The sequence below is a fragment of the Blautia sp. MSJ-9 genome (genome assembly GCF_018919065.1).
Taxonomy (GTDB): Bacteria; Bacillota; Clostridia; order Lachnospirales; family Lachnospiraceae; genus Blautia_A.
Window position 1 is genome coordinate 1 of sequence record NZ_JAHLQG010000051.1, and the last position, 43,260, is coordinate 43,260.

The following is a 43,260-nucleotide window of genomic DNA, read 5'->3' on the forward strand; positions in this document are numbered from 1 at the left end:
TAGTACTTTCCGTCTGGTCCCTGTACCGTAAATTTAAAGGTCTTTCCTTCCGCACTGACTCCTTCCACCTTCTTGCTTACGCTCAGGTTTCCCTTGTCCTTGCTGTAGGTATTTGTCACGGATGCTGTCGCTGTTGTTCCCTTGCTCACTGTCACCTTTCCGGTTCCTGTTACTGCAAGTCCGTATCCGCTGATTCCGGCTTCTTCTGTCTTTTCGTTTACTGTGTATTCTCCTACCGGCAGATCCTTGATCGTTACAGTCTCTTCTGCCTTGACTTCCACTACTGTTTCTGTATCAGATGCGGCTCCGTCTTTGTCATAGTACTTTCCGTCTGGTCCCTGTACCGTAAATTTAAAGGTCTTTCCTTCCGCACTGACTCCTTCCACCTTCTTGCTTACGCTCAGGTTTCCCTTGTCCTTGCTGTAGGTATTTGTCACAGATGCTGTCGCTGTTGTTCCCTTGCTCACTGTCACCTTTCCGGTTCCTGTTACTGCAAGTCCGTATCCGCTGATTCCGGCTTCTTCTGTCTTTTCGTTTACTGTGTATTCTCCTACCGGCAGGTCCTTGATCGTTACAGTCTCTTCTGCCTTGACTTCCACTACTGTTTCTGTATCAGATGCGGCTCCGTCTTTGTCATAATACTTTCCATCTGGTCCCTGCACGGTAAACTTAAAGGTTCTTTCTCCTGTATCAGCCCCTACTACGTACTTGCTTATGCTCAGATTTCCTTTATCATCTGTGTCATCACTTGAAGTATTAGAGCAAGTTACTGTTTCTTGAAGTACTGTCGTTGATCCACTTGGTTTTATATGATGTATCTCACAAGTTGCATGATCCACAGTATTAGCAATAACAGAACCATTTGTAGAAGCCACACATGTAATATGAGCCGTTGGTGCTAATAGTGTTCCAAGTCCATTACTGTATTTAATATGTCCTGTATATGTTGAAATTGATCCATTATTATTAGTATAAAAATTCCAAATTACACTATTTGCTATTGGATCCCACGCCCCTGGTCCTTTATCATTAACTTTACATCCTTCAATATCAATTTCAGATGGTGCATTTGTACAATCAACATTAATTACAAGCAATTTGCCATCTGTTTGTAGTCCAGTATTTGCTGTCCACTCATGTACATATTTAAAAGGTTTTTTGCCATCAACAAAAATATTTTCATAATCTATTTTACCAGAAGCACTTATTGGAACATACGCTACTTTTACATCATCCATTTCATTAGGAACAAGATTACCTAATTTACTAGACAGATTTTCCAAATTGTTCAATTGTGACTCAAAATCAATAGGAAACGGTTCATCTGCTTTAATTACATCAACTTTACTACTTTCAATCTGATATTTACTTTGATCTTGTCCTACGATATATCCTTGATTTGAATTTATCCATTGTACTGTATTGGTACTTCCCATAATAACAGAAGCTTTTATACCATTGTTGCTCTGTACTAAATCATGATTTACTCCACCTGGTTGTTTAAAAAATTCAATATATGATGTATTACCAACACTTTGAACAGAAGATCCTTTTAATCCATTTGTACTATATGATACATCATATTCTCTTCCGTTAATTGTTCCTTTAGAAGATGTAATAGGATTTCCTGAATCATCTATTTCAAATACATAATACTTCTGATTCGTATTAAAGTTACTTGAATCTATTGTATCAGATATTCCTTCTCCTTTATCATTTGTAGTAATTTGAATATTATCTAATCCAGGTACTACTTGATATCCACTATTATCTTTAGTGTATATTCCGAATTTAAATGTAGTATTTTTTCCTGCAGAACCAGACGCTTTTTTCTTTATAACCAAATCAAATTTTGTAGTATTTTGATAAACAGCATCTGTATTACCTAATGAATTTGTATTACCATTTAAATTTTTTACTGCTATTGCACCTTCCATATGATTATCATTTGTAAAGTTAATAGCAAATACAGCAAAGTTCTGAGCTATACCTAAATCTGAAACAATTTGTGAACGGCTCATTGAAGTTCCGTTTGCACCATAGGTTTCTGTAACTCCAGAAAATGAATCCATCTGGAAATTGCCCTTTACCATCGCATTTTTATTGTTATCTTCGATTTTGGCACTTAATTTTTCTGCTGATATTGTATCATCATTATCACTGACATGATAAATTTCCACATTGTTAACCAGACCTTCTGGAATACTTTCCGGAAGCTGGGCATTCTTTCGTTCAATACTAATTTTTACCTTCTCAGTTGGTTCTACTTCTTCTTCACCTTTTAAGAAAGTAAAATCATAATATCTGAAGCCCAGAAGAACTTTATTATCTTTTTTATATTCTTCTTTTAATACCTCTTCAATTTTTCTATATTCTTCAGAATTAGGATCATCTAAAATCTCAATCTTCATTTTTACAAGATTGGAATTTAATACTTCTTCTTTTTTGTCAGCAACAGCAGTAATCTTAACATTGTCATCTTCATATACAAATTTTCTATTGTTTTCTACTGTCTGCGCAAGAATAAAAATGGAAAAGCTATCTGTAACAAATTCTGCAGATTTTACATTACCTTCTTCATCTACAGTGACATCCTTTGTAACATCGCTGACATTTGAATCATTATCCAGATGTAACACCTGAATTTTAGAAGCCTCCTGATTTACAGTTTCGTCTCCTATTTCCTTAACTTCATTAAACTGTATAGAAACAATAACTGTAGCATTCTGTGGCTCTACTTCAACGCCATCTTTTTCAAAATGCATATCATATGCTGTATAATCATTCATCTGCTCTGATGAATCCAGACTATTTTCAGCCAGTTCTTTTTGTTCGTCAGAAAGCTGTACTTCATTAACAACAAGTGTTGCATCTTCTGGTAAAGCTTTTGAGTCTGAAACAACAGCAACAATAGTTTTTTCATCGTCTTCATATGTAATAGTTCTTTCTTCTACCAAAGCAGTTGTAACACGTGTTAATGCCACAACTCCCATTTCAGAAGTTTTAAAATTAACGCTCTTCACTGCATCTGTTTCATTTTTCTCAAACTCAGCTGTTGTGTCTTCTTTTCTATTTACATAGACTTTTAAAGTACTCTGACATGACTCATCATCTGTATTTTTTTCAAGCTGTGGTGTTGCATACTGCATCTGTACTTTTACAGTGCCAGCTGCAGGTTCAATACGTCCGCCAGCGGATTCAGATGTAAAATAAATATCGTAGAATAAATAATCTGCTGTGATTTTTTCATTATCTACGCCAAGCAGATTATTAAGTTCATTAAGTTCTGTATTATATTTTTCAGGATCTGTATCCTGCAAATATTCTACTCTAAGCTCAGCATCCTGCGGAAGGTTTGCGCCTTCTTCTGCTTTTGCAGTAATAGCTACTCTGCTGTCTTCATATGTAAAATCTGTTTTTGGTGTTTCCTCTGGAGTTTCTGTAACTTCAGGGGTTGGTGTCTCCGTTGGTACCTCAGTTACTTCTGGAACTGGTGTAACCGGATTCTGTGGATTTTCTGAATCGTTAGAGTCATTAGAATCGTCGGAATCCTCCTGCTGGTCTTCATCGGGTTGTTCTTCGTCGGGCGTTTGCTCGGGTTCTTCTTCCTCTGGCTCCTCAACTTCCGGTTCTTCCTCTTCCGGTTCTTCGCTCTGAGCTGCCACTTCCTCTTCTGTTGTAGTCGCTGCGGGGATATTTTCGCTGCTTGCGAAAATAGCGTTTGCGCCCGACTGCTGGAAAATCATTATAACAGTCAGGAGCGCCGCAAGATAACGCTTGACGTTGCTCTTCATGTTCATGTTTCTTCCTCCCTTTTTTTCTCTTTCTTTTTTATCTTCTTTTGCAAATATGCCTCCATGTAAATGCATGAGTGTGCGTTACAGTCCGGGCGTTTCCGTCCTTCTTCACCATGCCAATACACCGAGGCTCTATTTTGTATGATAATATGTGTTTCCACTTTGTAAGTATAGCACTTTCTGGTCACAAAATTGTCATATAATCATATTTTCTCCACTATTTTCGATTTTTCTCCACTATAAACAATTTTTTATCGAAAAAGTTTCGCACTCACGACAATTCCCCATATCTTTGTACAAAAAAATTGAGGCTTCTATTGCACAAAGATATGCAATAAAAGCCTCATCATTTCTTCACGATACGGATGGAGTCTTTACCCATCGAAACTGGCAACATCATGAACACTCACATGCCCGTTACTCCCCTTTATCTACTATTAATAATAGCTTTTAGAGGTCTATTTGTCAAGATGATTTTTCGGAAATTTATACAGAATTTAAGCTGTTTTTTCAGTAAATTTCTCCAGTAATAACCATCCCTGCCGTGATAATTCATACTGATATTTCTGAAGTTGTCTTTAGAGCGTGTTTGAAAAATCATTCCCGCAATCTGCACGCCCCACTTTGCGATATATTTTGTCCGAATTCGGTTGTCGTATTAGCAGATTTCTGCTCCTGCCGGCATTTCTTTCTCAGGTACCATCAGGGAAAGATTTCCGTCTGCATCTTCTGCGCAGAGGATCATTCCTTCGCTGAGTACTCCGGCAAGTTTGGCTGGTTTGAGGTTAGTTACTACCATAACTTTCTTGCCTACCATTTCTTCTGCACTGTAGTGTGCTTTGATTCCGGAAACGATCTGGCGTACCTGGCTGCCAATCTGTACCTGTGAGCAGAGAAGTTTCTTGGATTTCTTTACTTCTTCGCATTTGATGATCTTACCAACCTGGAACTGAAGTTTGCCGAAATCTTCGAATGTGATTTCTGGTTTTGCTTCAATGTCGATCACATCTTCATTCTCTTCTTTTGCAGGTTCTTCAGCTTTTGGCGGATGAAGTTCTGCTACTTTTGCCATTACTTCTTTGAGGTCAAGACGTGCGAAGAGGATTTCCGGTTTCTCAGTTACTTTGTTTCCTGACGGATAGAGACCAAATGTCTTAAGATCTTCTAATTCTCTGTCCTGTGCATTTAACTGAGCAAGTATTCTCTCTGTTGTTTCCGGCATAAAGGATTTCAGCAGAGTTGCGCCGATGCAGATTCCCTCAACGAGATTGTAGAGAACTGTTGCAAGACGGTCTTTCTTTTCTTCATCCTTCGCAAGTGCCCATGGCATTGTTTCGTCGATGTATTTGTTGCAGCGTTTGAAGATTGTGAATACTTCTGTCATTGCGTCTGCTACACGGAGTTTGTCCATTTTTTCGTTTACTTTTGCAGGTACGGAGAGGATGAAGTTCTTGAGATCATCATCTACTGGCTCTGTTACACCTTTGTTTTCTACAACGCCGCCAAAATATTTATTTGACATGGAGATGGTACGGTTTACAAGGTTTCCGAGAGTATTTGCAAGCTCAGAGTTGAGGCGCTCTACCATCAGTTCCCATGTAATGACACCGTCGTTCTCGAATGGCATTTCGTGAAGTACGAAGTAGCGGACTGCATCTACACCGAAGAAGTCTACCAGTTCATCTGCGTAGATTACGTTTCCTTTGGATTTACTCATTTTGCCATCGCCCTGAAGGAGCCACGGATGTCCGAATACCTGTTTCGGAAGCGGCAGATCCAGTGACATCAGGAAGATTGGCCAGTAGATTGTATGGAAACGGATGATGTCTTTTCCAATCAGGTGCAGGTCTGCAGGCCAGAGTTTGTTGAACTGTTCTGTGCTTTCGCCGTCGCAGTCGTAACCGATTCCCGTGATATAGTTTGTAAGGGCGTCAAGCCACACGTATACAACATGTTTCGGGTCGAAGTCTACCGGGATTCCCCATTTGAAAGATGTTCTGGATACACAGAGGTCCTGAAGTCCCGGGAGAAGGAAGTTGTTCATCATTTCGTTCTTACGGGATTCTGGCTGGATGAAATCCGGGTGGGTGTTGATATAGTCAATGAGTTTGTCAGCGTATTTGCTCATTTTGAAGAAGTATGCTTCTTCTTTTGCAGGTACGCATGGGCGGCCGCAGTCCGGACATTTGCCGTCTACAAGCTGGGATTCTGTGAAGAAAGATTCACATGGTGTGCAGTACATTCCTTCGTAGTGTCCTTTGTAGATGTCACCTTTTGCGTACATTTTTTTGAAGATTTTTTTGACCTGTTTTTCGTGGTCTTCGTCTGTGGTTCTGATAAATTTATCATAGGATGTGTTCATCAGATCCCAGATTCTTTTGATCTCACCGGATACGTTGTCTACGAATTCTTTTGGAGTGATTCCAGCTTCCTGGGCTTTTAATTCGATTTTCTGACCATGTTCGTCGGTTCCGGTCTGGAAGAATACGTCGTAGCCCTGCTGGCGTTTGTAGCGGGCAATAGCGTCGGCTAAGACTACTTCATAGGTGTTGCCGATGTGCGGTTTGCCGGATGTGTAGGCAATCGCAGTGGTAATGTAATATTTCTGTTTTTCCATGGTTTATTGTCTCCTTTTTTTAATGTGGACGATTAAGGGAAATAAAAAAACGTCTCCTCAGATTATCTGAGAAGACGAGATTTACCCGTGTTACCACTTCTGTTCGTTTCCGGGCTCGCGCGGGGAAACCTTGGGAGGTACGTTGTGATACCTCTACGCTGTAACAGGCGTGCCTGTCGCTGCCTAAAGCTGTTGACTCTCAGCAGTGCCTCTCGGAAGCCATCTTCGATCTGCTCCTTGCATATCCCTCTCAGCCTTGGATTCTGTTCGTTGTGATCCGTGGGGATTTCTCTGTAATACGGTCTGCAAATGTACTCTCTTCTTCAATGAGTTTGTGTTATTTCGTAACAGCGGTTCATCTGTGATTGTGGAACGCTGTTGGTTATAGGAAATAGTTATTTCCTGTTATAGGGAAAATATAGCACATTTCGGTGGGTTTGTAAACATTGTTTCCTTGTTTATAGTTTTTACTTTTGAAAATTTTAAATGAGAATTATTTTTATTTATATCTTGACAATTTTCATCCAATATTGTATAGTAACAATATCAGTAATGATTATTGTTATTAAATAAGCAATTAGAGTTACTGCAATTCAGAGAAGGGAGGAATACCATGGCGACACTGAAATACAGCCGTCAGAGAGAATCCATCAAAGAATTTCTGCGAAGCAGGACGGATCATCCTACTGCGGATGTGGTATATGAGAATATGAAGCTTATCTACCCGAATATCAGCCTCGGCACGGTATATCGCAACTTATCTCTGCTGGCTGATCTGGGAGAAATTAAGAAGCTTTCTTCTTTTGCCGGAGCGGATCACTTTGACGGGCGAACCGAGAGGCATTGCCACTTCATGTGTACCAGATGTGAGCGGATCATTGATCTGGAGAATGAGAAGATTCACCACATTATGGAGCTTGCAGGCGAGAACTTTGGCGGAAAGATTACAGATTACAGCGCAAGATTCTTCGGACTATGCGAAGACTGTTTAAAAGAAACAGAGAACATTCCTGATAAAAAGTTTCAAAAAACCTAAAATAAAACTTGACTTTTTCAATCAAGTATGGTAACCTAAGAACATAGAAAACAGTAATGATTACTATTATTAAAAAATTACTTTTTCTACCGCATTTGCGGAAAGCACCAAAGAACAAAACGATGCCGAAAACAATCAGATTTTTATCTGGCATCCAATTAATAAATTCATTAAGAGAAAAGGAGATTTTAATTATGACAAAATGGGTATGTAGTGTATGTGGTTATGTTTATGAAGGCGAGAACGCTCCGGAAGTCTGTCCAGTATGTAAAGCACCTGCTGACAAATTCATCAAACAGGGCGGAGAAATGACATGGGCAGCTGAGCACGTTGTAGGTGTTGCTCAGGGCGTTAGCGAAGATATTATCGAAGATTTAAGAGCAAACTTCCAGGGTGAATGCTCCGAAGTTGGTATGTACCTTGCAATGGCCAGAGTAGCTCATAGAGAAGGATATCCGGAAGTTGGTTTATACTATGAGAAAGCAGCTTTCGAAGAAGCAGAACATGCTGCTAAATTTGCTGAATTATTAGGCGAAGTTGTAACAGACAGCACAAAGAAGAACCTTCAGATGCGTGTAGAAGCTGAGAACGGTGCTACAGCTGGTAAAGTTGACCTTGCTAAACGTGCAAAAGCAGCTAACCTTGACGCTATCCATGATACAGTTCATGAAATGGCAAGAGATGAGGCAAGACATGGAAAAGCATTCGCTGGTCTGCTTAAGAGATACTTCGGAGAATAATTTCATAACAGGAATTTTAAAAGGGAGAGCCGAAATAATCGGTTCTCCCTTTTTTTACTCATTGATTATTCTTTCAAGAAATTTATAAAAAATTTCACTGATACATCTGCCATGTTTTATATTGTGCCACCCAGAAGCATGGTATATGAATATTTTTTGCTGGTATTCTTGTAATTTATCTCTAAATAGTGCTGGCTATCCAGAGTAATGGTACTTCCACTCTTAATCTTTTTCCGTGCCCCGGTTCCATATTCGCAGAAATATAAACTATCTAATTTGTAACCCTTCTTAACAGCAATATTTATTTTTCCTTTTTTTGCAGTACCGAAAGAAGCAAAGTAGTGATTTCCCTTATCAAACTGTTTACTGTAATCTGTTTTTCCAAAAGTACATTTACTCAGTGGATTGGTATAATTGAATACTGAAACTTTGGATTTAAAAGAATATTTTTTTCCATTTTTTCTCTGTACTGTAAATGATACTGTAGTTGTACCTTGTTTATTTCCTTTTATAGCAATCGAGTGATCACCTCTGAACTGCACATTTTTTACCGTCGCTACACTTGTGTTGCTGGATTTTAAATTCAGGATCTTATCGGATTTCACTGAATTCATTATTCCATATGTTCCCGTTCCATCTGTTCCATTTTCTCTCATAAGTGTTATCGACTTCGCAAATTTAAGAGTGCCGGCCGCCTGTGCTGTTGCTGGTGCTGCTGCAAGATCCGCTACAATAAATGCAAACGCCAGGAATAATGCAATAACCAGATTTTTGACTTTTTTCATATCTACTTCCTCCTTAGACAAATGTTTTTCTTACTGCTTATTTTATTACTTTTCTTACCGACAAGCAACTTAAATTCCAGAAAATTCCAGCAAAAAGCCCTCAGTATTCGCACTACTGAGGGCTTTTGCCTTGCATTGAATTATATCGCTTCTTTGCCTACTTGCATTATAGTATATGTAATTTTTGAAATCAATATAGCAATTTATGAAAATTACTGAATTCCTCTCAGATACAGTCTAGCTAGCAAATGGTGCGGGTCAAGCTGGAGGGTTTCTTCAAAGTGTTCTTTTGCTTTTTCCAGATTTCCGAGGCCGAGATTTCCGAGGCCCATCAGATAGCAGCAATGTGCTTTATTCTTTCTGGTGAAGTTTTCGTCGAAGATCAGAAGGTCTGGGTAGGATACTGCGAAGTAGTCCATCTTCACTTCATCATAAATATGAGCTTCCCCATAACTGATCAGTTTATAGAATCTGGAATTTGCTGCAACCGGCTTACCCAGTTCTTTTAATGCAAGTCCCTGATACATGATCATATCTGCAGGCTGGTCATTATAGAACATCATTCCTGCCGGTTCATCGGTTCCAGTGGTTGCTTCAGCGAAAAGTTGCTGTGCTTTTTCTATATTGCCAAGTGCTTTTTCTGTCAGTGCCAGATAATAATTGATGTTATTATCTTTGGAACCTTCCAGTTTTCCTTCGCCCAGATTCTCCGGATATACAAGGGCTTTCTCAAGGGTCTCTTTTGCCTGTGTCCAGTCTTCTTTTGCGATAGCTTTCTTAGCCATTTCTACAAGTGCACGGGTGTACTGAGTAGTTGCCTTGCCTTCTCCGCCTTCCCATGGATGGAACTTTCTTCCCATAAGAAGTTCATATGCTTTCTCATGATTTCCCATGTAATTCTGAAGCGTAATATATTCGATAAATACATCATCACGTTTCACAAAGGTATCCGGATATTTCTCATAGAACTCCAGACGTTTCTCTACAGAATAGTCTAATTTCTTATATAACTGATCCAGTTCCAGGAATACTCTGCTGTCTGTAGTATCCAGTGCAAAAGCATGTTCCAGTACTTCTTTTGCTTTCTGCGGTTCCTGGCATTTATTATAATATACCAGGGAAAGGTTTCTGAATACGATCGGGAACTTGTCATCCAGTTTCGCGGATTTCTCCCATACTTCTTTTGCCTTGTCATACTGGCGTTTATCATACCATAAGTTACCTATATAATAGTAAGCTTTCGGAAGTTCCGGCTGAAGTTTCATTGCCAGTTCCAGCGCTTTGATGTCTTCCAGACGATTCGGGAAGCAGCAATAGGAATCTGCTGCATCTGCCTTTGCAGTCATCTCTTTTGCTTCTACTTCTTTTCCAAGTTTATACAGACATTCTGCACGATAGTAGTAAAGCATCGGCCAATCTCTGTCACAGATATTCAGCATTCCCAGTGCCTCTTCGTAGCATCCGCTTTCCATGTAGTCGACCGCTGCCTGGATAAAGTTCTGGTGGAAATTACGCATGCGTACTTTGAGTGCCTGTTTCATTTCTTCCTGTTTGTCTGCCTCTGCCAGAAGAATCTCTTCATATGCAGATACATAATCGAAGCAGTCAACTTTCTCATTCTCTTTAAGCCATGCTTTTGCTTCTTCTGTTCTTCCAAGCTTACGAAGGATTACTGCTTTTAAGCCTCTTGCTTTAATGTTATGGCTGTTTTTCACAAGTCCTTTTTCTACCAGCTCAAGGGCTAACGGATAGAATCCTTTACGTACTGCGATCGCTGCCAGGAAATAGAAGGACATTTCCTGCTGCTCATTGGACCAGGTTGCTTTGAAGAATGCGTCGTATGCTTCGTCATAACGTTCCTGATAGAACAGAGTCAGACCAAGGTCATAATATGCTTCACTGTTATATGGATTCGGGTTCTTCCATGTCATTCTTTCCAGCGCTTTGCGGAAATATTTCTCGCTTTCTTCCAGCAGACCGCGGCGGAACAGAAGCATACCATAAGCAGTGTTCAAACGGATATCGCCTTCATCACGTTTCAGACCTTCCAGATAATAATCATCCGGCAGATAGGTTGCATGACGGTACTGCTCGATGTGAAGTCCTGTCAGATACAGTTCTTCGCAGGTCTGGATCTCCTTCGGATCTTTTGCTGCTTTTGCAGGCTCAGGAATCTTTGCGATCTTCTCTTCCAGTGGAGTAAATTCTACAAGTTCTCTGCCTTCTGCATTGAATACACGAACCGTAATGTCTGTCTTATTCTCTACAGGAAGGCTGACTTTCTTCTCATATACGGCTACAGGAGAAATATCTGCGATTTCTTCGAATACCACTTCCCCCTTCTTCTCCAGAACTACTTTTGCATTCTTTTCCACTCCTGTTGTATAAACGCAAAGGGATACTTCGCCGTCGTTAATCTCCATATTTACCATGGCATCAATGCTGGCATTCTTTACATAACCAACTTTCTTGTATGGCATAAAATACTGCTTGAATGTTTTTTCCTCAAAAGGTTTCAGCCATGTGAAGTCAGGCTGGTTGTCTGTGTAGACACCTGTCATCAGCTCGATGTATGGGCCGTCTTCATCTGTAAGGTTTCTATCCCAAGCTTTTCCGAAATCTCCGCATCCCCATGTCCACTGTTTCTTACCAGGGGAAATATGATGATCTGCTACATGAAGGATTCCTGCTTCCTCTCTGTAATCGTATCCACCTACAAAGTCAAAGTCAGATTTCTCTGCCATATAAGAGGTCGGAACCGGAATGTTTTTGTAGCGGGAAATGTCCACACCTGCGCTGTAATCATGTTTATAATATACACCTGTAGCAATAGGGAATTTGGATACATCACGTTTTCCATGGTCCATAACTGCATGTACATCCGGTGGGAAAACAGACTGTGTATAGTCGTTTACAGGTACTGCCGGGTTTGCCCACCACAGGAAAGTCTGTGCCATTGGTGTACGGTTGTAGAGCTGTCCGCGGATCTCGATATATGCTTTGTCCGGATACAGAGTGAAGCTTGCAATTCCTTTTGTTCCGTACATCTGGTCTACATCATTGACCATAACAGTCTTGCTGCCGTCTTCATGTTCGGTAACTGTGTAGTCTACAGGCTGATAAGTAGTCGGACGATGGTGCTGTGGCCAGTTAAATTCAATACCGCCGGAAATCCACGGTCCGGTCAGGCCTACCAGAGCAGGTTTGATCACATGATTATAATATACGAAATCATATCCATTTGTTTTGTCATATGCACGCTGGATTCTGCCGCCAAGTTCCGGGAGAACCATTACTTTGATGTACTGGTTTTCCAGATATACTGCTTTCCATGCTTTGTCCTTCTTGACATCTTCGATTTTCTCAATTACAGGATACGGATACACTCTTCCTGAACTTCCCTGATATACACGCTTCTCAGAGAAAATCGGATTCTTTTCTGCTGCACCAATCTCATAGGTTGGAATAATGACTTCTTCTTCCCAGATTTTTACTTCTTCCATGTTACTTGCCTCCCAATTATATGTTACATTTTATTGTTCCTTTATGAGCGTTGAACATATTGAGCACCCGCTCTTCCGTTATATTTTTATTGTCCTTCGCAACATAAAATGTTTTTTTATTGCTTTTCCATATTTTTTATGATAGCTTAATTATATACGGTACTTATTGAATATTCATTACTGTAACTTGCTTATGAGTTTAAAAAAATTGCTATAAGGAGATTCATTATGAGAACAAAAGAAAACCTGGTTAATCCGGCTTCTGATTACTATCTTTATCAACCGAGTACGATTGCTTCCAGACTTTATCTTTATCCGAAAGAAATCGGATATTTTTACTATGAACCTGGTTACTGGCGTTCCAGGATTCAGTACAATAGTTTTCTTTTAATGTATATTGCAAAGGGAACCTGCCAGGTTCTTCTGCCAAATCAACAGTTACAGAACGCTGCTGCGGGACAGGTTGTGCTGATCGACTGTTATGTTCCCCATGAGTATGGATTTGACAGCAATTCCGAAGTTGCCTGGATCCATTTCGATGGTCCGCTTGCAAGAGATTTCTATGATCTAATCTTTGCAAGTCATGGAAATATCATTTCTCCGTCCAATCCATTTCCAATCACTAATGGTCTGGATCAAATGCTGCATGTTTTCCGCAACTCAAAACCTCTGAAAGAGGGCGAGGCTTCAGAAATGATCACGCAGATGCTGAACACTCTTTTGTATACACGGGCATATTCCGGCAATACAACTTCTCATTTCAAAGTGGTGGAGAAATCCCGTGCCTATATTAATGAGCATTTCAGTGAACCTCTGACTCTCGATCAGCTTGCAAAGAATGCCAATATGAGTCCTTTTCATTTTTCCCGTGTGTTCACTGCCCAGACTGGATTTACCCCGCATCAGTATCTGATTGCTACAAGGATCAACTCTGCCAAGTTCCTTCTGAAATTGCCGGATGTTCCGGTTAAGGAGATTGCCTTCGGTTCCGGGTTTAACAGTGAGAGCAGCTTCTGCTCTACTTTCCGCAAGTGGGAAAATATGACGCCAAGTGAATACAGGGAGCGTATGATCCGTTCTTCTGAGGATTCTGAGTAAAATATTTCTACAAAAAACATTGTTATTTATAAGTCTGCCTTGTCGCATACTTCCTGCACAAAAAATAAGAATCGGAAACTGCCTGCACAATTTCTGATTCTTATTTTTATATCATTTTTTGACTATTTTATATTTTCCTGTCTTCCAGTCAAATCCTAGTTTGCAGCGTCACCCATAACGTCTTTGTAGTTGTCTGGTGTAACGATCTCAGCATCTACTGCTGTTTCCATATCAACATCTTCGCCATTGATCAGTTTCATAAGAACATCTACAGAGCCTTCACCAACAGACTGAGAAGAGAAGTAAGCTGCTGCTTTCATGCATGTTCCGTCAGCACCTTTGTCATTCCACTCATCTTTTGCCATGTAAGCGCCAAGACCTACTACGCATGCGTTTGCATCCAGACCAGCTGTTTCAAGGGCACGGCATGCACCGATTGTTCCTTCTTCGTTAGCGCCCATTACCATCCAGGTTGTGATCTGTGGGTTTGCTGTAAATACTGCTGCAGCTGCTGTGTTTCCTTTATCTGTAGTTCCATCATAGTCTGCATAGAAAATATTGTCTTCTTTGAAATCTGCGCAGTCTTCTTTGAATTTATCATATTCACCTTCTGCACGAGGTACGCAGCTGGATACAGTGTCCATAGTCATGATCAGAAGACCTACATCATCTTTTCCGATAAGGTCATTATCTTTTGCATAATTTGCCATCCACTCGCCGTTTGTCTGGCCGATTACATATGCATTGATTCCTACCCATGGAGCCAGTTTCTCACCAGCATCATCCTGAAGTGCATCATCACACGCAACAATCGGGATTCCTGCATCTTTTGCTTTGTCAACAGCTGCCTGAGACAGTGTCTGGTCAGGTGTACAGGTGATGATACCGCTTGCATTATTTGCAACAGCATTGTCGATTGCTTTTAAATATTCTTCCGGGCTCATCTTTGCATCTACATAAATGAACTCTCCGCCAGCATCTTCAACAGCTTTCTTTGCTGCGTCACCTTCATCGATAAACCAAGTCTGGTCACCGGCTTTGTAAATACCATATACTACCAGTTTGTCATCTGCTGCACTTGCAGATACTGCCGGAACTACCATTGCGGATACCATTGCTGCTGCCAGAACTACGCTCATCACTTTTTTCTTCATTGTTTCTTCCTCCTTAGAATTTGAATTATATATGTTTTGCTATATTCAGTCACACACCCCTGTGTGAAAGTTTCATAAATTATTTGATGTTTTTCATGCTTGCTTCGAGAAGTTCTTTCTCACGTCTTTCCTTACGGATAAAGTCAGATGTCAGAGCGAAGAGAAGAAGTGCACCTCTTGCTACATACTGCCAGAATGTAGATACATTTACCATGATCAGACCTGTGTTAAATGCCTGGATCAGGATAACACCAAGGATTGTACCAAACATATCACCTACACCACCGGCAAAGTAAACACCGCCGAGGATAACTGCTGTGATGGCATCAAACTCAAGGTTGACGTTAGCTGCCGGCTGTCCGGAGTTCATACGTGAGGAGAATACGATTCCACCTACTGCTGTCAAAGCTCCAATGATAACGAAGCAGCTTGTAATGATTCTCTTAGGGTTCAGGCCTGCAAGTCTTGCAGCTTCCTGGCTTCCGCCGATTGCATATACACTACGTCCGAATTTTGTTTTGGAAAGGATAAATCCAAAGATTACAAATGCAAGGATCATTAACCATACAGATACTGGAATTGTCAGGAATCTTGCTTTTCCGATTGCCAGGTAAGTTTTGTTGCTGATAGAAATTGGTTTACCATCGCAGATGATATAGGCAAATCCACGCATAATGTTCTGTGTTACCAGTGTTGCGATAAACGCTTCCAGTTTAATCTTGTTGACCATCCATGCATTAAAGAAACCTGTTGCAATACCTGCCAGTAAAACAACTGCAACTGTCAGGATAAACGGAACATTCTTGGAAAGTAACAGCGCTGCAAGTGTTCCGCAGAAAGCTGCCAGAGAACCAGGTGACAGGTCGTTCTGTCCGGCGATGATCAGGTATGTATGTCCGACTGCTACCAGACCAACCAGTGAAGCGGCAACCATCAGGTTAACCATGTTCGCCCAAGTCAGAAAGTTCTTATTCAAAAATGTAAATAATGCAAATACAATGATGATCGCTACGATCAGGATCAGCTTGTCTCCGCCGATCTTATTTAAAATACCATTTTTTTCTTTTTTAGTTTCAATATTACTCATTTGCTTCCTCCCCCATCATTCCCAGGCTTAACAGTCTGTCTTCGGTCGCTTCTTCACGCATTACTTCACCGGAAATACGTAAGGATTTCATAACGATGATTCTGTCTGAAAGTCCGATAACTTCCGGCATTTCTGAAGAAATAAGGATTACGCCAAGTCCCTGTTTGGCGAATTTACAAATCATATTGTAGAATTCGGATTTCGCACCTACGTCAATACCTTTGGTAGGCTCATCCAAGATCAGGACTTTCGGATTTGTTGCAATTCCTCTGGCTACGATGCATTTCTGCTGGTTACCACCAGAAAGCTCTACGATTTTCTTGTCCGGAGATGGTGTTTTTACTTTAAATTCACGGATTCCCCAGTCAGCTTCCTCAGCTTCTTTCTTCTTATCGATCACACCAAGTTTATTTGAGTTCTTATCCATCAGTGCGATGTTGATATTTCCTGCAATACTCAGGTTACTGAGAATTCCCTGAAGCTTACGATCCTCAGGTACCAGTACGATACCATTATCCATAGCTTCTTTTGGTGAGCGGTTGACAATCTTCTTACCTTCCAGATAAACCTCTCCTGTTTTCATCTTGTCCGCACCGATGATTGCTCTCATCAGTTCTGTTCTTCCTGCTCCTACCAGACCGGAGAAACCAAGAACTTCGCCTTTATGAAGAACAAATGAGTTCTCTTTGACATAATCAGAAGATACACCTTTGACTTCCAGAAGGACATCTCCGATTTTGTCGTTTCTGTCCAGGTTCTTAAAGATATCTCCCAGATCACGACCAACCATCATTCTGATCAGCTGCTGTTCCGGAACTTCTTTTGTAATGACTGTGTCTACGTAATGTCCATCTTTAAAGATTGCAACTTTATCTGCGATCTGCTGAATTTCTTTCATACGATGAGATACGTAAATGATGATCTTGCCCTGTGCTTTCAGCTTTGCAATGATCTCAAAAAGACTGTCGATCTCTGCGTCACTTAAACTGGCTGTCGGTTCATCAAAGCATATAACCTTGAGGTTCTCACGGCTATAGGCTTTCATGATCTCGACCATCTGCTGATATGCAATACTTAAATCTTTAACTTTGGTAGTCGGTGAGATTGGAAGACCGAAATCATCTATGATCTTCTGTGCCATCTGGTTTGCTTTTGCCTTATCAATAATTCCGAACTTCTTTGAAGGCATACGTCCCAGATAGATGTTCTCTGCAACACTCAGTTCCAGCAGAATCTGACGTTCCTGATATATTACACTGATTCCTTCCTGAATTGCTTCATGAGGGGAACTGAAATGTTTCTGAACACCATCCAGAAGGTATTCACCTTTGGTTGGTTGATAATCTCCATTGAGAACTTTCAGCAATGTGGATTTTCCGGCACCGTTCTCGCCAAGGAACGCAAGTACCTCTCCGCCATATGCTTTGAAACATATATTATCCAGCGCTTTTACACCAGGGAAATACTTAGAGATATTTTTAAACTCGAGTACACTGCTCATGTGCTTTCCCTCCTCTTTTCTTATCTGAGTCTTATTATAGGCTTACAACCCCTCTATTGCATTACTTGAAATTGCTATGGAGTTTTAAAAAATTGCTGTTTTTGTGTAGATTGTCTATTATTTCACGAATTTGTTTTTGTTTTTATGCAGTTTTTACATTTTATTCTTTCTCTTTTTGTGCATTTCTATTTTTCAGATTTCTATTTCTTTATCTGTTTCCGTCATTTTTATTTACTATTTTTCATTTTTCCTTGAAAAATCGCTGTTTTTACGTTACATTAAGATTAGTTAATATAATAGAACGCACGAAATAAATCATAACATGAAAGTGAGGACAATTCTATGATTATCGAAAAAAATACTAATAAATCTCCTTTTTTCGACATCTGCAAGGAATATAATACTGTCAAATTGACCTGTAATGACGGTTTTTCAGTAATTTTATGCTCAGTTGGAGCTTCTATAAGACAGATTCTTTTTCCAACTTCTGATGGTGTCTTAAAAAATATTGCGCTTGCCTTCGACCAGGATTCTGCTTATTTTGGCAATTCACTGTATGCAGGTGCTACCCTTGCACCATGCGCCGGACGCATTTCACAGGGAAAGCTTCCGATAAATGGTACAGTCTATTCTTTGTCATTGAATGAGAATAATACCAATACTCTTCATGGTGGATTTCATAATGCTTCGTTTAAGAATTGGGGACTTGTTTCTGCTGAAGTTAATAATGATATCGCTGTTGTAGTCTTTAAGATCGTATTAGAAGACGGCTTAGACGGATTTCCTGGAAACAGAGAAATAAAAGCTGTTTATACTCTGCAAAAAAATCATACTCTGACTTTAAGATATGAGGCAGTTTCTGATAAAGATACTTACTTTAATATTTCTAATCATACGTACTTTAATCTGACAGGTGACTTTTCCAAATCCGCGCTGGATCACAAACTGCAGATACAGGCAGATCGATATATCCTGAATACGCCTGAATTTACTCCTGAAGGTATTTCTAAAGTAGATGGAACACCGTTTGATCTGCGTCAACCTGCTGTACTTCAGGAGCAGATCAAAGCTTATCCAAATGATATACAGATCAAAAGAAATCGGGGATATAATCATGAATATATCTTAAATCATAATATTTCTGCAACATCCCTGACTGCTCCGGCAACGGACAATAAACCTGACCTGAGCTGTACCTCACCGGATGGCTCTCTGGAACTTCAGATCAGCTCGGATTCTCCTTGTGTTGTCGTTTACTCCGGAGGATATTTCGAAACCGGAATAGAATTAAAAGAAGGCCAGACCACAAGCCCTGATTGCGCCCTCGCCTTCGAATTCCAGGATTATCTGGATGCACCGGGTGGGCATGGATTCCCTTACAATATTGTTCATGCAGGAGAATCATGGACGAGAGAAATATGTTATCGCTTCCTGAAACATTCATAACCTACACATAACGCAAACAGGGGGTGTCTGAAAAATAGACATTCCCCCTGTTCTTTATCCGTTGGTATTTTCATTATTAGGCGCTTAACTATGTCTCCGCTCAAGCTGAGTAATCCGATCTGTCAGAGAATTAAGTTTAAACTCATCAACAAGCATTTTATTCATCCATACGGTAAATCTATCCATCTGATTAATCAGGCTCAAATGACTCTCTGCAAGAAGAGAAATATTTCTGTCCGTTACATTCTCTAAATGTCGTCTAAGATTTGCAAAGTTATTCCTCGTCTCTTCTTCAAAACGCTCCTGATGTTCTCCCATTCGATCCATTCGAGTTACAAGCCCTTTGACCTCTGCCAAAACAGCTTCCAGTATTTGTCTGTCTGTCACCAGTTCCACCTCCTTTATAGTCCGTATCGTTCTTTTGTATGTGAATGATTATATCACATCTATTACAACACGTCTATTAAGAATCCATAAACATTTGCCCATGTAGATGTCTGATGGTTACTGTTCAAATACTACTATTCCGCGAGGTGTTTTGGCATATATATGTCAAAATCCCGAGACATACAGTGCTACTTACTTATAGCCTGGTACTTTATTCGTTATTATTCAACTTCTCCTCAATCGCCTCACCAACCCTGTTATAAATAGTCACCGCATCCTGTATATGCGGAATCGTATTTCCATCCGCTCCGGAAGCGCCTGCGGAAACAAAGATATACTCTCTTCCCTCAATCTCCGCAAAACTAGCCAGGCAATGTCCTGCCTCACTGGTATAGCCGGTCTTGCCGCCGAGGATTTTTCCACCTGTGACGGTCGGATCAGAGAGGTTTTTAAACATTGTACTGTAATAAGTGATGCCATCCGGGTGGATATTGGTAACTCCGGTGGAATGTCTGGAACTCTCCACAATCTCACGGAACGTATCATTCTTAATACAATACTTCATCAACACCACAATATCCTTAACCGTACTATAATGATCCGGGTTATGCAGTCCTGTGGAATCGCAGAAGTGTGTATTATCCATTCCAAGCTTCTTAGCCTTCTTATTCATCAGCTCCGCAAAATCCGCCTCAGAACCACTGATCGTATCCGCCAGTGCAATACAGCACTCGGCCCCCGATGGCAGCATCGCACCATACAGCAGATCGATCACCCTGACATTCTCTCCCGGCTGAAAACCTGCCTGTGTCGCATCCTGCTCATACAACCCCGCAAACATCTCATCCGTCAGTGTAATCTCCTCATCCAGATCCTTCAGATTCTCAATGGCAACGATCACCGTCATGATCTTCGTCATAGAAGCCGGATAAATCTGCTCATCACCATTGATCTCTCCCAGGATCTTACCTCCCCGCGCCTGCATCAGGATTGCATTCGGACTGTTGATCCCACTGATATCCACTTCCTTCAGAACCGGCTGCTCAAACTGTTCAAACCAGTCCTTCACACCCTTGTTCCATCCAATCATAATGACCAGAGCACAGATAATAATCACCTCAGCAAACACACAAGCCACAATCCTGCCCCTGTATCTCCACGCATAACTTCTCCCACTTTTCTTCTTTCCACGTCTCCTCGCTGCCAAACTAACTCCTCCTGTCTGCTTCTACATCATTGCTTAGCATACAATAAATATATCTAGCCAATCTCTAATTCACCCCCTACTATACCACACTCCCTAAAAACATTGTAACCCCATTCTTCTCGCGAGAACGCAAAAAGACCCCCGGAGAAATTCTCCGAGAGTCTTAAATTGCTAAAATCTATTATGCTAATTTCATTGGGTTGATCTTCACACCAGGTCCCATTGTCGGAGCGATTACAACGCTCTTTAAATACTGACCTTTCAGTGTGCTTGGTCTAGCCTTAACGATAGCATCGATCAGCGTCTGGAAGTTGTCGCTTAACTGTTCTTCTGTAAAGGATGCTTTACCAACCGGAACATGAATGATGTTGGTTTTATCAAGACGGTACTCAATCTTACCTGCTTTGATATCGTGAACTGCTTTAGTAACGTCCATTGTTACTGTACCAGCTTTCGGGTTTGGCATTAAACCTTTCGGTCCAAGTACACGACCAAGACGACCTACAACACCCATCATATCTGGAGTTGCAACAACAACGTCAAAGTCTAACCATCCTTCATTCTGGATCTTCGGAATAAGTTCCTCAGCTCCTACGAATTCAGCACCTGCTGCTTTTGCTTCTTCAGCTTTAGCATCTTTAGCGAATACTAAAACACGAACTTTTTTACCAGTACCATGTGGCAGAACTACTGCACCACGGATCTGCTGGTCTGCATGACGTCCATCGCAGCCTGTACGGATATGAACTTCGATAGTTTCGTCAAATTTAGCAACTGCAGCTTTTTTAACTAAGCTGATAGCTTCTGCGGTATCATATAATGTAGCGCGGTCTACTGCTTTAGCAGCTTCCACGTATTTCTTTCCTCGTTTCATTTCTATAACCTCCTGTGGTATTTGCGGGGAACGCCCTCCCACTTACTATTTAATATTAAAATTAATCAACTACTTCGATTCCCATACTTCTTGCAGTACCAGCGATCATGCTCATAGCTGCTTCGAGGGATGCTGCATTTAAGTCTTTCATCTTAAGTTCAGCGATTTCCTGAACCTGAGCTTTAGTAACCTTAGCAACTTTTGTCTTGTTCGGTACGCCGGAACCGGATTTAATCTTAGCAGCTTTCTTAAGAAGAACTGCAGCCGGCGGAGTTTTGGTTATGAAGCTGAAACTTCTGTCTGCATAAACAGTGATAACTACAGGAATGATTAAGTCTCCCTGATCTGCTGTTCTTGCATTGAACTCTTTTGTGAACTGAACGATATTTACACCGTGCTGTCCAAGAGCTGGACCTACAGGTGGTGCTGGAGTTGCTTTACCAGCCGGAATCTGTAATTTGATATATCCTGTTACTTTCTTTGCCATTTTTCGGCACCTCCTATGTGGTATTGGCGGGGGTTTATGGTCCCTCCCACGATATTGTTACCTTTGCTTGTTACATCTGTTTGATTTCTGCGAAACTAATTTCTACCGGCGTTTCGCGGCCGAAAAGTTCAACATTGATCGTTGCTGTCTGTTTCTGCACATTGAGGGCAGTGATAACACCAACGGTATCTTTCCAGGCACCGCCTGTGACAACAACTGTATCACCCTCTGCGAAATCTACCTGAATATCCTCATTCTGGATACCAAGAGGAAGCATCTCTTCCTCAGTTAACGGTACCGGCTTGGACCCTGGTCCAACGAAGCCTGTTACACCTCTGGTGTTACGGACAACATACCATGTATCGTCATTCATAACCATGTTGAGAAGTACATAGCCAGGAAACATTTTCTTCTGAACCTGTTTCACAGTTCCGTTCTTCAGCTCGGATACTTCCTGTAAAGGAACACGAACTTCAAGGATCTGATCTTCCAGGTGTCGGTTTTCGATGGTTTTTTCAATGTTGGCTTTTACTTTGTTTTCATACCCGGAATAAGTATGAACAACATACCATTTCGCTTCTGACATACAATCACCTTATCCTTATTTCATTAAAAGATTAATGCCTTCGAGAATAAATGAATCCATTACGCTGATCAGTACGCAAAGCACGATTGATACACACACAACCACGATGGTCTGTTTGATCAAAGTGCTGCGGTCTGTCCAGACGATCTTCTTGAATTCTGATTGAAGTCCCTGAAACCAACTCTTCTTCTGGCTCTTGCCAGCAGATTTTTCATTTCCTTGCATAGCCTGACCTCACAATTCTCTGTGAGTAACTGTTTCGTCCAGTTACCTTGGATTACTTTGTTTCCTTATGCAGAGTGTGTTTGCGGCAGAACTTACAATATTTCTGAGTTTCCATTCTTTCAGGATGGTTCTTTTTCTCCTTAGTCATATTGTAGTTACGCTGCTTGCACTCGGTACATGCTAATGTAATCTTAACGCGCACAACTTCCACCTCCAGTGTTTTCATTTGCATGGTCGTTTTTCTCACGCCTGACGATGTATCCGTCATCTTTTTCGGGCATAAAAAAAAGACCTAACTTCCATGTCGCTTGTCAAGTTTATCACACATGACATGCTCAAGTCAAGTCTTTTCTTATATTTATGCCTATATTTTATCGCGTATTTTTCGCATTTAGAATCTCTTGAAAAATCAGGAAGATCATTTTGCAGATATCAGAAAACATATTCTCTATATTCCGCCAAAATATGACGCTTTCTCCCTGAAACTCTCTGAATCCGCCAGTACATCAGATTGATTTCTCCGCGATATGATAGGATCCTTTAAATGTTCTCTTCACCTGATACAAACACTTATCTGCTTCCTCATACAGTTCCTGGAACGTCGCTCCGGCTCTCTCTGTAGTAACGATTCCCATGGATGCCGAGATCATTACAGACTTGTCGTCTTTTTCATAGTTAATATGAAGTTTTGCAGAAAGCCTCTGCAAACTCTCTTCCGCATCCTGTCTGGGCATATTTGGCATGAAAACTACGAATTCATCACCCCCCAGTCGACAGACAACATCCTTTGCCCTGCAATGTTTCTGCATGGTAAGAACCACTTCATAGAGTGCCTTATCGCCCCACATATGACCAAGCACATCATTTAGTGTCTTGAAATTATCCAGGTCTGCAATAGTGAAAGTATGTACACATCCCTCATCCGGTGCATTCTCCAGAAGCTGGTTGATCATCGCCGTACCTGCTGCACGGTTCATCGCACCGGTCAGCAGATCCGTCATGGCTTCTTTCTGTAGTTTAAGCATATTATTCTCAAGACTGGTAATGTCCTCAATACTTCCAACCATACGGGAAACTTTTCCAGATTCATCATACAGATTCGTAGTATTAAACTGCAGGTATCTCAGTTTCCCTCCCGCACGTATTTTTACCTTTCGTGACCGGGATGTCTCCGATGAATCCACAGACTGCAAAATCTCCTCGATCACTGAACAGGTAGCCGGATTAATATCCCTGATTTTCTTAAGCAGTACCGGAATACTCAACTGTGCCTGATCCAGTCCCAGTTCCAGATATTTGTCATTCAGAAACTGTATCAATTCTGTTTCCACATCATAAGTAAAAACACATAAATCACTGTCTTTGGCAGTAATACGGTAAGTTTCTTCATTCAGTGTCAGCTGACGATTCAGATTTCGGATATAGACTCTGTCCTGTCTCTGAAAATGCAGATAAACCCCCGCAAACACAGCCAGTGCCAACAGAATCTTAATCGTCAGAAACAGTACATACCTCTGATATGTCCTGCCTGTCTTCAGTACATAATCTTTATCTATGATAGTTACCACATACAGATCATATCCCTTCACCGGGCTGATCACTGCCATCTTATTTCCATAATCGCTGTTAATCTCAAACGGAACAGTAACCCCTATCCGCGCTCTGAATTCGATCGTAGAAAGTGGAACACTCAACCCTCTCATTTCCAGATCTGCAAAAATATTACTGCCAAATGCCGCATCTGTATTTCTGCCAACTATACAGTCCCCATTACCATCAGCAATAAACATGCTCGTATATTTCGCACTCCTGCCGGACTGCTTAAATACACTCAGTCTGCTTCCGAAAAGCACTCCGCAGAGTACTCCTTCTGTTTCACCATCCCCGCCCTTCACAGGTACAGACAAAAGAACTCCATTGTCATAGGAACTGCTGCATTTTGCAAGGCCTCTGCCTCCTGCCATACTGGTCTGAAAATATTCCGTGTCTGAATAATCCCGACCAGTTTCCGCTGCAAAACCATCTTTACCTATAATGCGAAAATATTCAAACTCCGTTGCTTTCTCACTGAAATTCTCATAAAGCAAATCTCTGGTTTCCTTGTCATCCAAAGACATCTTGCTGATAAACTTCGCAGCATAATCCAGGATATCATAATACTTATCCGCTTTATACCGAACCAGGCTGGCATTCTGTTCCGTCCATTCTGTGATGAAATCGCGGGACTTGGATTTCTCCGCTTCCTTTACCGATGTATTAAAATTAATCGGCGCCCATGCAATGAAGATCACTGCAATGAGAGCTGTAAAAAATAAGATTCTCTTTCGCCTTTTTTTATTATCTGGCCTACTCACCTTTATACGCCTCCGCGCTCTACTTTTAACAGACATATGATGTCTATTCTCAATAACGGAAAACTTTTTTCCATTATATAAGTATTACGCACGGATGTCAAAGTTTATTGCCTGTTCATGCCAAAACACCTCTCTGGATAACAGCGCGTGAACAGTAACCTTCATCTTTCTATTTCGTCTGTCCGGAAATCTGCTTCAGAAGTTCAATCTCACTGATAAACTCTGAATCATTTCCCTGACTGTCAATATATATGCCCTGCCATCCGGATCTGCGGCGGCTGCTGACAATGATATATTCTGTTGAAATTCTTCCCTGCTTCTCCCGTAATTCTTCATCAGAAAAATGCAGTTCCGGATTATAAACGACACTACGGATTTCATCGGAAGCAAAACTTCTGCTCTCCTGATATGCCTGCGGACATCCCGCTTTATCAAACATGAGATCTGCCTTTACAAGCAGTTCTCCCAAATCCCGAAATTTAATCGCACTCGGAAATAATCTACAATAAGCTCTCCCTGCCCTGTTCTCTCCATTTCTCTCATCTGTACAGATGTATAAAGTACTGACAGGTAAATCACTTCTTTTTCTCATGAATCCATTCTGTCCCCCCTTTTCTCTCCAAAGGAAGTTCATTATGAATAGAGACCTCCCTCGTTTCTGCCTTTATCTGAATTCTGTTATTTCCCATAATCTTGTTGAAATTTACTGCAATGCGCTGGATTACTTTCTGTGCTGCCTCATAACTGCAGTAAGGAAGCATTACGACATACTGTTCATCACTGTATCTGGCTGCCACATCTCCCATTCTGAGATGGCGCCATAAGGTCAGCTGCAATTTATCTATGGCTTTTTTCCTATAATATTGAATTCTGGTCGGTTCCGTCTGCATTCTCTTCTCATCGATCACAACCGTCAGCAGGATCATAAACTCTGCAATCCCCGAGCGCAGAACACGTCGGGCTTCCAGTCTGTATATCTCCCGAAATACGGTATATTCACAGAAAAATACGCCATTTGGATCCTCCTCCTGGATTTCTCCATAGATATCATCCATGGTTGCCTGAGCAATATCCTTACTCATTCCAAGAATTTCATCATACAGTTCCCGCATCTTCTGGGATCTGTGCATTCCAAGTCTCTCATACAGAATCTTCATCGCTGTGTCATACTGTTTCAGGGCATTCTCAATATTTCCCTGTCCTACCCAGCTCTTGATAAGCCAATAGTGGGTATCTTCATTCAGTTCGTCACAGGACATCGCATATCCACAGACATTCTGAATCTTGTCATATGCATGTACACTACTGTACAGTTCACACAACTCATTTACCAATTTCATATATACAGAATGATGATAAGTATACCGTACAGACATCCAGGAGTCAGATGTCAGAACAGAAGTCTGAGGTTTCTCATAACAGGCAACCGCCTGTTCATATTTCCTGATCTGTTCATTTATATCCTTACTGCATTCTCTTGTCTGCTCTGCATAATACTTAAACTCTGACATATCACTTCGAAGTTCTATGTCATGATTCCATCCATATGTACCTGTTCCGGAAACAATATATTCCTCTGATCCCAGTTGTTTCAGCACACTGCGTACTCTATATACCAGGTTCTTAAGCGCACCAATGGGATTTGACGAACCGCCGTTTCCCCATATCAGCTCTCCCAGTTCTTCGGCACTGATCATCCGATCATGATTCAGCAGAAGATACGCCATAAGTTTCATTACTTTCTTTGAATGAATCGTTTCTTCATTCAGAGATGCAGTCCCACTCTCCAGACGGAATTCCCCGAAAAAATGTACTTTTACTGTTTGACTCATCGTCTCTTTCCCCCGTCAAATATGAATTCAGTTATCACTTTCTACTGCAGATTCCATCAATTTCATCAACTCCAGCGCACTGCGGAAAATCTCTTTCTTCTCTTTTTCCACCCACTGGACAGTTCCCTGCCAGGTACCTGATTCCGTATCTTTGATCTGCACGATAAATGTTTTCTCTTTCTTCATGTTAACCTCTATCTTCAATATAACATTTTTTCCAAATGTCTGCCCTGTCGGGAAATAATTTCAATAAGGCGCTCAAATATAAGTTTCCAGCGTAATAATAACTGCAACTATTACAATTCCAATCCTGTTTTTCAGAAGTAATCATACCCCCCATGGATATCCACAATACTTCCATTCATATAATTATTCGTAAGAATACTGTACGCCATATCTGCCACATCTTTAATCTCACCAAATCTGTGAAGTGCAATCTTGCGATTGATGCGGTCATAACTCTCCTGTGTACGATTCTCATGCCACGGAGTCTCTATAAATCCAGGTGCAATGGCATTGACTGTGATGCCTTTCGGCTCAAATTCCTTTACCAGAGATTTCGTCAGGAAATGAATTGCTGCCTTGGTCACACCATAAACCAGCGAAGAGGAATACGCCTGCTGTCCTGCATAAGATCCCATAAAGAGCACTCTTCCGCCTTCTGTCATCACCGGCATAAATTCTTTGATCATAAATACCGGCACTGACAGATTCGTGTTTACGATCTTATTCCACTCCTCAAAGGTATAATCCTGGAATTTGTCATAAGTGCTGATTCCCGCATTACTGATCAGCCAGTCTACATGTCCGGCTTTCTCCTTCACTTCTCCGACGAAATTCATCATCTCATCATAGGAAGACATATTCGCTTTCAGAATGATCAGTTTCTCCTGCTCTTCCGGTTTCAAACTGTCCCAGAATTCATTTGCCTTGTGCGCATTATGTGCATAAGTGGCAAAAATCAGATCATCTTTCTCTGAATTCGCCAGAATCTTCTCCACAATGCCGCGGCCGATTCCTGAAGTTCCGCCTGTAATTACTGTTACTTTGCTCATTTCTTACCTCTATTACTACCTATTGCTGTTTTATATCACTTTTAACAATACGCTTTTCAATATATAGGCGCGTATCATATTCAGACATCCTATAGATAGTGACATGTCAACAACACTGTTTATATTCTTATATTTCCATTTTTTCCAATGATGTTACGATTCACTCTTCATTCAACAGCGTCAATTCTTACAATTCCATCAGTCTGTCATAAACTTCCTTCGGTGCATACGGCTGCTGATTATGAATCGGCTCACCCAGACAAGTCTTCGGATATGCAAAAGTCCCATGCTCCAGCATAACTTCCAGAAGTTTCGGACCTTCCCCCTCCAGAAATTCCGGTGCCTCTTCTTTTACAGCATCACAATGCATTCTCAATGAAGCAATCCCATAAGCCTTCGCAACCTCTGAGAAATCACAGGATGCAAAACCACATCCATCTGTAGTTCCGGCAAAGAGGCAGTCAAAATAATCTCTCTGCAGATGCCGGATCATTCCCAGCGCTTCATTATTCATAACCATTATTTTAATAGGAAGATTCTCTCTCTTTACCCATTCCAGTTCCTGAATATTCATCTGTAAGGCACCATCACCACAGATACATGCGGTCGGTTTTCCAGTGGCATAATAAGCTCCGATCGCCGCCGGAAGTCCATATCCCATTGCACCATGTCCACCGGAAAAAAGAAGCTTCTGTCCTTCATGATTTTTAAATGACTGATAACTCCATACCATGTGCTGGCCTACATCAACTGCAATCGCTGAAGTATCTGTCAGCATGTCACTGAGATCCGCAATCATACGATTCGGATATCTCTCCGGTGTATTGTCATCCACTGCCTGAAGATTCTCTTTGATCTCATTGCAGACATTCAGCCACTCACTAATGCCCTCAGGCTCCGGACTGGACACTTTCGCCAGACAATCGATTACTGCGCCGGTCTCTGCCTGCAGTTTCAACTCATTCTCACCATTCTCATGAATATCTCTTTGAAGATTATACTGATCGATATCCACACGAATGATCTTCGCACCTTTCGCAAATTCATGAACCTTCGTTCCGATCTGTCTGGTACACATGGAAATTCCGAAACAGAGAAGCAGATCACTCTTGGCATTGGCGATCATATTTGCGTAGCGATGTCCATATGCACCGCCAATACATCCGAAGTTTAACGGATGCTCATAACCCAGCACAGATTTTGCCAGCACACTGGTAATGATCGGAATCTGTCTCTTCTGCGCAAATCGGATTAGTTTCTGCTGGCTTGCATAACTGTCCACGCCATGACCCAGCATAATCACCGGGCGCTTCGCCGCTTCCAGCGCTTCCAGAATCTTATCTGCCGCCTGCTGTGCCGCAGCTGCATCTGTGTGTTTATCCTCAAACACCATATCATAAACCGGATTCTCTACTTCACTTCTCTGAATATTCATGGGAAGGTCAATGAGAACCGGACCTCTGCGTCCTGTTGTCGCAATATGATAAGCCTTATTTAATTCCTCTACAATATCCTCCGGATTCCGGATCTGAACTGCATATTTCGTGATCGGTTTCGCCATTGCCACAATGTCCGTCTCCTGAAATCCCTGCTGACGAAGTCCCTCAATCCCGGAATATTCATAAGTATTCAACTGCCCTGTAAGAAAGATCACAGGCAGAGAATCATAATAAGCATCTGCCACACCACTTAAGAGATTCACCGCTCCCGGGCCGCTGGTAGCATAAGCACATGCACATTCCTCTTTCGCCTGAGCATAACCGCATGCTGCAAAAGCTGCACCCTGCTCATTATAGCTGGAATGATTCTCTGTCTCTGGATTTCTCTCAATAGAATCCACCACATGTGCGATCATTGTACCCTGATATCCAAAGAAATGGCTAATTCCTTTTTTCTGCAAAAATGTAACAATATAGTCTGAAAGTTTCATTTTACCTCCCGTCAGATCAGCATGCCGATCTTACCTCTCTGTACTGTTTTTCCAGTCTTTTCCAGTACGTCTATATAAATATCAAGAATCTCCTCATCCTCCGCGAAAAGCTCATTCTTCTGCAGACTCTTCTGCATCATCTTGAAATATGGGCGGAAAACCTTCTCAAGTGTCATATAGTCTTCATTCTTGTACAGGTTCTTGATATAATCCTTCTGTTTTTCATAAGAAACACCCAGGTTCATACGCTCCCCACAAAATTCAACATACTCCCAGCATTCATTGAAATACTCCTTATGTCTTCTGCTTCTCGCAAGCCTGCGACTGTTTCGCATACGATCCTTACTGTATTTCTCAAAATCTCCCACTTCTTTCCAGAACTGAGTATAGCTTACCCTCGCGCTGACTGCCAGTGCGATCGGTGTAACATACCTTGGTTCTGTAGCGTTCTTATAATTATTGCCATAAGTTACTGTCAGATATTCTGCCGTTTTAGCCGGAACCTGAAGTTCCACACCCTCCAGCATAACTCTCTTACTCTTGGCAAAAATTTCTGCCGGATAAACTGTCGTCTGCTTTCTTCTTTTAAGAATATATTTATCTGCTTTTGGCTGCTGATGCAGTCTGATAAATTTATCATATAGACGCGCTGCCTGTCTCTGACGTCCATTGATCAGACACTGCAGTCTCATCAACGTACGGTTTACCCTGCTCTTGAAATTTCTCTCCGCATAATTGATATGGCAAAGTTCTGTCCATGCATTCTCATCTCTGGAAAATCTGCGGTTTGCAGACGCAGAAGCCACCGGTGTCCTCAATGGAAAAATGTTGACTCCGATTCCCGGAAATGCATAATCTCTGGTGTTATCCATATTCAGGCAGAGAGTATCTGTATTCGTATACCTCAGATAGAATCCGGAGAACCATTTATGACTCTTCATGGATTCCAGCGCCCGTCTCTCTCTCGGATCTTCCTCCACCGCCTGACGAAAACGCTCCATCTCTGCCGTCTTCATCAGCACAACACCAAACATCGGATTCTGTGGAAAAGGATGCCCTTCCACTGTGCAGAGCGTCAGACGCGGTGAAAGAAAATATTCAATTTCATTCTTCTGGCATATTTCATCAATTTCCTGTAATAATGACAATATTACCTTTTGCTTCTTGTTCAACTCTATACTCCATTTCTATTCAGATTTTTGACTGTACGGATTACTATTCACTTTGTTCTCAGTAATCTGTAAGAAACACCTACATCCTGTGCACGGGCATCTCCCTGTCAAAAATATTTATCACACATTGCTGCTCACACTCTGAACAATCTGTTTAATTTCTTCAATACTTCCGTATTTATCCAGCCAGTTATCCAGCACCACTGTGATGTCTGTCTTCTTTGCAAAACTCTTCGCCTGCCTGCTTCCATCATTCAAGTCATTGATAAAGATACGGTATAATTCTGTCTTTACATAAGATGGCATCTGAGATTCCAGTGCTTTCTTATAATTAGCAAATGCCTCTCTGGTCTGTCCCTGTTTCATACGAACATCTCCTACCAGTTTGTATACGCAGGATTTCTCTTCTTTATTAAACTGTTTACTCCGTACTTGTTCTGCCAGCCATTCCAGTTCGCTTTCCTCACTGGTACACATAATCTGTGTACGAAGTTTTGCCAGTTCTTTGGAATATCCAAGTCTCTTCCATGCTCTGGTAAGCGCTTTTCTGTAATATTCTCTCTTCTTCTCCGGTGCTCTCTCTTCACTGACAGGAGTCAGCATCGAAACCTCAATTACTGCACAGATCTCATCGATCACTTTCTCAAGCTCACTCTGAGTGTGCGCACAGGCAACTTTCGCCATGTAAAATGCTCCCTGAATATCATCATCCTCTGGAATCAGCTGACTCCACAATTCCATCAGAGAAAGTGCGTCCTTCTTCCTGCGGCTTGCCAGAAGTTCTTCACAGTCTTTCAGAATCTCATCCTTATACTCCTTGAAGAATCTGTCCATCTCCATCCATACAATTCCGTTAGTTGTTTTCTCTTTTATCTGGAGATAAAGTTCTGCCGCTTTCTGCATCTCTCCATTCATCCAGAAAATATCCGCTTTATATTTCAGAAAATATCCGTCCTCCGGGAAAAGTTTGAGTGCTTTTTCCAGGAAACGTTCTGCTTCTATACGGTTCTCTCCCGCATTCTCCATAAGGAATCGACATTTGAATTTCATAAATCCAGGATGTCCCGGATAACGCTCCACAAGGTCCTCGACTATCTGCTGTGCTTCCTTCATGCGGTGGAACTCGTAATGATCTGCTGCTTTTCTGAAGAGTTCGATATCCTCCTTCAGTTTCTCCATCTCAGGAGAAAGATGATCCAGATTCTGGCGGATCTGCAGCATACGATATGCCTTTGACACACGTTCTGTATAAAAAAGTGTCAAAACACCCGCATAGAATATCTCATCCGGAATTTCCACAAGGATCGGATGATAAAATGCATAAATATTGGTATAGTCTTCTCTTCCTATGAAATCAGCACTTAACTGATTCTTATAATAAGAACCAAACAATGCACTCAGCTTACGAAAAGACCGGTTCTCAATCAATTCACTGATCTTCAGTCCGGATTCCTCAATAGCTCTCTGAAGATCCAGCGCTACTGCACGGGCTTTCATAGTCAGACCTTCCTGGCGTACCTTATGGCTCTTCTTTGCGATCCGCATATTGTAGAACTTGCGGAATACAGAATCCCTGCGAAGTTTACCTTTCTTGAGCTTTGGCATATATTCGTCACGAAACTCCTGATAAGGAAGCTCATCCACACAGACTGCCACGTGTCCCTCTCTGCTGTGATGCGGCGGCATATAAGACCACTCATCTCCATAATGCCAGATCAGATAATCACTGCATTTATTTGGGATCATTGCCTTCTGTCCCTCAAAAACGCCCTCTTTCACCGGAAACATCATATCTTTGTCAAAAAGAAACGGGCATCCGCCCCAGCGCATGGCATAGCGGTCACATTCCTCTTCATTATAGGAGAACATAATCTTCTCAAGCTTTGCCAGTGTTCTTTTTTTACCAAGAAAAATATAAGAAAGAAGATACTTCAGATACATGGATGCAGGTATCTCCCAGCGGTCACTGTAGCCTACCGAAATATTGATAAGATCTGAATAGATCATCATATGTGTTCTGTATTTCTCGTATTCTCTGTCATCTGCCGGAATCGGATCCAGTGTAAGAATGTCTATGATCTCTCCGCCGCAGTCCTTACCAATAATCTGGCTCTTGTGGATCGCGCAGGTATTGGTGGATGCATAGCGTGGAAATGAATTTGTATAATTTCTGTCCACTTCCGAACACTGTATCTCTCTGTTCGGGGGAAGCTCTGTCTTACAAATCTCTACAAACTTCTCCCAGTCCGAACGTGGCATATATAAGTCTACATCATCATCCCAGGGAACAAATCCCTCATGTCTGAGGGCTCCGATCAGGGAGCCTCCTGCCAGCACATATCTGAGATTATGTTCCCTGCAGATTTCATCAACCTCTCTGAAAAGCTTCAGGAGGTATTCCTGTTTCTCCGTCATGGGTTATCCTTTCTGATTAATTGTTTCCAAAATTTCTATTATTTTAACCGACTCATCATAGAAGAGCCGTGTACATTCTGTCCGTTTATCGCGGATCATGATCATCAGTTCCTGTAACAGGTAGCGGAAGCCATTTCCCTCAAAATTAAAACTATATCTCTTGAGAAATTCCTTTCCAGAAATATTAGCTTCGAAATAACCGGTATTCCACCAGTCATTTGGAATGGTAACCCTGCCATTGCTTCCAATAATCACAAGTTCATTTTCAATATCTACAGTTGTTCCAATCTCAATAGTTGCCAGCGCACTGGCATACTTCATCGTGATCATGTCATACACAAACTTACCACTTTGACTGCGGACTGCATTGGTATTAATGTCCTGATATTTCTTTCCCAGCAGCTTGATCACTGCGCAGATTGCTGTGCAGACAGTTTCGTTAAAAGTCTTGCCGCCTTCAAAATCATCCTGAGAAATGGCACATTTTACACTTACCATATCTCCCACCAGATTGCTGTGTATCAACCATACCAGCTGATTAAACGCACGCAGATAAACCAGAGTCATCCGATCGATCAGAACTACATGGTTCTCTCTTGCCACATCAAATAAATGACGCAGCTTCTCTGAGGAAAGAGACATCGGCGAATCACTGATCACATATTTTCCCTGTTTCAGTGCATGTTCAATGTATTCCACCCTCTTATTCAGAGAAGACTTAATATATACAATATCTACATCCGACAGAAACTCATCATAATCACTCCAGCAGGATCCCAGCTCATATTTATCGCAAAACTCCTGTGCTAGCTCCTGATTCTCACTAAATACCCGTTCTACATGAATACCGCTGACAAATTTGGATTCCTGAACAACGTCATTATCTTCAATATTGTCCGTCGCAATTCCCATATTAAAGATAACACCTTCGCTGCGAAGTTTTGTACTGGAAATATTCTTCGTCCGTTCCAGATAAACTACATCACAATAATTCTTAAGATAATCAAATTTACCCCGCCAATCAGAACCAACTACCAGAACATCAATATCATATTTAATAATGTCACTAACCTTCTGACCCTGGTATTCTTCAATAATGATCTCGTCTGCCAGACCGGTTCTTCGCACATTCTCAATTCTCTTGATCAGGCTGTCTCTCACATTGAGCTTTCCGCGTTCGATATCAAAGCTCTCACTTGTGACACCTACGATCAGATAATCGCCAAGTGCTTTCGCCCTCTTGATAATATTGTAGTGGCCCTTATGAAACAGATCAAAAGTGCCATATGTGATCACTCTTTTCATTCTCTCCGTTTAACTCCCAAAAAAATTTTACTGATTGTAACTGCTTTGTACCTTCACAATTACATCTGATTTACACTATAGATACTTTTATTATATCATACTTCCCAACTTACGTCACCTATCTGTTACCAGAATGTTAAATTAACGTTAAGAAAAAAATTACCTTTCACTCCTTGCCCAGCAGCACGCTTCGCAATGCACAGAATTTCTCTTTACCACGGTACAATCCTGTCCTGAGTAATTTCCTGCGGTATATAAAAAGACTTTGAAATACTGATATACTACCATTCACAGTATTCCAAAGTCCTCAGTTGTGTTTTATTCTTTTTCTTCAGGCTTCAGTTCATCTAAATCCAATGCATCCGGCGGAAGCTCATTTAACTGCAATTCCTCCTGCATCTCTTCTGACTGTACCGCATCTGCCTGTAAATTTCCTGAATTATTCTCCTGTTTCAGTTCATCCAACAGATCATTATTCTTCATATTTCTGGTTGTTTCTTCCAGCTCCTGGATCAGATCTTCAAGAGAAAGTAACTCTTCCTCCTCATTCTTAATCTGCTCATCCGGAATATCATCCAGATCATATTCCTCGATATCCAGATGATCCGTACCTGCTACATTACTGAAACCTTCATGTTTATCTGAGGTACGCTCCATCAGATCATCATCCAGATTAATCTTCTGCATATGACCATCCTGTTCGCTCTCAGAATCCAGCGTCGCTGCCAGTTCTTCAATCGCTTTCTTTCGTCTGAGAAGTTCATATTCATGATCCTCACGGTCATACTCCTCTTCCAGACCTTCATCTCTGACTGTCTTATCCTTCTTAATAAGAATAAATGCGATCAGATTCAGTACCCCTGTATACAGAAGATCTACCGGCAGACTTCCCAGAACAAGAACAAATACCAACGATACCCCAAGCAGTACCCAGACATTGTTCATCTCAGGGATCAGCAGAATATACAGACCATTCATAATGATCATGATCGGATAATGGAAGAAATAAATTCCCATCGTATGACGTCCCACATAAGTAAGCGGCAGCTTAATATCCGGCAATAGCGCAAGCAGCGTATAGATCAAGATAAAAGATACCAAGTACATCAGCAATCTGAGAATGATTCCTTCCGGGTCTGTCAGACCACAGAGTTTATATCCATGATTACCACGGAAAATTGCAATTCCCATATCATTAGTAATCATATAATTCGGTATTGCCCACAGCAGTACTGCGGAAATCGGAACCAACACCCATTTCCCCTTAAACTTACGAACTGCAGTGATATATTCACTCTTCCACAGATAACCAGCCACAAAGAATGGGAAAAATACCACAATTCTTGATGCAGACAGGAAAGTCGTAAACTCCGGTCTGGTTCCTGCCCATAATGCAATAGCAATGCTGATCGGAACGATAAATCTGATCTTGCCCAACGCTTCAATAGTAAGACGATAAATAAATAACGCCAGAATATACCACATAACCGTTCCGGTCGGTCTGAGGATCTCATAGTCTACAGACCTTCCCAGCCAGATCTGTGAATACCAGGTCAGAGTGTAGCCCAAAATATATGGGATCAGCAGATTCTTAAAATTCTTCAATGCATTCTGCGGCTTCTTGGACAGATATCCCGAAACAAAAATAAACGCAGGCATGTGGAAAATAGTGATCGCATACCACACATATCTTACCACAGTGTCTACCTTTACGAGGTTGAATGCAATAATATGGTTAAATACTACCAGAAAGATAAGCAATACCTTGAAATTATCGATCAGGTAGGAGTAAGGCACAGCCGGCCTCTCTTTCTTTATTCTCATATTAAATACTATCCTTTAATCATATTCATAACCTGACATGAATCGAAGAAATATATTATTTTTCCTCTTCAGCAGGTCACAGTTATTACACCAATGATAACATATTTTTACGATTTATGGAATAGGAACTTAATAATCTGTTTAATGAAAGTATTTCCATTGTTACTATTCACACGCTACTATCCCGCGAGGTGTTTTGGCATGAATATGCCAAAATCCCGAGACATGCCGTGCGAATTTATGCTATACGCAGCACAGCGCGGTCTGCCAGATTGTATCATCTGTACAAACCACGCTGTAGATTCATAAATTCAATATTATTTATGACAATATTTCCAAATCCCATGCACTGCATATGAGCAGAAAAAAATACAACTCTTAATCCTGCCATAGCCTGCGTACCTGTAAACATTATAAGTCATAGCCGCCGATTTCAGCTTATTTCTGGACTTACCGCCCTCACTTAAGCGATATTTCAGATACGGCTTATTAACCCCTGCAGCATAGCCATATTTACGTAGAACCTTCAGCCAGGTAATATAATCCTCATGACTGTCATCGTGCTCCATTGGAAATTCCCGTGCCACATCTGTTCTCAGCATCACCGAAGAACAGTTAATACTGTTATGCTTCAGAAGTTCTCTGTAGGTGATCTTTTCCTTCACCGGAATGGTACGGCCTGTACTGCTTCCGTCTGCCCTCATCAATTCACGGCCCGTAGAGCACAGCACATATCCTGTCTCCTCGAGACAATGCAGCTGTTCTTTCAATTTTCCCTTCTCCCACCAGTCATCCGCATCCAGAAAGGCAATATAAATTCCCTGTGCAAGCTTCACGCCTTTGTTTCTGGAGCCTGCCGCACCCATATTCTGTTTGTTCTTAATATACCGAAAGTCCTCTCTGCCCTCATAGGCAGACAGGACTTCCTGTGTATGGTCCGTGGAACCGTCATCGATCACAAGGAGTTCCACAGAAACTCCCTGCTCATAAACAGAATCCACAGCCTGTTTAATATACTTCTCTCCGTTGTAAACCGGCATGATCACAGATACCAGCGGTTTATTCATGGTCATTCCTCCGTTTTATTCTCTGAAGCTTCAGCGGTTCTGCCGGAATCCTTCAGCGCATTTACCTGCTTGTCGTCTACTCCCTCGGATACCTCTTTCTGGAAAAAGATCTTAACTGTCATAAAGATCAGCTTAATATCCAACAGGAAAGAATAGTTCTCAATATAAAACAGGTCCAGTTTTAATTTGTCATAAGGAGTGGTGTTATACTTGCCGTAAACCTGCGCATATCCAGTCAGTCCGGCTTTTACTTTCAGACGATAATAAAACTCCGGCAGTTCTTTTTCATACTCGTGCATGATCATCTTACGCTCCGGACGCGGTCCAACCAGAGACATATCTCCCTTAAATACATTGAAAAGCTGCGGCAGTTCATCCAGATGAAGATTTCTCAGCACTCTTCCAACCGGAGTGATACGGGAATCATGCTTGGATGCCAGTCTAGCTCCGTTTTTCTCAGAATCCACGCACATGCTGCGGAATTTGCAGATCTTAAACGGAGTACCTCCTATGGTGAGACGATCCTGAAAATAAAATACAGGACCTTTGTCGTATGCTTTTACCGCAATCGCTATGATCAGCATGATTGGTGAAGTTATGATAATGCCAATTCCGGAAACCAGAATATCCAGTACTCTCTTTGCAACACGCTGATCTACTGACAGCCCCATGTTTCGAGACATCAGAAGCGGAGTGTCAAAAAGATGGATACGTTCACTTCCCATCAAAATGATATCTGAAATCTTCGGACTGACATAGCATCGAATCGAATGCGCAAAGCAAAACTTCAGATAGCGGTTTCTCTCTGTTGACGGCAGATCCCATATGATCACTCCATCATAATCCCGCATCATTCTGTGAATTTCTTTCTCTCCCTTGCTGACATGAACCTTACCACTGATATCGTATTTATCCTTTCTGGAATTCATCTTGTGGATCAGGTCATCTCCCGGATCACGGTCGCCGTAAATAACCAGCAATTTACGTGCACGATATAATTTGGAATAAATATATCTGGAGCCAAAAATCCAGATAATGATCAGTATCAACTGGATCATCGTCATCTCGATCATCGGCCATATGCTCAGAAACCATCTGTTGATCAGAGTGATCTCCAGATATTCCACTGCATTCGTACACAAGAGTGCCAGTGTCAGGGAATAAAATACGTCTATCCTCTTAAGATATCCGACTTTCAGTCCACCGTACAGCTTTGCAAACATGGCAAACATCAGACCGTAAATCGCGATCAGTACCCAGTTACCTTTTCGCCAGAATGGTTCATCGATCTGTCCCCTGTAGACTGTGTACCACACATAGGCAAAGACAGCCATCTGTGCCAGTACAACCAGACTCGCCAGACAGAACACGATAAATCGTTTATAATCTTCTCTCTTACTCACGTGATAACCTCTGTTTCTTTAAGTCCGGCGGATAGATCATCCGCTCTGTTGTTTGTTCATAACCAGATACCTGCTTCGCAGTCTGGCTGAATATCGTTACTGTTTACTCTGTTCTCTGCAACAACAGCATCATACGAACAGTAACTACATCTTCAAAAAGAATATCTGCATCAGACCTGCACCATCGATACACTGTCTTCTTTTAGTCAGATACCATAAAGTCTTACCTATTATAACGTAAGAAGTATTATACGTCCACCCGTTTTCCTTAAATTTGTGTATATTTACGTATCACACTTCTTCCATTTTTCCCCATTATTTTGTGTATAATGTATAATTTTTCGTCGATTTAACGTGGTTTGTAGCGAAAATTTTACATATTTTTTTCAGAAACCTATGGAAATATGCAAAAAAAAATTGTATAATATTGTGTAATAAATGAAAGCGAGGGTTCACTATTATGAAACAAAATAGTATGTTGGCCATGATCCTGGCCGGCGGTCGTGGCAGCCGTCTGCATGATCTTACCAATAAAGTGGCAAAGCCAGCCGTTTCATACGGCGGTAAATATCGTATCGTAGACTTTCCTTTAAGTAACTGTGCCAACAGCGGTGTTAACGTAGTTGGTGTTCTTACACAGTATGAATCCATTCAGCTGAACAGCTATGTTGCAGCCGGCGGACGCTGGGGACTTGATGCCAAAGACAGCGGTGTTTACGTTCTTCCTCCGCGTGAGAAAGCTGATGAGAATCTGAATGTATATCGTGGAACCGCAGATGCGATCTCCCAGAATATCGACTTTATCGACAAATTTGATCCTGAATATGTTCTCGTTCTTTCCGGTGACCATATTTATAAGATGAATTATGATGAGATGCTTGCAGCTCACAAAGCAGCTAATGCAGATGCTACTATCGCAGTTATCGAAGTCCCGATGAAAGAAGCAAGCCGTTTCGGTATCATGAACACCGATGAAACAGGCCGTATTGTTGAATTCGAAGAAAAACCGGAACATCCGAAGAGCAATCTTGCATCCATGGGTATCTATATCTTCACATGGAAACTTCTCCGCAAGATGCTGATGGCCGATATCAAGAATCCAGATTCCAACCATGACTTTGGTAAAGATATCATCCCTACTATGCTTAACGATAACAAGACTCTTTATGCATATAAATTCAAAGGCTACTGGAAAGATGTTGGTACCATCGACTCTCTCTGGGAAGCAAACATGGATCTGTTAAGTTCTAAGAACGAACTGGATCTGGGCGACCCGGCATGGAAGATTTATACAGAAGACGTTACTGCTCTTCCACAGTATATCAGTGCAGAGGCAGATGTTAAAGATGCATACATTACACAGGGCTGTGTTGTTGCAGGTGAAGTGAAACATTCCGTTCTTTTTACAGGCGTTAAGATTGGTGCCGGTGCGAAAGTTATCGACAGTGTACTGATGCCAGGTGCTATTGTAGAAGAGGGTGCTGTTGTTCAGCGTACACTTGTAGCTGATGGTATCCGCATCGGTAAGGGTGCTGTTGTAGGCAGTGCAGACAGCGAGCACATCGAGCTTGTAGCGAAACGTGTAAAGGGGGCAGAATAATATGTATAAGGCATTTGGTATCGTAAACTCCTCCGGGAGAAATATTTATGTAGATGGTATGCAGGATTATCGCCCGATCGGCGCGTTTTCCTTCCTTGGAAGATACAGAGTCATCGACTTCCCTATCTCCAATATGACTAACAGCAATATTGACCGTATCCAGGTTTATATCAACAATAAACCACGTTCCGTTGTAGAACACGTTGGAACAGGACGTCATTACAACATCAACTCCAAGAGCGGCAAACTTCAGCTTCTCTTCTCAGAGCACAACAATGACAATGATATCTACAATACAGATATCTCCTGCTACATGGACAATATGGAATCTCTGAGCCGAATGACTCATCCATATGTTGTTATCGCTCCGAACTACATGGTTTATTCCATTGATTTTAACCAGTTTATACATACACATATTGACTCCGGTGCAGATGTTACTCTGCTTTATCACTCTGTTGACAATGCAAGAGAAGCTTATCTGACATGTAACGTTCTGGAACTGAACCGCCAGAAAGGTGTTGAGTCTATCGGACCGAACCACGGTAATAAAAAGAACCAGAATATCTACATGGATACCTGCATCATGAAGACTGAGCTCTTTATCAGCCTGGTAAAAGAAGCTAAGAAGCTTTCCTCCATGTACACTCTGACAGATATCCTGAATGACAAATGTGAAACTCTGGATATCCGTGGCGTTGCACATAAGGGATACTTTGCAAGCATTACAGATTTCCCAAGCTACTATGCAGCAAACATGGATCTTCTTGACTACGAAGCAGCTCAGGAACTCTTCCATGAGAACTGGCCAATCTATACACGTACCAACGACTCCTGCCCGACTCAGTATTTCGATACAGCAGAAGTTAAGAACTCCGTAATCTCCAATGGCTGCCGAATTGAAGGTACTGTTGAGAATTCCGTAATCGGACGTGGATGCGTGATCAAGAAGGGTGCTGTTGTTAAGAATAGTGTTGTACTCGCTGAAGTTACAATCGGTGAAGATGTTCACGTAGAGAATGAAGTCGTTGACAAATGGGCACGACTCATTCATAAGAAAGAAATCGTATCTCCTGCTGACCAGCCTGGTTATATCAGGAGAAATGATACTCTGTAATTAATGATTAGTTAGATGAAAAGATCCCCTGGAAGTCGCACCTTCCAGGGGATCTTTTAGGTTACAATTTGTTCTAAGATATGATACACTTATTCTGTTGTCACATCCCACACCGACAACAGGCGGGAGGTGAGTACATGCCAATGTTACTTCATATCTTCATTACAGATCTTATTTCTTTTATGCTCTCTGTCTTAGCAGGCATCCTTAGTAATTACATATATAATAAGCTGACAGAACATAAACGTGACAATAAGAAATAAGCGGAACCTCAACCGTAAATCGAGTGAACCCCCGGAAGCAGCCACTTCTGGGGGTTCTTTGTTTTGTGAATACCGTCAATATTACTTCTTACTTTCATATCCGTTACAATTATAACATATGCTATTCCGAAAAGCAATACGCCTAATTTTTCAGGTCAGATAACATTTTAAGCAGATATACACAATTTATTTCATCCAAATTTGTAAGATTTCACAAATTCTTCACACTTTCCCCCTTGCATTTCATCCCTTGCGTGTTATAATACAGCTGTAACAAAGGTAAAGAACAAGCAAACAACTGAATACTCAAAAATACTTAACACCACCTGGAGCATAATAGATGCTCATTAAGTAAAGATAGTGTCAAGCGTGTCACCTCAGCTGTAAAATGGAGGAAAAGTCAAATGAATACTTTAAAAGCTGAAAAAAGAACAATGGACACAAAGGCCAAAAAATTAAGAAGAGAAGGCTACGTTACAGGTAACGTATTTGGCAGAGAAATGGAAGGTTCCATTCCTGTTAAGATTGAGAAATCTGCAGTCGAGAAACTTCTCAAAACAAGCAACAAAGGTAGCCAGATCATGCTGGATGTAGATGGTCAGTCTTATGACGTACTGATCAAAGAGATCCAGTTCAATCCGTTAAAAGGACAGGTGGATGAAATAGATTTCCAGGCACTGGTAAGCAATGAGAAAGTACATTCTGTAGCAGAGATCGTACTTGTAAACCATGACAAACTGGCAGCTGGTGTATTACAGCAGCATCTGGAAGAAATCTCCTTCCGTGCTCTCCCATCAGCACTGGTAGACAAAGTTATGGTAGATGTCGGTGACATGAAAGTCGGCGACGTGATCAAAGTCAAAGACCTCGCCATTGCTCAGGATAAAGATGTAGACTTAAAGACAGACCTCGAAGCCGCAGTTGTATCCGTAGCCACAGTTCACGTAGACCCGGCTCTGGAAGCTGAGGAAGAGGCTGCTGAAGAAGAAGCTAAATAACATAATATCTCTTTTAACACCTATTCAGGTACGCTAATGCGTACCTGAATTTTTTTGTCAGAATATACTATTCCTAACAGACATTTACAAGTGAATTAAAAACTTTATCCTCACACGACTGAAGTCGCGTGCTTCCAGACGCTTTAGGCGTCAGACTAAATATCGGCGGATACGCCTGTAACTTAGGCCAGCGCAGTTATGCGCATTTTTCCATGCCAGATATGGCAGGTTCCCACATTGCAGGTAGTCCGCTGTATATCTGCCTGCATTTATGCTGCCTTTAAGATTTCCATTTGTAAATGAAGTTCTTTCAGATCTGCATAAACACATGAGGTTCTACGCTTTACCGAAGGGACTTTTGCCTCCAGCAAAGACCTTTCCGTTACCGGAAGGGG

General features: G+C 41.5%; 34 protein-coding genes. 7 read left to right on the plus strand and 27 right to left on the minus strand.

Annotated features, from left to right (window positions below):
* From KQI87_RS14355 to metG, 3 genes are all read right to left on the minus strand, one after another.
* Positions 1 to 3,320: DUF5979 domain-containing protein (locus KQI87_RS14355; protein ID WP_216460729.1), on the minus strand; the 3,320-nt coding region annotated here is incomplete at its 3' end.
* Positions 3,321 to 4,224: 904 nt separating this feature from the next.
* Positions 4,225 to 4,443, minus strand: coding sequence for a DUF6783 domain-containing protein (locus KQI87_RS17395; protein ID WP_334300747.1), 219 nt, complete (start codon positions 4,441 to 4,443; stop codon positions 4,225 to 4,227).
* Positions 4,444 to 4,455: 12 nt separating this feature from the next.
* Positions 4,456 to 6,414 carry a methionine--tRNA ligase gene (gene metG, locus KQI87_RS14360; RefSeq protein WP_216460730.1) on the minus strand — a complete coding sequence of 653 codons (1,959 nt, stop codon included), beginning with the start codon at positions 6,412 to 6,414 and terminating at the stop codon, positions 4,456 to 4,458.
* Positions 6,415 to 7,027: 613 nt separating this feature from the next.
* On the opposite strand from metG, the gene KQI87_RS14365 reads away from it, so the two are divergent.
* Positions 7,028 to 7,450, plus strand: coding sequence for a Fur family transcriptional regulator (locus tag KQI87_RS14365; RefSeq protein WP_216460731.1), 423 nt, complete (start codon positions 7,028 to 7,030; stop codon positions 7,448 to 7,450).
* Positions 7,451 to 7,644: 194 nt separating this feature from the next.
* On the plus strand, positions 7,645 to 8,190 hold the full coding sequence (locus tag KQI87_RS14370) for an NADH peroxidase (protein WP_216460732.1): 546 nt from the start codon (positions 7,645 to 7,647) through the stop codon (positions 8,188 to 8,190).
* 116 nt (positions 8,191 to 8,306) lie between these two features.
* Here KQI87_RS14370 and KQI87_RS14375 read toward each other — a convergent pair whose 3' ends face one another.
* Both KQI87_RS14375 and KQI87_RS14380 read right to left on the minus strand, forming a co-directional pair.
* A complete protein-coding gene (locus KQI87_RS14375) occupies positions 8,307 to 8,975 on the minus strand; it encodes a hypothetical protein (protein WP_216460733.1) in 669 nt (222 codons plus the stop codon).
* Positions 8,976 to 9,187: 212 nt separating this feature from the next.
* A complete protein-coding gene (locus KQI87_RS14380) occupies positions 9,188 to 12,478 on the minus strand; it encodes a tetratricopeptide repeat protein (protein ID WP_216460734.1) in 3,291 nt (1,096 codons plus the stop codon).
* Positions 12,479 to 12,706: 228 nt separating this feature from the next.
* On the opposite strand from KQI87_RS14380, the gene KQI87_RS14385 reads away from it, so the two are divergent.
* Positions 12,707 to 13,576: an AraC family transcriptional regulator gene (locus KQI87_RS14385; protein ID WP_216460735.1), complete on the plus strand. Its 870-nt coding sequence runs from the start codon at positions 12,707 to 12,709 to the stop codon at positions 13,574 to 13,576.
* 155 nt (positions 13,577 to 13,731) lie between these two features.
* Here KQI87_RS14385 and KQI87_RS14390 read toward each other — a convergent pair whose 3' ends face one another.
* The 3 genes from KQI87_RS14390 to KQI87_RS14400 form a co-directional block, all read right to left on the minus strand.
* Positions 13,732 to 14,730 carry an arabinose ABC transporter substrate-binding protein gene (locus tag KQI87_RS14390; RefSeq protein WP_216460736.1) on the minus strand — a complete coding sequence of 333 codons (999 nt, stop codon included), beginning with the start codon at positions 14,728 to 14,730 and terminating at the stop codon, positions 13,732 to 13,734.
* Positions 14,731 to 14,809: 79 nt separating this feature from the next.
* A complete protein-coding gene (locus KQI87_RS14395; protein ID WP_216460737.1) occupies positions 14,810 to 15,817 on the minus strand; it encodes an ABC transporter permease in 1,008 nt (335 codons plus the stop codon).
* The gene (locus tag KQI87_RS14400; RefSeq protein WP_216460738.1) at positions 15,810 to 17,318 is read right to left on the minus strand and encodes a sugar ABC transporter ATP-binding protein; all 1,509 of its coding nucleotides are present in this window, start codon (positions 17,316 to 17,318) and stop codon (positions 15,810 to 15,812) included. Before KQI87_RS14400 ends, KQI87_RS14395 begins: the two co-directional genes overlap by 8 nt.
* A 342-nt stretch (positions 17,319 to 17,660) precedes the next feature.
* On the opposite strand from KQI87_RS14400, the gene KQI87_RS14405 reads away from it, so the two are divergent.
* A complete protein-coding gene (locus tag KQI87_RS14405; protein WP_216460739.1) occupies positions 17,661 to 18,764 on the plus strand; it encodes an aldose epimerase family protein in 1,104 nt (367 codons plus the stop codon).
* A gap of 84 nt (positions 18,765 to 18,848) precedes the next feature.
* On the opposite strand, the gene KQI87_RS14410 is transcribed toward KQI87_RS14405, so the two are convergent.
* The 19 genes from KQI87_RS14410 to KQI87_RS14500 all read right to left on the minus strand — a co-directional run bounded on the left by KQI87_RS14410 (position 18,849) and on the right by KQI87_RS14500 (position 38,887).
* Positions 18,849 to 19,151: a hypothetical protein gene (locus tag KQI87_RS14410; RefSeq protein ID WP_330655891.1), complete on the minus strand. Its 303-nt coding sequence runs from the start codon at positions 19,149 to 19,151 to the stop codon at positions 18,849 to 18,851.
* A gap of 211 nt (positions 19,152 to 19,362) precedes the next feature.
* Entirely contained in the window at positions 19,363 to 20,358 is a 996-nt protein-coding gene (locus tag KQI87_RS14415; protein WP_330655892.1) for a D-alanyl-D-alanine carboxypeptidase family protein, read from the minus strand.
* A gap of 181 nt (positions 20,359 to 20,539) precedes the next feature.
* Positions 20,540 to 21,232: a 50S ribosomal protein L1 gene (gene rplA / locus KQI87_RS14420; RefSeq protein ID WP_216460740.1), complete on the minus strand. Its 693-nt coding sequence runs from the start codon at positions 21,230 to 21,232 to the stop codon at positions 20,540 to 20,542.
* A 61-nt stretch (positions 21,233 to 21,293) separates the two neighbouring features.
* Entirely contained in the window at positions 21,294 to 21,719 is a 426-nt protein-coding gene (rplK, locus tag KQI87_RS14425) for a 50S ribosomal protein L11 (protein ID WP_008705378.1), read from the minus strand.
* 70 nt (positions 21,720 to 21,789) lie between these two features.
* The gene (nusG, locus tag KQI87_RS14430; RefSeq protein ID WP_118509998.1) at positions 21,790 to 22,305 is read right to left on the minus strand and encodes a transcription termination/antitermination protein NusG; all 516 of its coding nucleotides are present in this window, start codon (positions 22,303 to 22,305) and stop codon (positions 21,790 to 21,792) included.
* Positions 22,306 to 22,320: 15 nt separating this feature from the next.
* Positions 22,321 to 22,530: a preprotein translocase subunit SecE gene (secE, locus tag KQI87_RS14435; RefSeq protein WP_216460741.1), complete on the minus strand. Its 210-nt coding sequence runs from the start codon at positions 22,528 to 22,530 to the stop codon at positions 22,321 to 22,323.
* Positions 22,531 to 22,582: 52 nt separating this feature from the next.
* The gene (gene rpmG, locus KQI87_RS14440; RefSeq protein WP_025578252.1) at positions 22,583 to 22,732 is read right to left on the minus strand and encodes a 50S ribosomal protein L33; all 150 of its coding nucleotides are present in this window, start codon (positions 22,730 to 22,732) and stop codon (positions 22,583 to 22,585) included.
* Between the two features lie 304 nt (positions 22,733 to 23,036).
* On the minus strand, positions 23,037 to 24,884 hold the full coding sequence (locus KQI87_RS17055) for a sensor domain-containing diguanylate cyclase (RefSeq protein WP_216460742.1): 1,848 nt from the start codon (positions 24,882 to 24,884) through the stop codon (positions 23,037 to 23,039).
* Between the two features lie 169 nt (positions 24,885 to 25,053).
* Entirely contained in the window at positions 25,054 to 25,476 is a 423-nt protein-coding gene (locus tag KQI87_RS14450; protein WP_216460743.1) for a hypothetical protein, read from the minus strand.
* Positions 25,460 to 26,716: a BTAD domain-containing putative transcriptional regulator gene (locus KQI87_RS14455; RefSeq protein WP_216460744.1), complete on the minus strand. Its 1,257-nt coding sequence runs from the start codon at positions 26,714 to 26,716 to the stop codon at positions 25,460 to 25,462. The genes KQI87_RS14450 and KQI87_RS14455 overlap by 17 nt, the downstream gene beginning before the upstream one ends.
* 27 nt (positions 26,717 to 26,743) lie before the next feature.
* Positions 26,744 to 26,902: a hypothetical protein gene (locus KQI87_RS14460; protein WP_216460745.1), complete on the minus strand. Its 159-nt coding sequence runs from the start codon at positions 26,900 to 26,902 to the stop codon at positions 26,744 to 26,746.
* A 131-nt stretch (positions 26,903 to 27,033) separates the two neighbouring features.
* Positions 27,034 to 27,771 carry an SDR family NAD(P)-dependent oxidoreductase gene (locus tag KQI87_RS14465; RefSeq protein ID WP_216460746.1) on the minus strand — a complete coding sequence of 246 codons (738 nt, stop codon included), beginning with the start codon at positions 27,769 to 27,771 and terminating at the stop codon, positions 27,034 to 27,036.
* A gap of 187 nt (positions 27,772 to 27,958) precedes the next feature.
* The gene (locus tag KQI87_RS14470) at positions 27,959 to 29,701 is read right to left on the minus strand and encodes a thiamine pyrophosphate-binding protein (RefSeq protein ID WP_216460747.1); all 1,743 of its coding nucleotides are present in this window, start codon (positions 29,699 to 29,701) and stop codon (positions 27,959 to 27,961) included.
* Positions 29,702 to 29,712: 11 nt separating this feature from the next.
* Positions 29,713 to 30,873, minus strand: coding sequence for a LicD family protein (locus KQI87_RS14475; protein ID WP_216460748.1), 1,161 nt, complete (start codon positions 30,871 to 30,873; stop codon positions 29,713 to 29,715).
* 120 nt (positions 30,874 to 30,993) lie between these two features.
* Positions 30,994 to 33,288 carry a LicD family protein gene (locus KQI87_RS14480; protein WP_216460749.1) on the minus strand — a complete coding sequence of 765 codons (2,295 nt, stop codon included), beginning with the start codon at positions 33,286 to 33,288 and terminating at the stop codon, positions 30,994 to 30,996.
* 3 nt (positions 33,289 to 33,291) lie between these two features.
* Positions 33,292 to 34,593, minus strand: a complete 1,302-nt coding sequence (locus KQI87_RS14485) for an adenylyltransferase/cytidyltransferase family protein (protein ID WP_216460750.1) — start codon at positions 34,591 to 34,593, stop codon at positions 33,292 to 33,294.
* 318 nt (positions 34,594 to 34,911) lie between these two features.
* Positions 34,912 to 36,417, minus strand: a complete 1,506-nt coding sequence (locus KQI87_RS14490; RefSeq protein ID WP_216460751.1) for an acyltransferase family protein — start codon at positions 36,415 to 36,417, stop codon at positions 34,912 to 34,914.
* Positions 36,418 to 36,734: 317 nt separating this feature from the next.
* A complete protein-coding gene (locus tag KQI87_RS14495) occupies positions 36,735 to 37,484 on the minus strand; it encodes a glycosyltransferase family 2 protein (RefSeq protein ID WP_216460752.1) in 750 nt (249 codons plus the stop codon).
* Positions 37,485 to 37,486: 2 nt separating this feature from the next.
* Complete coding sequence (locus tag KQI87_RS14500; protein WP_216460753.1) at positions 37,487 to 38,887, minus strand: sugar transferase; 1,401 nt, start codon at positions 38,885 to 38,887, stop codon at positions 37,487 to 37,489.
* 460 nt (positions 38,888 to 39,347) lie between these two features.
* On the opposite strand from KQI87_RS14500, the gene KQI87_RS14505 reads away from it, so the two are divergent.
* The 3 genes from KQI87_RS14505 to KQI87_RS14515 all read left to right on the plus strand — a co-directional run bounded on the left by KQI87_RS14505 (position 39,348) and on the right by KQI87_RS14515 (position 42,865).
* Positions 39,348 to 40,487, plus strand: coding sequence for a glucose-1-phosphate adenylyltransferase (locus KQI87_RS14505; protein ID WP_216460754.1), 1,140 nt, complete (start codon positions 39,348 to 39,350; stop codon positions 40,485 to 40,487).
* Position 40,488: 1 nt separating this feature from the next.
* Positions 40,489 to 41,604 carry a glucose-1-phosphate adenylyltransferase subunit GlgD gene (glgD, locus tag KQI87_RS14510; RefSeq protein WP_216460755.1) on the plus strand — a complete coding sequence of 372 codons (1,116 nt, stop codon included), beginning with the start codon at positions 40,489 to 40,491 and terminating at the stop codon, positions 41,602 to 41,604.
* A 667-nt stretch (positions 41,605 to 42,271) separates the two neighbouring features.
* Complete coding sequence (locus KQI87_RS14515; protein WP_216460756.1) at positions 42,272 to 42,865, plus strand: 50S ribosomal protein L25; 594 nt, start codon at positions 42,272 to 42,274, stop codon at positions 42,863 to 42,865.
* Positions 42,866 to 43,260 lie beyond the last annotated feature (395 nt).

Coding starts and splice junctions, on each gene's coding strand:
- metG (WP_216460730.1), bottom strand. CDS start 6,414: ATGGAAAAACAGAAATATTACATTACCACTGCGATTGCCTACACATCC.
- KQI87_RS14365 (WP_216460731.1), top strand. CDS start 7,028: ATGGCGACACTGAAATACAGCCGTCAGAGAGAATCCATCAAAGAATTT.
- KQI87_RS14370 (WP_216460732.1), top strand. CDS start 7,645: ATGACAAAATGGGTATGTAGTGTATGTGGTTATGTTTATGAAGGCGAG.
- KQI87_RS14375 (WP_216460733.1), bottom strand. CDS start 8,975: ATGAAAAAAGTCAAAAATCTGGTTATTGCATTATTCCTGGCGTTTGCA.
- KQI87_RS14380 (WP_216460734.1), bottom strand. CDS start 12,478: ATGGAAGAAGTAAAAATCTGGGAAGAAGAAGTCATTATTCCAACCTAT.
- KQI87_RS14385 (WP_216460735.1), top strand. CDS start 12,707: ATGAGAACAAAAGAAAACCTGGTTAATCCGGCTTCTGATTACTATCTT.
- KQI87_RS14390 (WP_216460736.1), bottom strand. CDS start 14,730: ATGAAGAAAAAAGTGATGAGCGTAGTTCTGGCAGCAGCAATGGTATCC.
- KQI87_RS14395 (WP_216460737.1), bottom strand. CDS start 15,817: ATGAGTAATATTGAAACTAAAAAAGAAAAAAATGGTATTTTAAATAAG.
- KQI87_RS14400 (WP_216460738.1), bottom strand. CDS start 17,318: ATGAGCAGTGTACTCGAGTTTAAAAATATCTCTAAGTATTTCCCTGGT.
- KQI87_RS14405 (WP_216460739.1), top strand. CDS start 17,661: ATGATTATCGAAAAAAATACTAATAAATCTCCTTTTTTCGACATCTGC.
- rplA (WP_216460740.1), bottom strand. CDS start 21,232: ATGAAACGAGGAAAGAAATACGTGGAAGCTGCTAAAGCAGTAGACCGC.
- rplK (WP_008705378.1), bottom strand. CDS start 21,719: ATGGCAAAGAAAGTAACAGGATATATCAAATTACAGATTCCGGCTGGT.
- nusG (WP_118509998.1), bottom strand. CDS start 22,305: ATGTCAGAAGCGAAATGGTATGTTGTTCATACTTATTCCGGGTATGAA.
- secE (WP_216460741.1), bottom strand. CDS start 22,530: ATGCAAGGAAATGAAAAATCTGCTGGCAAGAGCCAGAAGAAGAGTTGG.
- KQI87_RS14450 (WP_216460743.1), bottom strand. CDS start 25,476: ATGAGAAAAAGAAGTGATTTACCTGTCAGTACTTTATACATCTGTACA.
- KQI87_RS14455 (WP_216460744.1), bottom strand. CDS start 26,716: ATGAGTCAAACAGTAAAAGTACATTTTTTCGGGGAATTCCGTCTGGAG.
- KQI87_RS14460 (WP_216460745.1), bottom strand. CDS start 26,902: ATGAAGAAAGAGAAAACATTTATCGTGCAGATCAAAGATACGGAATCA.
- KQI87_RS14465 (WP_216460746.1), bottom strand. CDS start 27,771: ATGAGCAAAGTAACAGTAATTACAGGCGGAACTTCAGGAATCGGCCGC.
- KQI87_RS14470 (WP_216460747.1), bottom strand. CDS start 29,701: ATGAAACTTTCAGACTATATTGTTACATTTTTGCAGAAAAAAGGAATT.
- KQI87_RS14480 (WP_216460749.1), bottom strand. CDS start 33,288: ATGACGGAGAAACAGGAATACCTCCTGAAGCTTTTCAGAGAGGTTGAT.
- KQI87_RS14485 (WP_216460750.1), bottom strand. CDS start 34,593: ATGAAAAGAGTGATCACATATGGCACTTTTGATCTGTTTCATAAGGGC.
- KQI87_RS14490 (WP_216460751.1), bottom strand. CDS start 36,417: ATGAGAATAAAGAAAGAGAGGCCGGCTGTGCCTTACTCCTACCTGATC.
- KQI87_RS14495 (WP_216460752.1), bottom strand. CDS start 37,484: ATGAATAAACCGCTGGTATCTGTGATCATGCCGGTTTACAACGGAGAG.
- KQI87_RS14505 (WP_216460754.1), top strand. CDS start 39,348: ATGAAACAAAATAGTATGTTGGCCATGATCCTGGCCGGCGGTCGTGGC.
- glgD (WP_216460755.1), top strand. CDS start 40,489: ATGTATAAGGCATTTGGTATCGTAAACTCCTCCGGGAGAAATATTTAT.
- KQI87_RS14515 (WP_216460756.1), top strand. CDS start 42,272: ATGAATACTTTAAAAGCTGAAAAAAGAACAATGGACACAAAGGCCAAA.